This window comes from Rhodanobacter sp. C06 (assembly GCF_002001105.1).
In the GTDB taxonomy this organism is placed as follows: domain Bacteria; phylum Pseudomonadota; class Gammaproteobacteria; order Xanthomonadales; family Rhodanobacteraceae; genus Rhodanobacter_A.
Genome location: NZ_MUNP01000030.1, coordinates 1 through 57,671, shown reverse-complemented (window position 1 = coordinate 57,671; position 57,671 = coordinate 1). Strand labels below are relative to the sequence as shown.

Here is a 57,671-nt window from a genome sequence, read left to right as displayed (position 1 = left end):
TCGCATGAGGAGGTTCTGCAGCTGGGCCGCGTGGGCGTGCACGTGCTGTGCAAGCCGTGGTCGTCCACGCTCGCCACCTGGCTGCGCCGCGAGGGCGCCACGCTGGACGCCGTGATGCTGTGCCGGCATTACGTCGCTGCTCCGAACCTCGATCTCGTGCGTCGATTGGCACCACGCGCCATAGTGCTGTTCGACACCGTGGACCTGCATTTCCTGCGCGAACGGCGCGCGGCCGGCCACACCAGCAACGTGATATTGGCCCGCCAAGCCGAAACTTCGCGCCAGCGCGAGTTGGCGCTGATCCGCGCCTGCGATGCCAGCCTCGTGGTCAGCCCGGTCGAACTCGACATGCTGCGCGCGGAAATGCCGGAGGCGCGCGTGGAGCTGCTCTCCAATGTGCACGCGGTCCATGGCTGCAAGGCTGGCTTTTCCGATCGCAGCGGACTGGTGTTCGTGGGCGGCTTCGGCCACCCGCCGAACGAAGACGCGGTGCGCTGGCTGACCGGCGAGATCTACCCACGCGTCCGTGCAGCGCGACCCGACATCGCGCTGCATCTGGTCGGCGACATTCCCGAAACCGCGCGTCCGCAGTTCGCCGGGGAAGGCGTGCAGATCCACGGCCGCGTCGCCGACCTCGATCCCTGGATGGCCGGTTGCCGCATCGCGCTGGCGCCGCTTCGCTACGGTGCCGGCGTCAAGGGCAAGGTCAACATGGCGATGAGCCATGGCCTGCCAGTGGTAGCCACTCCCATGGCCGCCGAAGGCATGTACGCCGTCGACAGCGAGACCATCCTGTTGGGCGACGACGCGGAAAGTTTCGCCGCCGCGATACTGCGCTTGTACGATGACGAATCGCTCTGGAACCGGCTCTCGACCGCCGGGCTGCTCAATGTCCAGCAACATTTTTCGTTTGAAGCAGCGCGAAAGGCCCTGCTACGCGTGCTCCCCTGATTGCATATCGATCCCGACATCGTTCGTACGCCCGTCGCGATCAGCAGATCGTCATACGGGGGTCGGACCGCTGCACACGGTGACCGACGCACCAGCAAACCCGGCGACTTGCTGAAGCAGGCAAGTTGCCTCCATGGCCCGCGGTGAGCTTCTGACTTTGGCTTTAGCCGCAGGGGCATCGCAATTTAATACGGAAAAGTGATTTTATTCGAAAGCCGCAATCTATTGCGGACGCAATCGAGCCATCAGCCATTCTCCTCCGAGTTGCATAACACCCGCTCAACAAAAATCGTTTGACAGCGTATTAATTGGTCCCTGACTATGTCCGCCGCCTATTCCGGGTGAATCCATTTTCCCGGAAGGCAGAACTCCATGGAACGAGTGCCCGCTGAATTCCCGGACAACAGGGATGCGCGATCGAGGCCATGGATACTTGGTCATTGCACAGGGGAAATCCATGCACACCCGAAATCGCCTACGGGCGATGCTCTTCAGCGTTGCCTGCGCCGGCGCGATCCCCGTCGCACAAGCGGCTCCCGGCCATTCGATCGCTCCGGCGCCGAACCTGGCCACGGCACCGGCCATCGCACAGATCACCGCCACCGTCGACAACAGCAACCGGGTCGCTCTGCCGGGCACCGTCATCACGGCCGCCTCGCCACGCTTCGACCGCGGGCTGGTCAATACCAACCTGCAGTTGGGCCAGCTCACCCTGATGCTCAAGCGCAGTCCCGAGCGTGAAGCACGCGCCGAGGCCTACGCGCGGCAGCTGGCCAATCCGCGCTCTCCCTATTTCCACAAGTGGCTGACGGCCCAGCAAATCGGCGACCTGTTCGGTCCTTCCAAGCAGGACATCGCGAAAGTCATCGACTGGCTCACCAGCCAGGGCCTGCGGGTGGATGGCGTCGATCCGACCGGCTTGCGCGTGCATTTTTCCGGCAACACCACGGCCGTGCAGAGCGCCTTCCACACCGAGCTGCACAATTACGTCGTCAACGGCGTGGTGCATTTCGCCAACGCCACCCCGCAGCAGATTCCCGCGGCGCTGAGCCCGGTGGTGGTCGGCGTGGCGTCACTGAACGATTTCAAGCCCGCACCGCAAATGCGCGAAGTCGGGCCAGTGCACAAGAGCGCCGCCGGCATCTGGAAAGCCGCCGACGGCAGGGCTGTGCCGTTGTTCACAGACGGCTCCCCTGTCCAGTACGACATGGCACCGGCCGATTTCAACACGGTGTACAGCGTCAATCCGTTGTGGACACAGGCCACCCCGGTACGTGGAGCCGGCCAGACCGTGGCCGTGCTGGAGCGTACGAATATCCAGGCGGCCGACGTCAACACCTTCCGCAGCGCCTTCCTGCCAGCCAACGCCGCCGGCACCGTGACGTATGTGCAGCCTGCCGGTCCTCAGGTCTGCGCCAACCCCGGCACGAACGGCGACGAGGGTGAGGCGGCGCTGGACGCCGAGTGGGCCGGTGCCGCCGCACCGGATGCAAACGTCATGGTGGCCTCGTGCAATGACAGTGCCACGAACTTCGGTCCATTCATCGCGGCGCAGAACATCCTGACGAACAACAACACCCTCCATGTCACCATCATGAGCCTGAGCTACGGCGGCTGCGAAGCACAGCAGGGTACTGCCGGCCTCGCCGAGGTCAACGGACTGTGGCAGCAGGCCGCGCTGCAAGGCGTCACGGTGTTCGTGTCCACCGGCGATTCCGGCGCGGCCGGTTGCGACCAGAACCAACCGTTCACCACGGCCGGCACGGCCGTCAACGGGCTCGGCTCCACGCCGTACAACGTGGCCGTCGGTGGCACCGATTTCTACGATGCGGGCCCGGACGCAAACTTCGCGAACCAGGCCAATTACTGGAGCCAGACCAATGCGCCCAACGGAGCGTCGGCGCTGGGCTACATCCCCGAGCAGACATGGAACGATTCCTGCGCCAGCAGCGTGCTGACGGCGCTGGCAGGCAGCCTAGGCTACCCGGGAACGCAGGACGGCGAGTCGTTCTGCAACACGGCCTTTGGCCAGCAATTCACGGGCACCGGCGGTGGCAGTGGCGGCATCAGCAGCTACATCGCCAAGCCGACCTGGCAATACGGCGTGTACGGCACCCGCAACGATGGCGCGCGCACGCTGCCGGACGTCTCGATGTTTGCCGCCAACGGCCTGTACGGCCACGCGTTGATCTACTGCATGTCCGATGCGAGCCAGGGCGGCACGCCCTGCACCTACACCGTCGCGGGCGACGTGCAGGCCAACAGCGCCGGTGGCACTTCCTTCGCGGCACCGGCCATGGCCGGCGTGCAGGCATTGGTCAACGAGGAAACCAGCGTAGGATTCGGCTTGCCCGCCGGAACCGCCTATCCTCTCGGCAACGTACTGCCCATCTATTACGACATCGCCACGCGCGAGTACGGCAGCGTGCAGTCGCCGAACGCCGCCGGGCTGGCAGCGTGCAACTCGGAGACGTCCGGACTGGCGGGCAACGGTTGCGCGTTCAACAACATCACCGTCGGCGACATCGACGAGCCCTGCCTGCCGTTGAGCCCGAATTGCTACAGCCGGCCGGGTCACCAGTACGGCGTATTGAGCACCTCGAAGTCGCAGCTGCAACCGGCCTACCTGACCGGCGCCGGCTACAACTACGCCACCGGCCTCGGCTCCGTGAATGCAAGCGTTCTCGCAAGTGCAATTTCCAATGAAGAGCACACCTACTCTGCCGGCGCCATCGGCGTAGTCAGCGACTTTCTTGGCGGCGCTTCGGCCGATGCCGCCGATGGGCACAGCGATATCGCCTACATCGATCCCGGCAACAACACGCTGACCGAGTTGGGCATGAGTGGGCCAACCGTCCTGCAGTCGCACACACAGTCGGTTGCCGCAGGCTATTCGATTGGCGCCATGGCCGATCTGGACGCGGAATCCTCGGCTGGATTTCATGCTTCCGGTTCCCTCGCCAGCTTTGCGTTCACCAACCCGGCAACCCGCCAGCTCTATATCTGGGTAAACGATGGCAATGGGGGACGTACCGCCTACAAGGTAGGCGCGCCATACCCTGCGGGCTGGACGCTGGTTGGCAGCGGCACGGTGGATGCATCACTTCACAGCGCCCTGATCTGGCAGAACGAAACCACCGGGCAGGTGGGTTGGTGGGACCTCACCTTCACGCCAGGCAGCAGCACCGTGGGGGTGACAGCCACCGTGCTGCCCAGCACGCCCGGCTACAGGCTTGCGCTCGCCGATCTCAATGGCGACGGCTACATGGATTTCGTGTTTACCGGCCCCAACAACGACCTGTACGCCTGGATCAATGATGGCACCGGCCATTTCAGCCATCATTTTGTCGCCAACTTCCCGGCTGGCTGGATCTTGCAGGGTGCCGGCGACGTCAATGGCGATGGCATGAGCGACTTGCTGTTCACCAACGACACGACGCATCAATTCGGTTGGTGGCTCATGAATGGCAGCACCGTCACGTACAGGGGCGTCCGCTCGATCACGCCGGGCTATCAGATCTCGACGATTGGCGACTTCAATGGCGACGGCCTGGTCGACATCCTGTGGACAGATGCGGCGGGCGATGCCTATGACTGGCAAGGCACCGGCGCAGACTTCCAGAGCTTCCGCTTGAACGACACCACTGGGGCTCCCGTGATCTTGCCTGCCGGAGTGCAGGTTCAGACAAATCGTTACCAGGGACTCCTGTTCTAGTCTTGCTCGCGACCACTGCCGCACGGACAGGCCGGACTTCCGCCGGCCTGTTCCATCGGCTCTTTTGGAGTCGGACCGTCAAGCATTCGCGGCCCTTCTCATCCTGAGCGTCAAGTCAGGGCCGCCGGACCAGTCACACGTTTTATCACACCTGGCATGAGCCCAGCCCAGCCACATCGGCTGGCTCAATGCCTCTTTGAAAGGAGTCAATAAAATGAGTTACCGCACGAATCGCAGAATGCTGATAGCCGTCGCGACTGCATTGCTGGGCATGGTTGCCGGCACTGCCCTCGCCAACGGCGATGACGGCAGCAACAACATGACAAGCAACACCATCGTGCATCCTGTGGGTAATCCGTATGCGCCGGCCTATGGTCACCCGTATCGCCATGGTGCCGTGCCGACCCGCGACGCCTACAGCCAGATGATGCAATACCGGGCGCTGCACATGCCCACGGCCGCCACCACCGGCCCGAACACGCTCAGTTTCGGCGGCGGCTACAACGGCGTCGGCGTCACCAGCGGCATCCCCAGGGTTTACCTGGTTGTCTACGGAAACCAATGGGGTACTGCCAGTACCGATGGCAATGGCAATATGAACCTGTCCGGCGACGCGTTTGGTGCGGTGCCGTACCTGGAGAGCATGTTCAAGGGCATGGGTACCGGGGGCGAACTGTGGTCAGGCACCATGACACAGTACTGCGACGGCCCGGCGGTATCGTCCGGCGCGACATCCTGCCCTGTCGGCGCCGCGTACATCAGCTATCCGACCGGCGGATCGGCATTCGCCGGCATCTGGTACGACAACTCGGCTGCCGCGCCACCGCAGGCGACCCAAGATCAACTCGGGCAGGAAGCGTTGAATGCGGCGCAGCACTTCGGCAATACGACGGCTGACTCCAACCGCTATGCGCAATACGTGATCCTGTCGCCGACGGGCACTCATCCCGATGGCTTCAACACCCCCAGCGGCAATTTTTGCGCTTGGCACAGCGACGCCTGGGCCTCCTCCTATGGCGGTTTCGTCGCATACACGAACATGCCCTACGTCAATGACATGAACTGCGGACAAGGCCTGGTCAATGGCAATTCCGCACAAGGCAACCTGGACGGCTTCTCCATCGTCGAGGGTCACGAGTACGCCGAAACCATCACCGACCAGATCCCGGACTATGGCTGGTTCAACTCGAACAACGCCTCCACCAATGGCGGCGAGTCCGGTGACGAGTGCGCCTGGATATACAGCGGCCAAGGTGCCCTCGCGAACGTGGTCATGGGCAATGGCAGCTACGCCATGCAAAGCATCTGGTCGAATGACACCAACGAGTGCGACATGTCGCATCCGATTGTAGGCACTCCCCCACCCCCAGTCGTGGCCACCATCACCTATATCAATCCAGCGGCCGGCGCACTGACCCAATTGGGCGTGAACGGCGCGACTGTCGTGCAATCGCAAACCCAGGCGATCGCCGCGGGCTACACGATCGGCGCGACGGTCGACCTGAACAACGACGGCATCGCCGACTTCGCGTTTACCAGCCCGACGAGCCGCCAGCTTTACGTCTGGCTGAACGATGGCAATGGCGGTCGCACCGCCTACAAAGTGGGCTCGCCCTACCCCGCCGGCTGGACGCTGGTGGGTGCCGGCAAGGTGGACGCCTCCGGCAAGAATGCGTTGATATGGTGCAATGAATCGACGGGACAGGTGGCTTGGTGGGAACTGACTTTCACGCCAGGCAGCTCCCAAGTGGCGGTGAGCTATTCCGCGCTGCTGCCAACCGCCATCGATTACAAGCTGACGCTCGCCGATCTCAATGGCGATGGCTTCATGGACTTCGTGTTTACCGGCCCCAACAACGACCTGTACACCTGGATCAACGACGGCACCGGGCACTTCGCCCATCACTTTGTGGGCGACTTCCCTGCGGGTTGGGTCCTGCAGGGCGCGGGCGATGTCGACGGCGATGGCAAGAGTGACTTGCTGTTCACCAACGACACCACGCATCAGTTCGGCTGGTGGCTGATGAATGGCAACACCGTCACTGCCCGCGGCACCCGCCCTGTCGCGCCGGGATACTGGATTGCGAAGATCGCCGATTTCAACGGCGACGGCAAAGCGGATGTCTTGTGGATGGACGCAGCGGGGGATGCCTACGATTGGCAAAGCACCGGCTCGGACTTCCAGGGCTACCGTTTGCACAACGTCGCGGGGGCGCCCGTGACGCTGCCTTCCAGCGCAGTGGTCCAGGCAAAGCCCTTCCACGGGAACTAGTCAAAATCGGTGTTGCACGGAAAGTGCCGGACTTTTGTCCGGCACTTTTGCCATGCGATCGATCGCCGCAGGGCCGTGCGCGTCGCATACCCCATCATGGGACAGCGGCGTCCGGTGGCCAGTCGGAACGTCGATGGCGGCATATCATGCCCAGAGTGGGAAGGCATCCCGGGAGACACAGACAGACCGGCATCGCCGCGCCGAAACCTTGGCCCCGCCCTTCTCACCAAGCCGGACGGCCGCGGCATGGCCCACGGTTCTGAACCGGTTGGGGCATGGGCTACAATCGCCGTTTGCGTGGCTAGGCCAAGCGCCGAGCGGGCGCCCGATGGAGGGAAGGCACATGAAAATTCTGGTCGGTTACAAGCGCGTGGTGGACTACAACGTGCGCATCCAGGTCAAGCCCGACAGCAGCGGTGTGGTCACCGATGGCGTGAAGCTGTCCGCCAATCCGTTCGACGACATCGCTCTGGAAGAGGCGCTGCGCCTGCGCGAGAAGGGTGTCGCCACGGAGGTGATCGTGGTCAGCATCGGTCCGTCCGACCTCACCGCGCACCTGCGCAATGGCCTGGCGATGGGCGCCAATCGTGCCATACACGTGACCACTAGCGACGCCGTGCAGCCTCTCACTGCAGCACGCGCGTTCCTGAAGCTGGTGGAGAAGGAACAGCCTGGCTTGGTGATCCTGGGCAAGCAGGCGATCGACGACGACGCCAACCAGGCCGGCCAGATGCTCGCCGCGCTATGGGACCGCCCGCAGGCCACCTTCGCCAGCAAGGTCGAGATCGCCGATGGCAAGGCCACCGTGACGCGCGAAGTGGATGCCGGCCTCGAAACCATCGAGGTGGAACTGCCTGCAGTGATCACCAGCGACTTGCGCCTCAACGAACCGCGCTTCATCAAGCTGCCGGACATCATGAAGGCCAAGAGCAAGCCCATCGACGTGGTCGAGCTGGCCTCGCTGGGCGTTGACAACGGCGACCACCTGAATACCACCCACTACGCCGTGCCGGCCAAGCGCAGCAAGGGCGTGATGGTGAAGGACGCCGCCGAATTGGTCGCGGCGCTGAAGCAGAAGGGTTTGCTGTAACCCCCACATCACCCGTAGGAGCGGCTTCAGCCGCGAACGGCTGAAACGAATCGCGGCTGAAGCCGCTCCTGCAGTGCTCCTACCGAAAAGCAGGACACAAGGAACCATGCCATGAGCAAGATCCTCGTCATCGCCGAACATCTGGACGGCAAGCTGAACTCCTCCACCGCCCGCGCCGTGAGCGCCGCTGCCGCGGTGAAGCCCGCAGCCATCGACGTGCTGGTGCTGGCCGACAATGTCGCCACACTCGCCGCCGAGGCCGCGACGATCAACGGCGTGAACCGCGTGCTCACCGTCGAGCGCGCCGAGAACGCCCACCCGCTGGCCGCCGTGCTGGCGCCGCAGATCGCCAAGGCCGCCGCTGGCTACAGCCACGTGTTCGCACCGTCCACCACCTTCGGCAAGGACGTGACGCCGCGTGTCGCCGCCCTGCTCGGCGTGGCCCAGGTCAGCGACGTGATGAGCGTGGAAGGTACGCACACCTTCAAGCGGCCGATCTATGCCGGCAATGCGATCGTCACCGTCGAGGCCGAACCGTCGCATCCCGTGGTCGCCACCATCCGCACCGCTTCATGGCCCGCTGCCGCGACAGGCACGAACAGCGCACCGGTCGAAGCGCTTGCGCTGGACGTGATCCTGCCCGGCCACACCCGCTACATCGGCCTGCAGTCGGGCAAGAGCGATCGCCCCGACCTGCAAGGCGCGAACAAGGTCGTCTCCGGCGGTCGTGGCGTGGGTTCGAAGGAAAACTTCGAGATCATCTACAAATTCGCGGACAGGATCGGTGCCGCCGTGGGCGCTTCGCGCGCAGCGGTCGACGCCGGCTACGTGCCAAGCGACCTGCAGGTGGGCCAGACCGGCAAGATCATCGCGCCCGAACTGTACATGGCGATCGGCATCTCCGGCGCCATCCAGCACCTCACCGGCATCAAGGACGCCGGCACCATCGTGGCGATCAACAAGGACGCCGAGGCGCCGATCTTCGAGGTAGCCGACTTTGGCCTGGTGGGGGATCTGTTCAAGCTGATACCGGAGCTGGAGCAGGCACTGGGTTAAACCGGCCATGACGTGAGCCTGGGCTGCTCCGTATCATCCGGGGTACCCTGCTTGGCCAGACAGCAACCAGCTGCCGCCGGATCACTGCGCCATTGCCTCTGGTTGTGCTCCAGGCAAGCTACCGCACTTCATTCTTACGACGTCCTCACCCCGCAGGAATCCGGCCCCATGCTGACGCCCGGCACCACACCATCTCGGGAATCGGCGGTGCCAGCCCCGCTGCTGAGCATCGTCACGTCCGTCTACCGCTCCGAGCGGTTCATCACTCGTTTCATCGACGAGATGATCGCCGCCATCGGTGAAGCGGGCATCGATCGTTATGAGCTGGTCTTCGTCAACGATGGCTCTCCCGATGAATCGATGCAGCATCTCATCCATGCACGCAGCACGAATGCCGCCATCAAGATCGTGGATCTGTCACGCAACTTCGGCCATCACAAGGCCGTGATGGCGGGCTTGGCCCATGCCAGCGGCGATCTGCTGTTCATCATCGACTGCGATCTGGAAGTGCGCCCGGGTGTATTGCCGCATTTCCTGGAGACACTCCGCAGAACCGGCGCGGATGTCGTCTACGGCATCCAGGGCAAGCGCAAGGGTGCGTTGACCGAGCGCGTCGGCGGCGCACTGTTCTGGCGTCTGTTCAATCGCCTCAGCGACACCAAGGTTCCCGCCAACGTGCTCAGCGAGCGGCTGATGACGCGTCGCTATGTCGATGCCCTGCTGTCGCTGGGCGATCGCAATGTCTTTCTTGGCGGCATGATGTACTGGTCGGGTTTCCACCAGGTGGCCGTTCTCGTCGAGAAGACGCAACGTGAGAATGCCTCGACCTACTCCTTGCGCAAGCGATTCGCGCTGCTGCTGGAAGCGGTGACCTCCTTCTCCACCGTGCCGCTGAAGCTGGTTCTCGGCGGCGGTATAGGCATCACGCTGTGCGCCGGCGTCGCCGGCATCGCCCTGATCGTCCGCAAACTGCTCCACCCCGAGGCGGTACTGACCGGCTTCACTTCGCTGATGCTGGTCATCATCGGCATGTCCGGCATTATCATCACGGTGCTCGGCGTGATCGGTCTGTATATCTCGCGCATCTACACCCAGACGCAGAACCGCCCCCTGTTTATCGTTCGCGAATTTCACGATTGAGGCTCCCGGATGCAAGAAGATCTCAACGCCTACCAGGGCGCCTATACCGAGCAATTTCCCTACCACCGCGATGAGGAAGCCTTGCTGGCGGCCTACGCGCGGAAGATCGTCGAACGGCTGCAAGGCCAGCGGGCGTTGCGGGTACTCAGCCTGGGTATCGGCGGGCAGCGTGTCAGCCAGGCGATCCGCGATCGACTCGACGTGACGGACTACCACGTTCTCGAGGGGGCCGCTGACATCATCGCCCGCTACCGGGCCGAGACGTCGCCGCCGGCGCATGTCACGATCCACCACACCTATTTCGAGCAGGCGCATTTCGATCAGCCATTCGATGCGATCGAGATGGGATTCGTGCTGGAACACGTCGATGATCCGGGCCTGATCCTGCGCCGCTTCCGGGCCTTCCTGAAACCGACCGGCGTCCTGTTTGCGGCCGTGCCCAACGCCCGCTCGCTGCACCGCCTGCTGGGTCACTCCGCAGGCCTCCTGACCGACCTGTACGCCCTGAGCCAGTACGACCGGGAACTGGGCCACAAGCGCTATTTCGACAACGGCTCGATCAGCCGCCTGGTGGAAGACTCCGGCTACGCCATCCTGGACAAGGTGGGGTTGGTGCTCAAGCCGCTGACCACGTCGCAACTGCAGCAACTGTCGCTCGCCCCGGATATCGAGAACGCGTTCATCGATGTCGGCTACGACCTGCCGGATATCTGCAATGGCATCCTGCTGACCGCGCGGCCTGCATGAAAACCGCGCTCGTCGTCAGCGCGGGCGGCTTCCAAGGGCTGGGCATCGTGCGCGCCCTGCAGCGACTGGATCGCACCAGGGTGCTGGTCTGCGACATCCACGCCGAACACCCCGTGCGTTATGTCTGTGGGGAATGTTTCGTGGCCCCGCCACTGGCGGATGAGCACGCATTCGAGACGTTCCTGATCGACCTGGTACGCCACGAGCGCGTGGACGCCATTTTCCCCGCGACCGCCTATGAGCTGCCCACGCTGGCGCGCCTCAGGAACCGGTTGGCCGACCTGGGCGCCGCCGTGGCCGTGGCCGGCGAAGAACTGACCACGACGCTGCTGGACAAACTGCGCACCCATCAATTTCTCGACGACGCCGGCTTGCCGGTACCGGAGCTGCTGGACCCGCTCACTCACGGCTATGCACAACCCCTGTTCGGCAGGCCGTGCGAAGGCTGGGGCGGCCGCGGCACCGTGCTCCTGCGCAGCCGCGAGGAAGCGCTTGCGTATCAAGGTGACTTCGCCACCCATGTGTGGTCGGCGTGGTTACCTGCCTTCGAAGAGTACTCGGCCGACTTCGCGGTCGATCCGCATGGCCGCATCTCGCCGGTCGTGCTGCGTCAGCGGCTGCGGACATCCGGCGGTTTCGCCGTCATCTCCACATCGGTGCACGATCCACGCATCGCCGCGCTCGCGCAGCAGACGGCGGCAGCCATCGCCGCCGCGGGCGGCTGCGGTATCTACAACACCCAGATAGTCGCGCCGCCGGACGGCATCGCGTTCGTTTCCGACGTCAACCCGCGCACCGGAACCTCCGCCACGCATGCGCTCGCCGAGGGCATCAACTTGCCGGGATTCTTCATGGGAACCGGCGCGGCCGCGGCGGCACCGGACTTGTCGGCACGCAGGGCCGTCAAGACCGTGCGCGTGCTCGAAGACATCGTCGTACCGCTGCTGCAGCCCGCACCCCGGGGCATCGTCTTCGACCTCGACGATACCCTGGTCAGGCACAAGGAGTGGATGCTCGAAAAGCTGCAACTCATCCATGCGGACGTCTTTTCCGCATGGGTGGAACGATCCGCCTTCCTGCTGTGCGCAGCGCAATTGATCGACGAGGGTGAACGCGCGTTCCTGATCGATCGACTGCTTGCGATGCTGGCGCTGCCGGAAAGCCTGCGCACCGTGGCGATGGATGCGTATCGCGCGGCGATCGTTGCCGAGACGCCCCTGTTCGACGATGTCGAGGCGACACTCAAGGCGCTGAAGGCCGCCGGCCTGCCCCTGGCCATCCTCACCGACAACCCTCCCGCGACACAGCGCGCCAAGATACGCCAGGCGCGGGCGCTCGACTGCATCGACGCCGTCGTCTGCAGCCGCGAGCACGGCGGGGAAAAACCCGCTCCCGCCGCGTTCCTGCAGGCGGCGCATGCGCTGGGCATGGACCCGGCCCAACTGGTGATGATCGGCGACAACTACTTCCGCGATGGCGTCGGTGCGATTCGCGCGGGCTACATGCACGCCTTGATCGTCCGCAGGAATGGCATCTTCCTTAGCCCCAATGCAGCCCTTGCGGCGACCGTCCCCAGCGCGATCAGCCGCCGCATCGATGTCCTCGACAGCCTGCTTTCGGCCCGCCATGCCTGCCTGAACCCATGAACGGACACAAGGTCGCGATCATCCAGTCGTCGTATATCCCGTGGAAGGGATATTTCGACATCATCCACGACGTGGACGAGTTCATCTTTCTCGACGATGTGCAGTTCACGTCGCGCGATTGGCGCACGCGCAACAGGATCAAGACGGCACAGGGCTCGCAGTGGCTGAGCGTTCCAGCCGGTTCCAGCAACAGACGATTGATATGCGAAGTATCGCTGGAGAACGCGATGTGGCAGGCCAAGCACTGGCGATCCATTCAGCAGAATTATTCCAGGGCGCCGTATTTCAAAACCTATCGCGAATTCTTTGAAGGTTTCTATCTCGGTACAACTTGGTCGTCATTGTCCGAAATGAACCAGCATTTGATCCGGAGCATCGCCACAGATCTGCTGGGTATCGTCACCACATTCAGTGATTCGCGCGATCGTGCGCCACAAGGACAGAAGCTTGACCGTCTGCTTGACCTGTTACTCAAGGCCGGCGCTTCTTCCTACGTTTCCGGTCCGAATGCGCAAGACTATATCGACCCGGCACGTTTCGATGCTGCGGGCATCGAACTGCTATACAAGGACTACTCGGATTACCCCGAGTATCCGCAGCTTTACCCGCCATTCGAACATGCCGTGAGCGTGCTCGACCTGATTTTCAACGCCGGTCCGCAAGCGCCCGAATACATCTGGGGTCACCGATGCGCCGCCACGAATACCGACCGGGCCCCTCCGGCACAGACATCACCGCATCCGTGATCCCACGGCCGTCCAAGCACGCGTCCATCCGCCGAGCGTCCGCATGACCATTCCATTCAACCGCCCCTATCTGGTCGGCCGCGAGCTCGACAACATCGCCCAGGCGCACGCCATGGGCCAGCTGTCCGGCGATGGCTCGTTCACACGCGCCTGCCACGCGTGGCTGGAACGTCGCACCGGGACACGCAAGGCGCTGCTCACCCATTCCTGCACGGCGGCCCTGGAGATGGCGGCCATCCTGCTCGACCTGCAGCCTGGCGACGAAGTGATCATGCCTTCGTTCACCTTCGTCTCGACGGCCAATGCCTTCGTGCTGCGGGGCGCGGTGCCGGTGTTCGTGGACATCCGTCCCGATACGTTGAATATCGACGAGGCACTGATCGAACAGGCGATCACCCCGCGCACACGCGCCATCTGCGTGGTGCATTACGCCGGCGTCGCCTGCGAGATGGACACCATCATGGCGATCGCGGCGCGCCACAGGCTGCGCGTGGTCGAGGACGCCGCTCAAGCGATGCTGTCGCTGTACAAGGGGCGCCCGCTCGGCAGCATCGGTGACCTGGCGGCGTTGAGTTTCCACGAAACCAAGAACGTGATCTCGGGCGAGGGCGGTGCGCTGCTGATCAACGACCCGGCCCTGGTCGAGCGCGCGGAGGTCATCCGCGAAAAGGGCACCAACCGCACCCGATTTTTCCGCGGCCAGGTCGACAAGTACACCTGGGTCGACCTCGGCTCGTCCTACCTGCCCAGCGAATTGGTCGCAGCCTTCCTGGCCGCCCAGCTGGAGGAAGCCGACCACATCACCAGCCGGCGACTGGCGATCTGGGACCGTTACCATGCATGGGCGGCTCCGCTGGAATCGGCCGGCCGGCTGCGCCGTCCGGTCATCCCCGCGGAATGCGCGCACAACGCGCACATGTATTTTCTGCTGCTGCACGGGCTGGAAGCGCGCACGCATTTCATCGAGGCAATGAAGGCCGCCGGTATCGGCACGGTCTTCCACTACATCCCGCTGCACAGCTCGCCCGCCGGCCAGCGCTACGGGCGCATGTCCGGAACGTTGGCGCATACCGATGCCGCCAGCGACGGCCTGGTACGCCTGCCGCTGTGGATCGGGCTCGAAAGCCAGCAGGAGCACGTCATGCAAGCGGCGCAGTGCGTGCTGGAACAGGCTTGAGACGCATGTACGCCCAGCCCCATCCACAGGCACCTGCCATCGCCGATCATCGACGGGCATGGTCGCGCCTCGCCGGCCGCCGCAATGGCCATCCATGCGTGCGCTGATCCGCCGCCGCTGGCGTCATCTGCTGGTGCTGCTGATCGCCGTCACCTGCGTGGTGGCAACCATCCGGTTGTTCGACTGGCATATGGTGGCGCACGCGCTGGTGCACCTGCATCCAGGCCTGCTGCTGGCAGGCGCACTGCCCCTGCTGCTCGCGACCTTCTCGGTGCGCGGCTTGCGCTGGCTGCTCGTGCTGGGGATCGAACCCGATCGTCACCGCTTCTGGCAGTCGCTGTGCGCCAACGGCGCCGCCTCGGGGCTGGCCTCGCTCACCCCGTTCCAGCTGGGTGAGGTCATCAAGATTCGTTTGATTCCAGACCATCATGCCAGTGCCTGGCGACTGGGCGTCTCCGCCTTCTTCGTCGAACGGGTACTCGACCTCGGCGGTGTGCTTGGCATGGGCCTGTGCGGCGTCGCCTGGCACTTCGGGTTGGCATGGCTGGCTCCGTTGGCACTGCTTTTGCCGCTGCTGGCGGCGCTGCTGCTCAGCGTTCTGGCCATTTATCTGCACCATCTGCCAGTGCGGCTGCAGCCGTACGCGGAAGTGTTGCGGCACCGCAAGCGGATCGTTCGCGCCAGCCTGCTGACGGTGATCATCTGGCTGCTCTATGCCGGCCTATGGTGGCTCGCCATACTGGCCATCAACGTGCGCGTGGATTTCAGCGAGGTCTGCCTGCTGCTGGGCGGCGTCATGCTGGCCGTGGTCGCCAGCATGACGCCCGGCGGCCTGGGCGTGTCGGAGCTCGGCAGCCGCGGCATCATGCTCTGGCTGGGGGCTTCCGTCGCCGATGCAGAAGCCGTCGCAATTGCGCTGCGTCTGCTCACGCCCTTGACCGCACTGGCGGGGCTCGCCTGCCTGCTGCTCCTGCTGCGGCATCCACGCAACGAACAAAAGTAGGCGCAGGAACGACGTGCCCTACTCCGTCGAGAGTTTCGGGATATAGACCCGCAGCTCGGGTAACTCGCGAGGTGATTCGAGCTGCCTGTAGTTCGTTTGCACATAGCTCCAGATGACCGGATGGGTGTGCGCATAACGCAGGTCTTCGCGCCCATCGACCCCGATGTCATAGACGAGTACCAGCGACGGACGGGCCTGTTGCAGCCGACCGATTTCCTGTCTCTGGAAACTGTCGCTGCGCGGAAACAGCGGATAGATTTCCCATACCGGCGACCTGATTCCCAGCAGCGCGTACGCTCCCGGCCAGACCGGCGCCGCGAGCAGCGTGCCACCACTCGGGACGTAGCGATGTGCCAGGCTCTCGACGGCTTCGACCGGGACCGCCGCGGCGTCACTCATGCGCAATGCGTCACCCCGCACATCGACGACGCGCCAACCGGGCTGCGTCCGCGCCTGGTACCAGGGATGCAGTGGCAGTGCGACCAGCAACGAGGCCAACGCCAGCAACGGAAATCCCAGCCAGCGAAGCAACGCCTGGCCCAAGCCACGCGCGGGGAGAATCAGCACGCCGATCAGTAGCGGAAATATCGCCTGGGCGAGATGAGAGGCGTCCGCCCGCGAGAACGCCACGTTGAGATAGGGAATCGCGGTGGCTACACAGGCCACAAACTCCGGGTGCACAATCCTGCCGTGGCGGCGCAAGCGATGCGCGACGACCGCCATGCCAATGACGCAAAAAAGCGGAAGCAGCAGGAACATGCCCCCCGTCACCCATCGCGCGAGCAGTGCCTGCGTCAACGCGCCATCGCCATGCACTGTCCACGGCCATGGCACCGGCAACGGAAGGTTGGTCCCGTGGTACTCGAACAGGAGGAAACGGATGCTCTCCCAGAACATGACCGCGAACTGGTGATCCAGCACCAGCCCCAGCAGGATCGGGGAGAAGCCGACGGTCACCCCCGCCAGCCACGCCGGAATGCAGCGACGCCATGCAGGCGGGGCAACGCGCAGCATCAACGCAGGCGTGGCAAGCAGACATGCAACCACACCGTAGAATCCGTGATTTTTTCCGAACACCGCGGCAACGCCAATCACCACACCATGTACCAGGAAGCGTACGGGCGATGGACTAGTCAGTACCCGCGCCAGGCTGGCGACCAGGATGATCGAGATGGCCGCGTCGTACCCCTTCCACCACGGCACCATCCACAGCAGGCACAACACCACTGCCACGGCGCACAGACCCAGGCGCATCAGTCCGTTGCCATTTGATCCGCGCAGCACGAGCCAGGCGGCCGCAACGACACCCAGCGTGGAGAACAACTCCGTCGCCGCACGCACGGCGACGATACCGTGCACATCGAACAACCACAGCACACCCGCGGCCCAGTAATAGCGACCCAGGTCATAGGACATGAAATCTCGAATCGGCACTTCGCCATGCAGCACGCGCTGCACGCCGTACCAGAGATAACCCTCGTCCCACAGATTGAAGCCGAGATGCGCTTCCAGCAGAAATCTCGCCAGGGAAGCGGCAACGGCCAACAACAGGGCCGCGCAGACGATCCGATGATCGAGCCGCTGCGACATGGCATCGGGAGATTGCATGGACGGCGCCATCATGCCGAAACCCCGAACCGGCCGCGGCGTACCTGCCGCGTCATGGCGCGTGTCCTTCGGCATCGGCAGGCCAGCGTGGCAGGAACCGGTGCCGTGCTTGTACGCGTGACGAAAACACGTTCAGGCGCTGGTCGCGCAGCAGGTCCAGCGCCGCGCGCCGGCGCTCGAGCGGCCACTGGCAAACCACCAGCAGCGGCAGGCAGCCTTGCGTCCGTGTCGGGTCAGCCGACATCTGCTCGATCTGGGTCGCCATCTGGCCATAGTAGGGAAGGCTGTAGCGCCGCTGCTGCCAGGCAGCCTGCGCCAGCGGAATCTGCAGCAGCAGCAACAGCACGCAGGCCGCCGCGGGAACGTGCCCCGTGAGCCAGTGCCGCCACGGTGTACTCGGACAGGCGGGCGGCGACGCACTCGCCCACATCAGCAACAGCGCCATCAGGTTGAACTGGTAGAACTCGACATAGCGATCCTGGGCAAGGTAACCACTGCCGAAATACGACACGCGCATGACGATGATGCCCGCCAGCCAGCCATACGAAAGCAGCATCAGGCACACGGCGACAAACACCGGCTTGTTGTATCCGCCACGCAGGGCGCGCCACCAGAACATCGCATGCGCGGCGAGCAGACCCGCGACCACGATCATCTGCAGCGTGTTCCACGTCGTCGCCGACAAACCGTGAAAGGGGTTGTCGTGCGCCACCGACGATGCCAGTGGAATGCTGAGCCATTGCCACGCCCCGCCGGCTTGCAACTGTCCGTGCAGCACGGCCAGATGGGTGGACAGCGACGGGCTGGGCGTGCTGTCCAGCACGGGAACGAGGGTGTAGCCGATCCGCACCAGCACCGTGCAGGCGAGGATCACCAGCACCGTCTTCCACGGGACGGCGCGCGACGGTGACGGATCACGGAACGCGAGCAGCAACAGGGCCGCCAGCGTGGCAACCACGGTGATCATGGCGCTGTCGTCCGCCACCACGCCGAGCAGCAGGGTCGCCAGCGTCAGCAGCAGATAGCGCTGGTGCTGCCACGCCTGCCACGTCGCCAGCAGAAACAACAGGATCGGCACGACGGCTAGGTAGCCGAGCGCCACCAGCGGCCATGTCCAGATGCCGCTGGCGTTGAGCGAGAACAGCAACGCGCAGATGACGGACCAGGCCAGATAACGACGCGCATCACCCCGCGGGTCGCGCTGCGACGGCAGCAAGACCCGGTGCAGGATCATCGCGCACACGGCAGCGGCCATCACGCCGATCACCGCACCCACGGCAAAATCGAGATCAAACCAGCGCCACTCCAGCAACATCACCAGTTTGTTCAACGGCTGCGCATGGTCGGCGTCGTAGCGTCTGGCGAAGAAGTCGACGAGGCCGAGTTGGCCTGCCACCGCCTTGCGCACGAAGACATCCAAGTAATACCAGTCGTCCGACCGGATGACCGGGTTTGCACTGCGCAAAACGAAATACAGGGCGTCAATCCATGCAGCCAACGCCACCGCCCATGCCAGTGGGCGCACCCAGACCACTCGGTGCGAAATGCTGCTCGCGTGTCCTGCACGAGCGTGCCATCTTTTCCACATCCCGACAGTTCCCCACTGGTCGATCCACGTTGACCCGCAATTCTCGCGAAGCGGGGTTCACTTGTCAGGCGAGAGCCAATCCGCCCATGTCGGCCCATTTGCTACGATAGACCGCATGCAACTCGGTACCGCGACCGCCGCATGCCCAATGCATGGCTTCTTCCACCACGGCGTCCATCAGCAATTCCCGATCGGCGGCCGCAGCCAGATCGAAGTTGGCGGCGTAGGCTACATCCACCAATCGCCACAGGAAAGCGTTACGCAAATAGCGCGCCACGGGCAGAAAGTGACGATCGACCTGGCCGAGAATGTCCTGGCTGCGAATACCCTCGAAGCTGGAGGCCGAACAATCGACGTCCGGCAGCAGCTTGTCCACCATCCCGGTGTTGTGATTCAGCCGTTTGGCCTCGGGCCAAGCTGCAAAGACCCGATTCGCCATGTCAGAAGCCTCGGGCCATAGCCGGTTGCCATTGCGACCAACCTGCTCGCCGATCAACCAGAACTCACCCCCCGGCCGCAGCATCTTCGCGATCGCGCCTAGCACCCGTTCCAATTCGACCAGATGGTGCAGGCCGGAGGTGATGCAGATGACATCGAACCGACCGAGCTGCAGGCCGATGTCATTGGCGTCACCCAGCACGCGATCCACCGTGACACTTGGCGGCATGCGCAAAGCCGCCTGCTCCAGCAAACCGGCATTGACATCGACGATGCACAACTCGACCGGCACGTCGGCTTGCGCCAGTACCTGCCCTTCGACGGCAGCTTCGCCCGCGCACAAGGCCAGCATGCGCAGCGGTTGGCCGTCCCGGCTCGCGAACATTTGTCGCAAGCGTCCGACGAAATCCGGCGCCCGCTCCGGAATCAGCTTGCCGAGCATGCGCGTGGCATAGCCATATGCATTCTCACCGGCTCGCGGCGGGACATCTTGCAGGCGGGCCAGCAACGCCGCACGCACCCGCTCCCCGGCATCGTCGAGCGATGCACTGACAGGGAGGGAGCGCACCGGACCCATGGCCGCACCGCCTTCGCCACGACGATCCACGTGACGGTCGCGGTAGAACGCATTCGAGTAGACGTGACTGAAATGCTCGATTTCATTCGCGAGCCTCCAGGCATGATGCGAGCGTGCGCGCAGCAAGGGCAATTCCTCCCCCGCACAGACCACCAGCCCGATCAGAGCCAGCCAATCCGCGTCGCCTTGGCCCTGCGGCCCCGGCTCGCATCGCAGTTCCAGCTTCCAGACCTCATCGACCGCCAGCGGCAAATCCAGCAACACTTCGCGCATGCCGGCTTGCGGCTGCGCATTCTCCAAACGCAGCGACAACAGCAGCCGTGCCGGCGCATCGCCCGGAGGACTCCCCCAGACTTCCACATCCAATCCGTCGTCGCTGATCCGGGGAAGTCCGCGCATGCAGCGCAACCACAATACCGGCTCAGGCGGACAGCGCAGCGCCGGAAGTTCCAGCCGCTCACCGACCAGCAGTACCAGACCCCGCTCGCGCTGCGGCGCATGAGAAAACTCGGCCCACCGCGCCTCCAGCGTGGTTCGCTCCACCAGTTGCGCCGCGCATCCTTCGTCCAGCACGAATGAGGTAGCGCCTGCCTGCCTCGGCGGCGAATCGCACGCACCGCTGCTTGCCTCGGACTCTTGTTGCCGGAATGACTCGATCAAGCACCCTCCTCGTCGCGACGGCCCAGGTCATCTCGATCTCGAAGCATAGCCTCAACCGCCTGGCGGTGCCGCCAAGGTGCGCGAGGGCCGCATGGCAGCGGCCGGCGGCACGGTCGGGCCGGGCGTGGTGCAAGTCGCCGCGTAGCAGAGCAATTGCGCGATTCGCACGTGCACGCCATCGCAACCGGGACCAACCGCTCCTTCGACACGAAGCGTGAGTCGACGCGTGCCACGCAAATCCAGCGTCGCCAGCCGCAGTGCCGCCGCCGGCAACGTTGTCCGGTAAAGCACCCGGCCATCGCCGGTCACCGTGAAATGCGGCGGATCGTCGGCCACAGGCCGGCACTGCAGAGCCAGGTACGGGCGCAGGCTGATGGAAGCCACGCCGTCATTGACGTCGAAATCGAGCTGTGCCTGATGGTCGGGCACGAGTTGCATCCGCAAGTCCTCGCCATCCGCCACATCCACCGCCTTGCGATCGTTTGGCGCTGCGAGCCGGTGCACGACGCTGGCCAGATGGTCATGGCCGATGAAGATCGTGCCCGCATTGACTCCGCGTGGACGCACCGGCGTCGCCACGTTGGCGGCGGCGATGTTCGCGTACTCGTCCAGTACGCGCTGCCGATCGGCAGCCGGCACGGAGGCATCAGCCGCGATCGTTCCGGCGAGATAGTTGGCCAATGCGTGCCCATCCAGCGGCAGGCCCGCCGCATGCAGCAGCCACCCCTGCAGCAGATACGCCGAGGTAACGGGCGGCGGTTCGGGAATCGGGAAGTTCGCCCAGATCCGGTACGGCGGGTCGTGCTCATCGGCCGGCCGGCCGTCCTTGAAGCCCAGCTGCCGGTAGGCACCCGCCAACGCAGGCAGATGGTCGCCATAGATCAGCACGATGGTGGGGCGGCCACGTCGCCGCAGCGCGTCGAGCAGATGGCCGTAGGCGCGATCTGCCGCAATCGCATGCTCCACGTATTCCGCCAGCTCCTCGCGCGCCTCACCATGCAGGCCGGGCGGCAAACCCAAGTCGCTGTCGTCCTTCGGCGGATACTGTCCCCACGGCCCGTGGTTCTCGATGCTGATCGCGGTAACGAAGGTGGGGCGGTTCGACGCATCGAGCTCGGACAGCACCGCACGCGTCATCGCCATGTCGCTGACGTAGCTGCGGTCCGAGTAGTCGCGAGGATAGAGGAAACTGCCAACGTCCTGGAACGTGGAGAAACCCATCTCGGGCATCACCGTGCCCCGGTTCCAGAAACCGCGATCATTCGGATGCACCAGCACCGTGGCGTAGCCCTGATCCGCCAGCACACGCGGCAGGGCATCGATCGAGTGCCAACCCATCAACTCGAAGTAGGCGAACATCGAACCCGGGTAAAACGCGATCGGTGTGCCGGTCAGCACCTCGAACTCGGTCTGCAAGGTACGGCCGCCGAACACCGGCACGCGCAGATTGCCGGGCACACCCGGTTTCTCTCCGGCGATCCGGCTCAATACCGGCGTATCGGCGAAACCGCGCAACATGGATGGTTCGAACAGCGATTCGCTCTGCACGATCACGATGTCCGGCTGCCGGCCATTGCCGCCGACAACCGTCTTTTGCAGCGCCTGGCGCACCAGCGGCTCGCCCCAGAATGCGCGCTCAGCCGCAGGATCGGCGGCACGCACCGCATTGTGCGAGGCCATCCGGCCCAGCACGATGTTGCCGGCCACGCCCACGCTTTTTGCTCCGATCCGCTGGGTCCAGACGCTCCAGCCCAGGTTCGGAACGCTGTCCGGAATGCGCACGCAAACCATGGCCGCCAGCAGCGCGGCAACCAGCACGAGACAACCGCCACGAAGCCAGGGACTGGCGGGACGTCGCCGCCGGAACCACCACGCGGCGATACCCGCCAGCAGCAGCGCAATGACGATGGCGACCACTTCCTTGGCGGTCGGCCGGATGAAACCGAGAATCAGGCGAGGTTCGCGCAACAAACCTGGAACGGCGGCGAAATCCGCGTAAACCAGCCCGGTATTGAGATAGGTCAGTTTTACCTGGTCCGCATAGCGCAACGCCCCCAGCAACGCCACCTCGCAACCCAGTGCCACCCATGCCCTGCCACTGAGCCCCCATGCCAGCAACAGCATGGCAAAGGGCAAGGATGCATTCACCGCCTGCGCGGCCAGCGGGCTGCGAAAACCGAGGTCGGGATCCAGCAGCGTGGGAAGCAGAATGGCCGCCAGCACCGTCCAGGCCGGGCTCCATTTCAACAAACCGGCACGCAATTTCTTGAGGCGCAATTTGTTGACCCAAAATTGCAATAGCTCCGTCATGTATCATCCGCGTTTGGTTTGACGGGCCCCGGCCCGGGTCGGTTGTGACTGCAGGGAGCGAGGCTACCCATTATGGTGAACAAGTGAGCTCCGGCGCCTCGGATTCTCCGAACGCGCTGAGACTGAAATGGTTGACCTTTTTCGGCCAATGGCTGCGCAATCCGCGCAGCATGGCCTCGGTTACCCCCTCGGGACGCCAATTGGCACGTCTGATGGCAACTGCGATGCCGCCTGGCTCGCAGCGCGTGGTGGAACTGGGGGCGGGCACCGGTGCGATCACGGATGCCCTGCTGCGCCACGGCATCCAGCCGCAGGCCTTGCTGGCCGTCGAGATGAATCCCGTGCTGCATCGCCTGTTGCAGCGGCGCTTTCCCGACACTCACGTGGCCTGCGGCGACGCCCGTCACCTCCACACGCTGGTGCACGCTACCCGTACTTTCGCCCCCGGGCAGGTTGATGTGGTCTGCAGCAGCCTGGGGCTGCTGACCATGCCGCACGACCTGCAGCACGACATCCTGACAGCGGCTTTCCAGGTGCTGCATCCGCAAGGCGTCTTCATCCAATACACCTATGGCCCCAACCATCCGCTGGACGACGGCGTGCGTCAGCAACTGGGCCTGGAGTGCCGTCGTGTTGGCCTGGCCTGGCGCAACCTGCCGCCGGCCCGGGTGTACGTGTACTCCCGTCGTGCCTGAACCCGTCACCCGCTTCGTTTGAGGGACCAACGAGTGAATAGAAACGTGTACCGCCGCTCGCTGCAAGCGCTGATCCTGTTGCTTGCCATCGGCTACTTCTTCTTCTGCGTCTGGAACAGTGCCTGGCTTGAACCGCAGCCGCTCGAGCAGAACTACATCCTGGCACTGACCGTCTGCGTGGTTGGCGTGATCGCCTTCGCCTGCGGCCGCCTCTCGTTCGCGCTGGTGCTTGGTGGAACCCTGTTCTTCGGGCTCAAGTTCATCTCGGTGATGAAGTTGCGGTACCTGGAATCGCCGCTGATGCCCGCCGATTTCATCTATTTTGTCCGTGACAGCCTGCTCGAAACGCTGAAGCAGTATCCGCATCTGCTTGGCCTGCTGGTTGCAGTCTGCCTTGTCGTGCCGCTGCTGCTGTGGCTGATCTGGCGCTTCGATATCCGCTTCCTGTCCCGCGTACGCCATGGCTGGCTGCAAGCCGGGTTGCGCGTTGCCGGCACCGCGGCATGCGCACTGGCCATGTGGTGGTGCCTGCAACCGACCGGGCCGTTCAGCCCGATCTACGACGTCGGACTGTGGAACAAGCTGTCCGACAACGCGCATCTCACCAACTTCTTCGTCAGCATCCATGACATGAGTCCTGAGCTGCCCGCCATGAGCAACGCAATGGCGGCGGAGCACAACTGGGCCGCCACGGCCAAGGACACTTCGGCACCGGCTGATGCGCCAAGTCAGCACCCAGACATTGTCCAAGTACTGGAGGAGAGCACGTTCGATCCCTCCAACTTCACCGGCTGCACCATCCCGCAATGCCATGTGAGGATGTTCCAGCCCGACCAGTACACCCGCGCCCACGGTCCGCTGCGCACGCATACCTTCGGTGGCGGCACCTGGGTGAGTGAATTCTCCGTATTCAGCGGCATGCCACAGGACATCTTCGGCCCAGCCGGCATGTACGCGCCATTCGTGCTGGCGCCGCGCCTGCGCGACAGCCTTCCACTGCTGCTGAAACGGCTGGGTTACCAGACGATCGCCGTCTATCCAGTCGACGGAAACTTCCTCAATGCGCGCAATGCCTACAAGGCCTACGGCTTCGACAAGTTCTATGACGCCCGCGATCTCGGCCTGAAGGTCTGGCACACCAGTGACGCGCAGATGTTCGCGGCAGCAAAAAAGGTTTACGACGAGAACAAGAAGCCCGGCCAACCGATCTTCATGATGATCCTGACGCTGGAGCAGCACGGCCCGCACGACACCAAGCCGTTGAAGGAGCTGCCCGCGCCGTTCAACCAGGGCTTGCTGCCGAACCTGTCCGCCGACCAGGAACTGAACCTGAGCGCCTACCTGTCGCGACTGCAGGATTCGGACAAGGGCATGGATCAACTCGAACAGGACTTCCTGCATCGCCCGCAGCCGACCGTGCTCATGCACTTCGGCGACCACCAGCCGTCCTTCAGCGGCTTGATCCGCGACATGCCGCGCACGTTGCCTCCGGCGCTCGAGCCGTACAAGAACACCCTCACCTACTTCATGCTCAAGAGCAACTTCGACGGCCCCGCGCTGCCCGACTATCCGATGCTCGACATCGCCTACCTGCCAGCCATGGTGCTGCAGGCCGCCGGCCTGCCCGAGGATCCCTATTTCTCGGCGCTGAGCAGCATGGAAACGCGCTGCAAGGGACTGTACGAGGACTGCCCGGACAAACCCCTGCTCAAGTCCTACTACGCATGGACCTTCGAGCAGTTGCACGTCTTCCAGTAACGACCATCAGACAGGGGGTCATCATGCGCCAACTCGTTCTCGCCGCATTCTGCGTCGCTGCGCTAGCCGGCTGCCATCACCGCAGCGCCAGCGTCACCTTCACCCCCGCCGCACTCAAGGACTGCGGCAGCAAAAACGCGCCCAGCGTCGTCGAGGTGCACTGGGACGCGACCCAGGCTGCCCCGAAGGATGGGGTGAAGCTGTGGATCAACAACGACCCGACCCCGAAGCGCACCGGCGTCTTCGGCGGCGACCCGGGCACCTTGTGGACGCACGGCGGCGAAACGGGCTCGGCCACCACCGGCGCCTGGATGTATCCCGGCACGACGATCATCGTTACCGATGCTAAGAACGACGATGTCCTGGCCACGGTGCAGGTACCCAAAGCGCCCTGCAACTAGATCCGTCGAAAGCGACGCACATGGCGACGCGGCCACCACCATCAATGCCCGGCATCGGTGGTGGTGCCCAGCGTCACGAGGCGCCCGCAACGCTCGAACAATTCACCTCCCAGCCGCGACCAGCCGTGGCGTGCAATGGCCTCGGCATTACCCGCAGCGGCATCAACCATTTGCATTGGCGATGCCAGCAGACCGGCGAGCAGAGCCTGCAGGCTGGCGTGCTCGTTGCGGCAGACCCAGCCGCAACCCCATTGCGCCAGCAACATCACCGCTGGGTCCTCGTCCGCGGATTGGCAATGCAGGACCGGCTTGCCGCTGCCCAGGTATTCGAACAGCTTGCCCGGCACCTGCGCCTGCAGCGCGTTGCCGATGTTCACCAGCACATCGCATTCGCGCTGCCATGCCAGCACGCGACCATGCGGCTGCTCGCCCGCAAACACGATGCGTCCTCCGCTGCGCTCGGCATAGGCCAGCAATTCCGGCTTCACCTCGGGCGCGATCACGGTCAGGTGAACGCGATCCAGTGCGACGACCGCCTCCAGCAACGGTACCGGGTCGCGGAATGGATAGAAGCGTCCGCTGTAGAGGAGATGGAGGAATTGCCCCTGCGCCAACGCCTCCGTGGACGGCATGCGCGGCACGCTGTCATCGAAACCCTGGCTGAGCACGAAGATCTTCGCCGCATCCACTCCGTGACGTAACCGAAGAAGCTCGCGCGTGTCGTCCGTGGTTACGCCAATTACACTGGCCGCACGACACACCGCCTCCTCCAGCCGCCAGGCACGCCGACGCCAACGTGGTGGCGTGTACGACGTCAACACGGGATCACCCAGATCGGCCAGCCATGCCGGCACCCGCGCAGCCACACTCAGCCCCAGTTCCAGGGTCACCGCCGGCTCGTGCGAACTGATCAGGATGTCCGGTCGCAAGGTTTCGATCAGGCGATCGAGTGCCGCCCGCGCCGGCCGCCGCCACTGCCCGCGGTTGTCGGGGAAACAGACCAGACCGACCCATCGCTGCAGCCGCTGCAGCCAACGACCCTTCCAATTCAGCGTGACCGTACCGCTCACCTGCTCGGTCTCGGCGGCATCCACGCACGGCTCGGCCACGCCGTTCCGGTGACGGCGTCGTTGCGCACGCGCCAACCACCCAGCCAGCCCACCCGCGTCACACCGATGGACCGTCACGCCGGCCGGTACATCCAGTGCCGCACCCGCCTGCGCCGGAATGTCCGGCGCCAGGACGTGGACCTCCGCGCCGCGCCGCGCCAGTTCGCGACTCAGGTAATACCAGCGGATCGCCTGCGGCGAAGCCTGTGGCGGGTAGTTGTAGGCAATCAGCAAGATGCGCATCGGTGTCCATGGTATCCGGCGCACCCTTCACGTGCCCGAAAAGCCCATGCTTGACCAGGCTCAACGGCCAGCCGCCGCCTCGGTGTTCCCGACCAGCGCATCATGCAGCACCGCGACAATGCGCTGCGCAGCCTTGCCATCGCCGTAGGGCGACACGCCACGCGCCATCTCGCGATAGGCCTGCGGATCATCCAGCAGGCGCGAGGCCTCGTGCACGATGCGCGCCTCGTCGGTACCCACCAGCCGCACCACGCCCTCGTCCACGGCCTCGGGACGCTCGGTCTCGATTCGCATCACCAGCACCGGCTTGCCCAGCGCAGGCGCCTCCTCCTGCACGCCACCGGAGTCGGTGAGGATCAGATGTGCGCGCTTCTGTGCCTCGACGAACGGCGCGTAGTCCAGCGGGGCACACAACCGGATGCGCGGATGGTCGCCCAGCAGCTCGTGCACCACCGCCTGCACGTTGGGATTCGGATGAACGGGATACAGGACTTCGATATCGACATGGCGCTCGACCAGGGTGCGGATGGCCCGGCACACCGCCCGGAACGGCTCGCCGAAGTTTTCGCGCCGGTGCGCCGTCACCAGCACCAAGCGCTTCGAGGCATCGAGCGGGACATCCAGCGGCCAGTCGGTAGCCGCCACTTCCAGCAGGGCGTCGATCACCGTATTGCCGGTCACGTGGATCGCGGCATCATCTATGCCTTCGCGCAGCAGATTCTGTCGCGAACGCCCGGTCGGCACGAAATGCCAACGCGCCAGATGCCCGGCCACCAACCTGTTCATTTCCTCCGGGAACGGGTTGTCCAGATCGTGCGTGCGCAAGCCCGCCTCGACATGGCCAAACGGAATACGCCGGTAGAACGCCACCAGCGCTGCCGTCATGACGGTGGTGGTATCGCCCTGCGCCAGCACCACGTCCGGCGCCAGCTCCGTGAACTTCTCGTCCAGCGCCGTGATCAGTCGCGCGGTCAATTCCGGCAACTGCTGGTTCGCGCGCATGATGTCCAGATCCACGTCCGGCCGGATGTCGAACAGGGCCAGTACCTGATCCAGCAGATCGCGATGCTGCGCCGTGGCCAGCACCGTCACCTTCGCCCACGGCTCGCGCTTCAGCGCCTTGATCAGCGGCGCCATCTTGATGCCTTCGGGGCGCGTACCAACGATGCAGAGGATGTGTTTCATATGCACAATTGTACCCATTCGACCAACCGGATAACCAGCAGCCGCCCATCAAGGGTCATGACTCGCGCGACTGGTCAACAATCAATCCGGCACCCGAATCATAATTGTCCATAAACATCCGGAACCTTTCACCAAGAAAACCATAATCCATTGCGCATCGGCGCTCGTACAAAAGCGCACCCTGATGCGGCCTATGCCGAACTCGACGCAAATCCGTGCACTGTATCGAATAGCCACGGCCAAAGAGCAACCTGCAAAAAACAAAAGGATAAAGACCCAACCATGTCTTCCACTGAGACGGATAGGAAAGACATAATTTCAAATACCTGAATCGGCGCGCGATCGAGAGCCGCTGAACGACGCAATCACCATTACCCGAAAGTGGCTTCATGACATGAAAGAGCGGACCCCGCAATCCAGCGCCATGATAAAGTGAGAACTGCCATACATTTTCAGACAAGTTCAGCCTGTTGCACACGGCCAGTGCAATGACATGTGCAGAGTCGTGATCCTGATGCCCACCTTCCCACGCCGGGACATACAGCCTTTCAATGATACCCATTCGACGAATGGACGATGACAATTCATCAGCCACGCGCTCCATGTTTTCGTGCAGCAGCCCATCCTTGACTTCGAGATCAATACCCAGGAAATGGATATCCCTGGAATTGACCCCAAGCAATGATAGAACCCGGATACTTTCCTCCTTGCGTCGCGCCACCGGCTGTCCTCCATACCCTCCGTCGGTCAAGTAGTAGCAGACAACACGCCGACCGCCATCAATCTCGAGACGAATCGATTCAAAGCACCCGAATTCGTCATCCGGGTGCGCAAAAACGAACAGGCCATGGGCCTCGATCGGTGGTTCAATATGCATCGAAATCCATGAAATTGAAACTTACCGCTCGCGGGTCGATTCGATGATCCTCGCGGAGGGAGCGATAAATAAAATTCAGCGGTGACGGGCGCATCCAGCTTGGTATATCAATGCTTAGCCTTCGAGTGGCGGCCCCATGCGGATAAAGCCCAAGGAACAACTTCGGCGAGAATGCGCTTGGCCGAACTTCGGCAACTCCATCAAGCGCGAGCGGGGCCTCGCCCCAAACCATCACTCCGCGCTTGTCCGTCTTTGCGTAAAAAGCGGAGCTACCTTCATCGAGCCTCGAAAATCGGAGTGGATTGACCGGATTGCGCATCCGCCATTGCAGCTGCTCGGAGTTCCATCGCCTGCAAAACTCGGCCTCTCTTCCGACCCTGTCCCAGTCGATGCTTGCTGGGCGTCCCAGACCAATCCTGGCGTCTAGACACGCGACATGTTGGAAACCAAGCTTGCGAAGAAACCCCGGGGTACTGTTTGCATTCGCCACACCGTAAACGGATGAAAACCCCATGCGGCGACCCAGGTCATAAGTCAGCTCGGCCAGCTTCGTGAACAAGCCTTTGCCTTGGTAGCTGGGATGAGTCGCCGTATTCAGGGATAGAAGCGCCCTTGCCTCAACACCTTGCAAATTGATGACCGCGGGAATACAGACGTAATGCGCGGCAAGCACCCCATCCACCAATGCGTCCATACCCACAACGTGACCACAAGGGTTGTCATGATATAGCCATCGCAGATATGCAGGCGTCAGATGACTTGCGTTCGGGAAGCAAATTCTGAAAAGCGTCGCATAACGCTGCAGCGCTCCGTCATCGCATTGTGATTCCTGAAAGTCAAACATGGACAAACCCCCATCACCGATATCACGCTACGATACTTTCACGCCCTACCCACTTGTCTCGATCCACCCATTCCGTCGAGATGGAGATGGATTACATATTTTGGCTCGGACGCGATATCGAAGTTCAGCCACGACAACAGAAATTGTGTTCCAATAATAAGCGGCAACGCCGCCAGCATGACCGTTCCAGCGGTAGCTGGTGCATGGCCGGCTACGGAAGCCCCCCAATGCCCGACACCGAACAGCAAGCCAAATATAAACATGGGAAATCCCAACGCCAATTCCAGCGATGCCGCCGAAAACCCCCTGAGGAAGTAGCTGTACAGCAGTCTTCGACAAAAGTTCCTGATGTTGCCGCGCATGAAAGGGCCGATCATGTGCATCGGCCGCAAACTTGATGACTCGTCGCCGTAGCTGGCTTGCATGGGCATATCCACCACCACGGCCCGCAACTGATTCAGGTTGTACAACATGTCTGATTCGAAGAAGTAACGCTTGGCGATGCGCTCCATGTCGAGCTCGGCCAGTACGCGCCGGTGGATTGCCGTAAAGCCATTGGTCGGATCGAAAAGCTGCCAATACCCCGAAGAAAGCTTGGTCAGGAACGAAAGCATGGCGTTGCCAAACAGGCGCACCGCCGGCATGCCGGTCACGTCAGCCACTCGGTGAAAGCGATTTCCCTTGACGTAGTCCGCTCGTCCTGCAAGCAATGGCGCCGCGAGTCTGGCAATCAACTCCGGAGCCATCTGACCATCGCCATCCAGCTTCACGACGGCGTCCGCCGGCAAATCGACTGCGGCTGCATAGCCAGTCATGACGGCGCCACCGACGCCTTGATTCTCGGCATGCCGCAATACCTTTACACGCGGATCTCGGCATTGCTGCTCAATTACATCGCCACTGTGTTCGGGGCATGCATCGTCCACAGCGATGATCCAACCCACCTCGGGGCCAACTCTCTCGATCACGTGGAGCACATGTGCAGCCACGCGATAGCATGGGATCACTACGGCAATGCGTGGATTCGAAATAGCGACATCCGCGCTCATCGATACACCCAATGGCGTGAAATGAAGAAAGTCAACATAGCCAACACTCCTTCAACAATGGGCTTGGCCAACCATGCCATCTTCAGGCCAAGATAATCGGCCACGATGGTCACAAAATAAGTGCTCAGCAAAGTTACCACCAACCATGAAGCGGCGAACTTGGCGAAATGTCTGCGCCCAAGCTTGGAGGATCTGTCGGCTCCGAACGTTATTCTTCCATTTGCCCAAAACCCCAGTAAGGCGCCTGCGATGCGCCCCGCAACATTGGCTTCTGGTGGCCCAACGCCCAGCGCCGTCAACATCACGAACACCGCCCAGTCGGCAGCGACCAAGCATGCCCCCACGAGCAGGAAGCTGATCCCTTGGCGCGCGATGCTCATGGTTCGACCCTCACCATCCCGGGCGCGGGCATCAGCCATTGAGCGAACTTGATGCGTTTGCGATTGACGACGCCTCGAAAACCCTTGTTGGTGACATAGCTTGAATCGGCGCCCACCAGTCGCAGATCCATGTCCGCGCCTTGCGCTGGCACGGCGGTCACCGTGAACGAAGTCAGGCGGCGCTTGACCTTGGTGTCGAAGGATGCATGCGCCACGCCATTGCGGCCGCATTGCGCCCATGCGTAGTGCAGCTCCGGCACCCCGCCTTCCTCGACGGTTTTCCAGCCCACCACGATCGGAGTAGGCGCATAACGGCAACCCAGTTCCAGCGTGGCCTGGACGAAACCGGCACGGGATGGCGACTTTTTCGTGTCGAAGCCTACGGCCACGCCGTGTGCAGGCGGCCTCAACGTGAACCCGGCATGCTGAACCGATTTCGCGGTTCTCGGATCGACCCAGCGCGCCAAATTGGACGCTAGATCTTGCCGCATTCGACGCGCCAGATCGCGATGTGCCCCGAAATCCGGACGTGCATCCAGCCCGGCGGAAGCCAGGCTCAGTTTCATCGGAGTCGACGTCGCCGAGCGGGCGGAGATCGCAAGACCATCAATCGCTTGCGGAACGGCGAAATCGGTGGCGACTCGCGCGACGCCATCGGGGAGGCAGTTTGCCCAGCGGTAGTACGACCATGGTTCAGCGCCCTGCCGCGTCATGCTCCACGACAAAGCTATCGGCGCCGCTTGCGGCTGGCAATCCAGCACCAACTCTGTCTTCGCGAGCGTCGGGCCATCAGGTAGCGTGGATACGTCGAACTTCACACTCACCGTATCGGGTGGCCCGGGCTGGAGAAAGCCAGTGACGGCTCGCCCGATCTCCCAGAGTTGAAGATCCCCCTCCTGGAGCACCAAGCGACCATGCGCAGTTGCCAACGCCGAGGCAAGCGCAGTCGACACCTGTCCTGATTTCAGCACCAAGAGATTTACTCCGATCTCGTTCAGCAACCGCGTCCATGTATTCCCTGTAGCATCTTGGTTGGCTCGCGCCGCCTTGCCACCTAGCTCCTGGTCGTACCATCCGACAACGTAAGCCCGTCCAGCGAAACCGGCCGCGAAAGGCATCGTGTCAGAGGTGATCAATACCCGCGCCGTCGCCCCGTAGCGGTTGTCGACGAGCTCGATCACGCGTTCAATGGGTGCATAGTGCTCCATGAATTCGCGCCTTGACTGAGTCAGGAATTGACCAAGCTCGCCATGCCTGAGCTGCCAATCTGCGGTCGGCACGAAAACCAGGTTGGTCAGGATCAATGCGCCAAGAACGCCTGCGACCCAGCGCCGTCGCTGCGCGTCTTGCACCAATACCGACATGCCGCAAAGCATCGCGGGAATCATCAGCACCAGTGCCTGGTGCGCATAGCGCAGGTACTGGATCTGGGAGAGCGGCAACAGAAAAGACCCGAGCGCCACCAGGGCAAGTGGGCGCGAGCGCCGATGGAACAGCGCCACCAGCAGACTGCCGCCCAGTGCAATGAGCACGAAACCGGCCGTGCCGTCGCCACCCTCGACGTAACGCGAGGTGTGGAACACGAGATTCCACACGATGTTCCAGTGGAAGCCCGCATCCCAGTGATCATCATGGAAATTGGTCGGCGTGTAATAAGGCGAGCGGAATATGGCGTTGAATACCGGCAGCACCGGGTTGCCCGTCAGCAGCCAGCCGTAGGTGTAGCTCGAACCCGCGACCAGCAGCAGCAACAACAGCGCGACCGGCAACGTCGACCATGGCAGGCGCGCGCGCCAGCGGCAAAGCAGCCACAGCCCCAACGGACCGGCAATCATGAGATTGCTGACCTTCATCGCCAGCAACAGGCCGAACAGCACGGCAAACGCCAGCAACTGGCGTCGATCAGGCTTCGACGAGCGCTGGATCAGCAACGCGATGCCTGCGACCAACGCGGTGGTCGGCCCCTCGGTCTGCATACCCGTCATCGCACCCACTGTCAGCGGCAGGCTGGCATACAGTGCCACGGCCAGACAGCGCAACCACGGCGGCAAATCGAGCGCCTCACACAGGCGCCACATTAGCGCCAAGCCAAGCAGCAACCAGAACGCGTCCAGCATGCCGCGTGACTCGCGCCCCGCCACCAACCAAGCCACCCCTTGCAGGACATCTGACGCCCAAGCAGTCACGGCCCATACCTGAGAGGCCGCGTCCATTTTGTAGTAGCCGAGACTGACGAGTTGCGAAGGCAGCGCCAGATGTCCGGCCAGGTCGTCGAAGTGCACGGTGGGCATCCACGCGCAGGTCGTGGCGATGCCCGTGCCCATCACCGCCAGCCACATGCCGACGGGAGCCGCGGCAACCGCCGCGCGCCATGCCTGCGGCATCGGTCTCAGCACCTCGCCAATGACGCGCCAGCGCACAAGGATCATGGCCAGCAACACGATGCAGTACGCCGCGCGTCCATGCACCGGAAAAGGCAACAGCCAACCCACCACCCCGCTGATCAGCGCCAGTCCCGCAAGGATCGACAGCGTGCCTCGTGCCGGCCAGTCCGCCGGAATGAACAGGCTGCCCAGCGCCAAGCTCGCCACCGCGAGCAGAGCCACGGCAGCGAAGGAAGCAAACCCGGCGTAGTAGACCAGCGCCAGCAGCCACACCAGTGCGGTCGACGTGGCCAACGCTGCACCCGTCAGGCGCTTCAAGGCCCATGCTATCAAGGCGGCCGCCAAGCCCAGTCCGCCCAGCAAGACGGCTTCGGCCCACGGCACGTTGTTCCACATGCTGTTGGTCACGAAGCCCACTACTACCAAAGCACAACCGAGCCAGAGCAGGGACCACGACATCACGCGCAGGTGAGTTTCCTGCATCTTCGCAAAACCGATCATTCGGCTACCCCATGCGCTTTGCCCGGCAGATCATGCCGGGCACCAGAATCCAACCATTGACTTTCCAATCTGCCCGCGGAGCGTACCGGTCTACGACTGCCGGTACCTGTGCGGCTCCCACGTGCCCCACTTCGCCTCGTAGATCGCCTTGTTCTGCTCGAACATCGCCTGGCGCTTTTCCTGCTTGATCTTGTTGAACGAGGCGGACAGGTGGTGATGGATGAACACGTCGTCGGCGCAGGCAATGCTCCAGCCGGCCTGCTGCACGCGGCGGCAGTAGTCGTCGTCCTCGAACATGCCGATGCCGAAAGCTTCGTCCAGCTCCCCCACCTTTTCGTAGACACCGCGCGGCATCGCCACGCAGAAGAACGCCGCCGTGTGCAGTGTCGTGAGTTGGCCCGCATGGCGCGCCGTGTAGTCGGCGGCGGCCTGCAGCATCTGCTCCATGTCGTTGTAGCGGATGTCTATGCGTGCCTCGTTGCCGATGTTGTTGGTGACCGGACCCAGCATGCCCAGCGTCGGCGTGCGTTGCAGGTGGCCCACCAGGGTGGCCACCCAGCCGGGCGTGACGTGGGTATCGTTGTTGAGCATCACCAGGTACTCGCCCGTGGCAGCGGCCAGGCCCTGGTTGTTGGCGGCGGCAAAGCCGCGATTGTCCGGATTGAGGATGACATGCCGGTTACTGCCGGCTGCCTCCCAGGCACGCAGGTACGCGGGTGTCTCGTCTGCCGAGGCGTTGTCGACCACGATCAACTCGAGGTTGGGGTAATCGCTGTAGCGGTCGAGGCTATCGAGGCAGACCTTGGTAAGGTCGAGATTGTTGTAGGTCACCACGACCACGCTGACCTTGGGCTGCGGCAGCGCATCGACGCCCTGGGCCAAGTCGCGCACGCGGTGCGCCCAGGTCTGTTCGGCGGCGAACTCCCGCCTGCGCGCGACGAGCTGCGGGTCGGCAGGCGCGCGCAGCGTCGTATCCAGCGCTGAAAGGAAGCCGTCATGGTCGGTACCGGTGCGCGCCAGGTCGCCGAACTGCTTGATTTCAGGCAGCTCGATCGAGACCACGTCCTTGCCGGCGCTCAGGTATTCGTAGACCTTCACCGGGTTGGTGGCGAGAGTGAGCGGAATGACCTGGAACGGCAGCAGGCAGACGTCGAAACCGTAGAGGTAATACGGCAGCCTGGCGTAAGCCACCTCGCCGGTGAACTCGACGTTGTCCAGATGCTGCAGCCGCTGCTGCGCGCCGCACGTGTCGGCGCCCACCATGAGCACGAGGCAATCCCGATGGCTGCGTGCCACCTTCTCCAGCAGATCCAGGTCGAACCACTCGGCGATCGCGCCGTAGTAGCCGATCACCCGGCGGCCACGGGAATCGCGAAACACCTCCGCCGGTTGCCGGCAGAAGTGTTCGTATTGGCAGGCGTTGCGCACCATCAGGCTGTGCGGGTTGTGGTGCTCCGCTTCGCGCTGCAACCAGTCGGAGGTCACCACCAGCAGATCGGCGACTCGCATCAGCTCGTTCTCGCGCGCCAGCACGTCCTGCGTGTTGTCGGCGAAGCCGCCGTGATGATCCATGCAATCGTAGACCAGGCGCTGGTTCGGTAGTACCCGGGCCGTTTCCAGCCAGTACGGATGCTGCACCAGCGAGGCGCAGGAGCGGCTGCGCGTCCAGGCCAGCAGCAGGCCGATGCCCGCACGCAGTTGCTCGCGTTGCGTTTCGTCCGGAGCCGCATGGTAGATGACCGGACTGCCAGCGAGGTGCATGTGCACCTGGAAGAGACGGCCATCGGTATCCAGGGCTTCGACACTGAAGCCAGGCTCTGCGCGATCGATGAAATTGTTCGAGACGTAGAACACCCGATGCCCGGCCGCGGCCAGTTCGCGCGCCAGGTGCTGCGGCCGCTGGATGCGGAAATGCCAGTCGATGACCGCCCACAGGAAGAAATCACGCTGGTTCGGCACCTGCGGTGCGAGCTGGATATCCGGCGAGGATACAGAGCCCGCCGCCACGCCGTTCGTCACTGGGTCGAGCTGCGACGATGGGGTCTGCACCGCAGACGCCGAGCCGGTCGCGGGCATGCCGGCCGACACGATGCCATGAGCGGGTTGTCGCCAGCCTAATCGGCGCCGATCCTCCTGGCTGATGCCACGGTGGCGCAACGTGCGCAACACGAAGCGGAGCGGCCGCGTCCAGCGCCAGGAACGACTGGCCTTGATCTGTTCCAGCTCGGCCTTCACCTGCTCAAGTGCGGCAATCCGGGCGTTGCGCTTGACGATCTCACCCTGCGCCTCGACCTGCTTGATGCGGGCAATTTCCAGCGCATGCTCCGTCTCTTGCTGTTTGCGCTCCGCCTCCAGACATCTGTGCTCCGCCTCCATTGTCTGCTGTTGCGCCTCGGCACTCGCGGCGAACAGGCGCGCGGCTTCCGCCTGATAGGCCGCCTTGGCACGATCCGTTTCTGCAAGCCGCTCGCGCAGCCGCTCCCCAACGGAAGCGGGCTGCAGATCGGCGATGAGCGGCCGTGCAAACGCGAACTGATCCAATGCACCTTGCAGCGTCGCTGCAAAAACGCCCCAGTCCCCGCCATCCCGTGCCACGGCCTGAGCCTCGGCATGCACGTTCAGCAGCAACTCGCGCCATGCCGCAGGAAGCAGTTCCCGCGTCGACGCCGCTTCCTGGTGGCGCAGATCGCTTCGCAAATGCCCATCCACCGCAGCCGCACATTCGGACGACGACACCGGCCAGACAATCCCCAGGGTCGAAGCAAGGCGCGCCATGCAGCCACGCCAATCGTCCAGCAATTCGTGATAACCGATCGCACAATGCGGCAAATCGAGCGATGCCTGCACGGGTTCCGCCAGATGCCGCAGCCACAACAGTGCCCCCGTCGCCGCGGACAAGCCGTTGCGCTGCCTGAGTGAGCCGACCACCTCGCCGGGATCGCGAAGGCTGAAAATCAGTTTCGGTGCGATTTGCAGACGATCAAGGGCCATCCGCCACAGCGGCAACACTCGACACAGGCGGGGGTCCTTGACTGCCCAGATGTCTGCGTCGCCAAACTCGCTGTCCAGCAACTCGACCAGTTCGTCGAGGTGGCCGGCGGATACCGCCACGTCAACCCAATCGTGGCGCAGTTCGCGCGGATCGTCCCAGCTCGAGCCCAGCACGCCGAGCAGGCGTTCGTGAAAATCCACCACACGCCGATTTTCCCAGAACCCCGCCTGGTTGTCGGCGGCCGCCTCCAGGAGCTCCGAGCCGAGAGACACCCCGTGCAAATCGAGCACCCTGGTCAATGCGGATGTTCCACTGCGATGCATTCCTGCAACCAGCAGCGCCTGCCTGCCTTCACGCCCTGCTTGCTTCATGCGCTCACCTTGCCAGCGTCCACCACGGCGATATCCGGACTGACACAGAAATCGACATAGCCCGTGGCCAGGCGCTCCGGCTGTGGCATGACACGAAACATCGCCGCATCGATCAGGCGATCGATGTAGGTCTCCTCTTCCGCGATCCGCGCCAACACTCCCGCATTGCAGAAATAGGTGCCTCCATCCAGAAGGCAGCGGAAGCGGAAGCGCGCCTCGACGGTGCGACCGGCCTCGACCAGTGCCAGGGAGTCCTGCGGCAGGCTGCTGGCCGCGCCACCCAGTTCGAGGCCGGTCAGTGTCTTGATCAGCATGCCGAAACGCACGCCACCGACGCTTTCCTGGAAATGCACCTGGAAGACATAAACGTACTCGTCACCCGCGTGCAGCACATTCACCTTGCGCCCGTCGGGTGTTTCGATGTGCGGTGCGGCGATCCGCGCGCCACGGGTGTCGTAGCGCACCGTACTCTTCGGCACCAGGCCATCGTCATACCAGCCGCGCGACGCTGATCCCGATGACGCCGTCGAAGTGCGGCCAGCGTCAGACACCAGCTTCGCATCTTCCCGGTCGGTTGCCGACAGACTCGGCAAGGTCGCGGAAACGGGTCGATCCGACCCCTCCTTCTCCATGCGGATGGCTTCCCGGATCGCCTCGAGCCGATCCAGCGGTGCGTAAAGCATCTTGTGATAACGGGACACCACGAACTTGGGTGACCCGTTCGACAGCAGCTCGCCACGCTCCAGCAGCACCGCGCGATCACACAGTTGCGTGACGATGCCGGCGGAATGCGAAACGAACAGCACCGTAGCGCCGTCGTCGCGGATGCGATTGATGCGCGCGAAGCATTTGCGCTGGAACGCCTCGTCCCCCACTGACAATGCCTCGTCCACGACCAGGATGTCGGGGGTCACGTTGATGGCCACCGCGAACGCAAGTCGCACGTACATGCCGCTGGAGTAGTTCTTGACGGGCTGCTCGATGAATTCGCCGATATCCGCGAACGCGGCGATCTCGTCGAACCGCTCCTGCACCTGCTGCCGGGTCAACCCGAGCACGGTGCCGTACAGGAACACGTTCTCGCGACCCGTGAATTCGGGATTGAAGCCCGCCCCCAGTTCCAGCAAGGCGGCGATGCGCCCGTTGACCTGTACCTCGCCCGCGGAAGGCGTCAGGGTGCCGCAGATGACCTGCAGCAACGTGGATTTTCCCGAACCATTGCGTCCGACAACGCCAAGTGTTTCGCCCTTGCGCACGCTCAGGTCGATGCCGTTCAGCGCCTGGAATTGCCGGTACCAGCGCTGTTTGTGCTTGCGCGGCGACAACATCTGATAGAGCCGGTGCATCGGCTGGTCATAGATGGGGAACGACTTGCTCAGCCCCTCGATGCGGATGGCCAACTCAGATGACATCGGCAAACCCCCGCCGGGTCAGGCGGAACACGCCGTACCCCAGATAAACCATCACGAGCGCACAGCCGGTATAAATGCCCAGCCCGACCCAATCGGGTAATTGCCCCCACAGCGCCACGGCACGCGCCTGGTCGATGATGAAGGTAAGCGGATTGGCGATCAGCAGCCAACGGTATTGCGGCGGCAGCGCATCGATCGGAAACATCGCCGTGGACAGGAACAGCATGGCGGTTGCCAGCACGCCGGTGATCTGGTTTACATCGCGCAGATAGACTCCGATGGCCGCGAGAAACCACGACACTCCCAGCGTCAGCAGCACCAGGGGCAGCAGTACCAGCGGCAGAAAGATCGTGGTCCACGCCAAGGCGTGGTCCAGCACCGCGTGCAGCAACAGGAACACCACGAAGTTCATCAACGTGTGGAACAACGCCGAAGCCACCATCGGCCAAGGCAGGATTTCCAGCGGAAAGATCACTCGCTTGACGAAATTCGCGTTACTGGTGATCAGGACTGGGGATCGGTTGAGGCACTCCGCGAAAAAACCGTGCACGATGAGCCCGACGAACAGGATCACCGAATAGTGCGCATGCCCGTGCTCGCCTTGCGGCCAGCGCGACTTCATCACGAAGCCGAATGCGAACGAATACACCATCAGCATCAGGAACGGGCTGATCAGCGACCACAACAGCCCGAAACTGGCGCCACGATATCGCCCCAGCACATCACGTTTGGCCAACTCGATCGTCAGCGACCGATACGCGCCAAGCGCACTGAACGGCCCCGACGTCGATGTCGACGCAGTAGTGGCAATGCGAGAATCCAAGTGACTGCCCCCGCCCCGACCTTAGCCCAATGCCCCGGCCAACTCGGCACGCAAGTCGGCGATGTCCTCCACACCCACCGACAGTCGCACCAAGGCATCGCTGATGCCCAGCCGCTTGCGGTTCGCCGGCGGCACCGAGGCGTGGGTCATGATGGCCGGGTGCTCGATCAGGCTTTCCACACCACCGAGCGATTCGGCCAGCGCGAACAGTTCGCAACGCTCCAGCATGCGGCGTGCCTTCTTCAAACCGCTCTTGACTTCGATGCTGATGATGCCGCCGAAGCCATGCATCTGGCGCTTCGCCAATGCATGCTGCGGGTGGCTCTTCAGGCCGGGGTAGATCACCCGCTCGACGGCCGGATGCTTGTCCAGCCAGCCCGCCAGTTCCAGCGCACTGGCGCAGTGCTGGCGCATGCGCAGGTGCAGGGTCTTCAGGCCGCGCATGGCGAGGAAGGCATCGAACGGGCCGGCCACGGCGCCCACCGAGTTCTGCAGGAAGCCCATATGCTCGGCCAGTTCCTTGCTGTTGGCGACGACGATGCCGCCCACCATGTCGGAGTGGCCGTTCAAGTACTTGGTGGCCGAGTGCAGCACCAGGTCCGCGCCGAACTCCAGCGGCCGCTGCACCATCGGCGAACAGAACGTGTTGTCCACCACCAGGATCAGGCCGTGCTTCTTCGCGAACGCGGCGACCTTGGCCAGGTCGACCAGCTTCAGCATCGGGTTGGTGGGCGTCTCGGCCCAGATCATCCGCGTGTTCGGCTTCAGCGCGGCCTTCAGCGCCGCCATGTCGTTCAGGTCGATGAAGCTGAAATCCAGCCCCGCCGAGCGCCGGCGCACCCGCTCGAACAGACGGTAGCTGCCGCCGTAGAGGTCGTCCATCGCGATCACGTGGCTGCCGGAATCCAGCAGGTCCAGCGTGGTGGCCGCGGCCGCCAAGCCGGAGGCGAACGCGAAACCGGCCACGCCGCCTTCCAGATCCGCCACGCAGCGCTCGTAGGCCATGCGCGTAGGATTCTGCGTGCGCGAGTACTCGTAGCCCTTGTGCTTGCCCGGGCTCTCCTGCACGTAGGTGGAGGTGGCGTAGATCGGCGTCATGATCGCGCCGGTCGAGGGATCGGGATGCTGGCCGGCGTGGATCGCGCGGGTTCCGAGTCCGTGGCTGGCGGCAGGCGTCTTCTTGGGCATGGACAAGCAACCGTGCTGGGCGACAGCTGCCAATGACCAGCTGCCGCGTGAAAGGATCGTGCATTGTACCCGTGAGACCGGCATTTGCCTTAACCAAGCCTCGAGCGCCGCTTGCCGGCGTATTTGAGTCACGGGAAGAGCATGCAAAAATGGAACTTTGTCGCCACACGGATCGCGCGCCCCATGCAAACCCTCCTCGTCACCGGCGGCGCCGGCTTCATTGGCGCGAACTTCGTGCTGCAGGCGGTAGCCGACGGCCTCACCGTAGTCAACCTCGACAAGCTCACCTATGCGGGCAACCTCAACACCCTGGCTACGCTGGACGACAACAGTCGCCAGGTGTTCGTGCAGGGCGATATCGGCGACCGTGCCTTGGTATCGAAGCTGCTGGCCGAGCATCGGCCCGACGCGATCGTGAATTTCGCTGCCGAATCGCACGTGGACCGTTCCATCGACCGCCCCGCCGAGTTCGTGCAGACCAACGTGGTGGGCACGCTGGGCCTGCTGGAATGCGCCCGCGACTACTGGCGCGGCCTGGAAGGGGCCGCGCGCGATGATTTCCGCTTCCTGCACGTCTCCACCGACGAGGTCTACGGCTCGCTGGGCGAAACCGGCAGCTTCACCGAGACCACGCCGTACGCGCCGAACTCGCCCTACTCAGCGTCGAAGGCTGCCTCCGACCACCTGGTGCGCGCCTTCCACCACACCTATGGTTTGCCGGTGCTGACCACCAACTGCTCGAACAACTACGGGCCGTTCCAGTTCCCCGAAAAGCTCATCCCGCTGGTCACCGCGAAGGCGCTGGCCGGCGAACCGCTGCCGGTCTACGGCGACGGCCTGAACATCCGCGACTGGCTGTTCGTGGGCGACCACTGCTCGGCGATCCGCCGTGTGCTGGAAGCCGGCCGCATGGGCGAGACCTACAACGTGGGCGGCAACGCCGAGCGCACCAACATCACCGTGGTGAAGACGATCTGCGCGCTGCTGGACGCGCGCCGGCCGCTGGCCGATGGCCGCAAGCGCGAGTCGCTGATCACCTACGTGAAGGACCGCCCCGGCCACGACCGCCGCTACGCGATCGACTCCAGCAAGCTGCAGCGCGAGCTGGGCTGGAAGCCCTCGCAGACCTTCGAAACCGGCATCGCCGCCACGGTGGACTGGTACCTCGCCAACCAGCCGTGGGTGCAACGCGTGCTGGATGGCAGCTACCGCATGGAGAGGCTGGGCGCATGAGCACGAAAGGCATCATTCTCGCCGGCGGTTCCGGCACCCGGCTGCACCCGATCACCCGCGCGGTGAGTAAGCAGCTGCTGCCGGTGTACGACAAACCGATGATCTACTACCCGCTGGCCACGCTGATGCTGGCCGGCATCCGCGAGGTGCTGGTGATCAACACCCCGCACGAGCAGGCGATGTTCCAGCGCCTGCTGGGCGACGGCTCGCAGTGGGGCATCGAGATCAGCTATGCCGTGCAGCCCTCGCCGGACGGACTGGCGCAGGCTTTCACCATCGGTCGCGACTTCATCGCCGGCCAGCCCAGCTGCCTGGTGCTGGGTGACAACATCTTCTACGGCCACGGCTTTACCGAGCGACTGAAGCGCGCCGTCGCGCGCGACCACGGCGCCACCGTGTTCGGCTACTGGGTGAAGGATCCGGAGCGCTACGGCGTGGCCGAGTTCGACGCTTCGGGCCGCGTGATCGGGCTGGAGGAAAAACCCGCCCAGCCGAAGTCGCACTACGCCGTCACCGGCCTGTACTTCTACGACGCCCGCGTCTGCGACTACGCCGCGGCGCTGAAGCCTTCGCCGCGCGGCGAACTGGAGATCACCGACCTCAACCGCTGCTACCTCGACGACGGTTCGCTGCACCTGGAACAGCTCGGCCGCGGCTTCGCTTGGCTGGACACCGGCACCCACGAGTCGCTGATGGAGGCGGGCAACTACATCGAGACCATCGAGAACCGCCAGGGTCTCAAGGTCTGCTGCCCCGAGGAGATCGCCTACTTGAATGACTGGATCAACGGCGAACAGCTGCTGGCGCTGGCCGCACCGCTGGCCAAGACCGGCTACGGCCAGTATCTGCAGCAGCTGACCACGCAAGGCCCCGTGCGATGAAAGTGATCCAGACCCGCCTGCCCGGCACGCTCGTGATCGAACCCCAGGTGTTCGGCGACGCCCGCGGTTTCTTCTACGAGAGCTACAACGAGGCGAAGTACCGCGAGGCCGGCATCGACCATGTGTTCGTGCAGTCCAACGTGTCGCGCTCCGCGCGCGGCGTGCTGCGCGGCCTCCACTATCAGTGGCCGAACCCGCAGGGCAAGCTGGTCAGCGTGCTGGAGGGCGAGGTGTACGACGTGGCGGTGGACATCCGCCACGGCTCGCCCACGTTCGGGCAATCGGTCGGCGTGATGCTTACTGCGGAGAATCACCGCCACTTCTGGGTGCCGGAAGGTTTCGCGCACGGCTTCTGCGTGGTCTCCGAGTTCGCTACCTTCAGCTACCAGTGCACCGCGCTGTACGACCCCAAGGCCGATGCCGGCATCCGCTGGAACGATGCGGCACTGGGCATCGACTGGCCGATCAGCGAGCCGCTGCTGTCGGACAAGGATGGCAAGACGCCGCTGCTGGCCGAGGTGCCTGCAGAGCGCTTGCCGGTGTACACGGCCTAGGCTTTCTTGCCCATCATCCCAGCGAAGGCCGGGATCCAGTGCCTGCAATGCTTGGCGACGCCAAGGCACGAGATCCCCGCTTGCGCGGGGATGACGATGATGGTTTGAGGTAAACATGAAAACCCTGTTGCTCGGTGCCAACGGCCAGCTCGGCCGCAGCTTTGTCGAGGATGGCGGACTGGCGATGCGTGGCGAACTCGTCACTGCCAGCCGCGACGGCAACCGCTTTGATGGCGCGACCATCGGGACCGCCGATCTCGCCGTACCGGACAGCTTGCCCACCCTGCTCGACCGTCTGTGCCCCGACGTGATCGTCAACGCTGCCGCCTACACCGCGGTGGATCGCGCCGAACAGGAAGAGTCACTGGCCACCCGCGTCAACGGCGAAGCCGTGGGCGTGCTCAGTCGCTGGGCTGCCGCGCACGGCGCGCTGGTGATCCACTACTCCACCGACTACGTGTTCGACGGCGCGGCCACCGTACCTTACCCCGTCGACGCGCCCACCGCGCCGCTGGGCGCCTACGGCCGCAGCAAGCTCGCCGGCGAGCAGGCGTTGCGCAGCAGCGGGGCTGCGCATTTCATCTTCCGTACCGCCTGGGTATATGCGCCGCACGGCCAGAACTTCCTGCGCACCATGCTGCGCGTGGGCGCCGAGCGCGACGAGCTGCGCGTGGTGGCCGACCAGGTCGGCGCACCCACCAGTACGGCACTGATCGTGGCCGGCACGCTGGCCGCGCTCGATGCCTGGCAAGCTGCCGACGCCACGCAACGTCGTGAGCTGGAGGGCACCCACCATCTGGTCGCCAGCGGCCACACCAGTTGGCACGGCTTCGCCGAGGCGATCTTCGCCGGCGCCGTCGAGCGCGGGTTGATCGCGCGCGCTCCGCGCGTGGCGGCAATCACCACTGCCGACTACCCCACGCCAGCCAAACGACCGGCTTGGTCGGTGCTGGACAACACCGGCTTCCAGCAGCGCTTCGGCTATGCTTTGCCCGATTGGCAAAGCGGCTTGAACGACGTGCTGGATGCGCTCGTGCACCAGCGCGCCTGACATCTCTCTAGGAGCGCACCCTGTGCGCGATGACGCTCTTCGCGAGTTCATTCGCGCACAGGGTGCGCTCCTGCGGCAAGCCGCGAAACGCAGGCAAACAAAGGTCGATCCACCATGCTCATTCCCCTGATCCTCAGCGGCGGCAGCGGCACCCGGTTGTGGCCCGTCTCGCGCCGGAACCTGCCCAAGCAGTTCCTGTCGCTGGCCGGCCACGGCACGCTGTTCCAGCAGACCGTCGCGCGCACGCGCGCCCTGCCCGAGGTGGCGGCGCCGATCGTGGTGGCCAGCGAGGACCACCGCTTTCTTGCCGCCGAGCAGTTGCTGGAAGCCGGCATCGAAGGCGGCACCGTGGTGCTGGAGCCGCTGGCACGCAACACCGCGCCGGCGATCGCGCTGGGCGCGCTGGAGGCGTTGAAGCGCGACCCCGAGTCGCTGCTGCTGGTGCTGCCCGCCGACCATTTGATCACTGAAACCGCCGCTTTCACCGCAGCCGTAACGCAAGCGCTGCCACTGGCCAGGCAGGGCTGGCTGGCCACCTTCGGCATCCGCCCGGACCGCGCCGAGACCGGCTTCGGCTACATCCGCCGCGGCGAGGCGCTGGGCGAAGGCGCGTTCCGCGTCGAACGTTTCGTGGAGAAACCCGACCTCGCCACCGCCGAGGGGTATCTCGCCGATGGCGGCTACGACTGGAACTCCGGCATGTTCCTGTTCCGCGCCGACCGCTATCTCGAAGAGCTGGCGGCGCACGCGCCCGCGATGCTGGCCGCCGTGCGCGCCGCGCATGCCGCCGCCCATGCCGACCTCGACTTCGTGCGCGTGGACAAGGACGCTTTCGCCAAGGTGCCGGAGGATTCCATCGACTACGCGGTGATGGAAAAGACCACGCGCGCCGCAGTGGTGCCGGTGAGCTGCGGCTGGAGCGACATCGGCTCCTGGTCGGCGTTGTGGCTGGCCGGCGAGCGTGATGCCGACGGCAACCTGCGCGAAGGCGACACGCTCGCGGTGAACACGCGCAACTCGCTGCTGCGCTCGCACGACCGCCATCTCGTCGCCACCGTGGGCGTGGACGATCTGGTGGTGGTCACCACACCCGATGCCACCCTCGTTGCGCATCGCGATGCCGCGCAGGACGTGAAAAAGATCGTGGAACAGCTCAAGCGCGCCGGCCGCAGCGAGCACTCCTTCCACCGCGTGGTGCACCGCCCCTGGGGCAGCTACGACTCGCTGGAGGCGGGCGAACGTTTCCAGGTGAAGCGCATCGTGGTGAAGCCCGGCGCCAGCCTCAGCCTGCAGAAGCACCACCATCGCGCCGAGCACTGGATCGTGGTTTCCGGCACCGCCGAGGTCACCTGCGACGACAAGGTGTTCCTGCTCGGCGAGAACCAGAGCACCTACATCCCGCTCGGCAGCAAGCACCGCCTGCGCAACCCCGGCAAGGTGGCGCTGGAGCTGATCGAGGTGCAGTCCGGCAGCTACCTCGGCGAAGACGACATCGTGCGCTACGACGACGTGTACGGTCGCGCCTGACGCGATCCCGCTCCTGGCTCGACCAAGTCCGGCCTTGGCGACTCAGCATACGGACTTTGCAAAAAGTGACGTCGTGACATGTGCAAGTGGGTGGTTGAACACATGAAAGGCAGCATCGATCGTACATCTGGTTTTGGCTCGCATACCGTTGAGTCCACGAAGCAATACAACACGAGCAAGCGCTCCCTTCTTGCCAGGTTGCTCAACGAAAATGGCCAGTGGCAGTCCAGTTGGGTACGTGTGCAGTTCATGGTCGTTGACATGATCACAACCGCACAGCCAGAATCTCGAAGTACGGCCATAAAACCATGCGACCATCATGGTTCAGCACCATAGAGCACCATAGAGGGTAAGGGGTACATTGAACATGACAGCAGCGCATCACCGCCCTGACGAGCCATTCGCTTTCCATTGCAATATTTGCGACATGCAGAACGAGGTGGCTTTAAGCGAACTAACTCGTGAAGCTTCGACGTGCGGCAAATGTGGCTCCACGGTCCGGATGCGCTCCATCATCCAGATTCTCACAACTGAATTGTTCGGGCGCAGCCTGAGCATTTCGCAAATCAACCCTCCACGCCCTGATATTGTCGGCATAGGCATGAGCTGCTGGGATGGCTATGCCATTCCGCTGGCCCATCGGCTAGCCTACAAAAATACTTATTACCACCAGGCGCCACATCTCGACATCACCAATATTGAACCATCCATGGAAGGGACACTGGATTTCGTCGTTTCCACCGACGTATTCGAACATGTCGAGCCACCGGTTTCGCGTGCCTTCGAAAATGCGAAAAAGCTACTGAAGCCCGGCGGCGCCTTCATTTTCTCCGTCCCGTTCAGCCACCCGGGCGAGGAGATGGTTCCAACACAGGAACACTTTCCCGATCTGAACGACTATTCCATAACGAAAACGCCCAAGGGTTATCAGCTGAAGAACACGACGCGCGACGGGAGGGTGCAGTATTTCGATGACCTTATTTTCCACGGCGGCCCCGGGAGCACGCTGGAAATGCGGGTTTTTTCTGAATCGTCGATGCTGGATGAGCTGACAAGAGCCGGTTTCGATGAAATCACCATCTATAGCGGGTCCGATCTGCGCCACGGCATTTACTGGCCCCAAAAATGGTCGGTGCCCCTCTCCGCGCGGGTCAGTCGCAAAACCAAGAGCGACCCCTGATCTTCCATCTTGAGTATGTTGATCCAGGGTTGCGTGCCGATGACTCGGTCATCGCACGCGCTCGGCAGCAACGACGACTCGCAACGCTCGGGGCGCCCAAGTCGCGGAGAGACAGCGATGTCCCCCGCTTCTGCCTGTCGCCACACACAATTGCACGATCGTCGTCGCGACTGCTCCGCCTTGGCCTGCTGAAGCTTGCAACTGCGTGCATGGCGGCATGGTGATTAGATCCATCAGCCCCGCATTCCGCAGCGAGTGTGTTCTTTGCAGAGCCCTGCCGTCATTGGAGTTGGCGTCCTACCACCACTCTTCGTGCATCGGGAGACAATCGCTCCCGGTCAACCGGGGCCTTTGAGCCGTCGCCGATGCCGCAGCCGGTATTCGTCGCGCGCCACGTAGCCTGCTGCCCCGAGCACCATCAGCGCCAGCACGTACCAGGTGATCAGGTAGTTGAGGTGGTGGTTGGGGAAGTGGATCACCGTCATGCCACCACGCGGCCAGGTTGTACCGCTGGATACATCGGCATCCACGAAGTATGGCGCCACGTCCGCCAAGCCACGCGCCTTCGCGATCGCCGCCACGTCGCGGGTGTACCAGGTGTCGCTGGCGGGGGCGTTGTGGCGGAACAGGCCGGACGGTTCGCTGATCCGCAGCAGGCCGGTGACCGTGACTTCACCAGTCGGCGGCGCCGGGCAATGACCCTTGAGGTCACACCACCCCGCCGGCGCAAAGCCGCGGTTCACCAGCACGATGCTGCCGTCGTCGCGGCGCAGCGGGGTGAGGATCCAGTAACCGCTGCCGGCGTCGGTGGCCGTCCACACCCGCGTCTGTCGGCCGCCGAGCCAAGTGCCGCTGAGCCGAACGTGGCGGTATTCGGCGTTGGCCGCCGTGACGCCGGCCCAGTCCGCCGGACCCGGCGCTGGCACGGGCGCCGCATGCACGCGCTCGTCGACATGGGCGATCAGCGCCGTCTTCCACGCCAGCCGGTGCACCTGCCAAGTGCCCAGCGCCACGAAGCTGGCAAACAACACGAGGCCGAGCAGGGCCAGCAGGCCCAGCGCCAGCGGGCCGCGCACGTGGCGATCATCGTTGTCGGAAGGGATTCGGGTGTCAGGCATGGCGCGGCATGATCGCACCATGCACGCCGCGCGTCACCGAAGGTTCTACGCCAGCCACGCGATCAGCGACATCATGCCGCGGCGGGGCCCGAGCAAGCATCAGTCGTTGGGCAAGCCACCCGAGCGACGGCTGATCCACAAGGCGGCCAGCGTGCCCACTGCCCCCGAAAGCAGGTACAGGCCCACGTAAGGCACCCCGGCATAGCGGGCGAGCGCCAGCGCCACCAGCGGGGCGAAGCCCGCGCCGATCAGCCAGCCCAGATCCGAGGTGATCATGGCGCCGGAGTAGCGAAATTCCGGCCGGAAGTTCGAACTCACCGCACCGGCCGCCTGCGCGAGCGTGAAGCCGAGCAAGGCGTAACCGAGGATGATGAACACGTAGCTGTTCGCGGTACCGCCGGCGAGCAACAACGCGGTCCAGCCGCTGTAGACCGCGATCAGCACGCCGCCGACAGCCAGGGTGGTGCGGCGACCGAACCGGTTTGCCACGCGGCCGGACAGGATCATGCAAGGCAGCGCCACGAAGGCGCCAATGATCTGCACCACGAGGAAACTGACCACCGATTGCCGCGTGAACAGCAACGCCCATGACAACGCGAAGATGGTCACCAGGTGGAACATCGCGTAGCTGGCCAGCGGAGCGAAGGCACCCAACACGATGTTGTTGCCCTGCGACCGCACCAGCTCGCGCATCGACGACGGTTCGAGATCGCGCTCCTTGAGCTGCTCGGCATAGCGGGGCGCGACCACCATGCGCAAACGCGCGAACAAGGCCACCACGTTGATGGCGAAGGCCGCGAAGAACGGATAGCGCCAGCCCCAGTCGACGAACTCCTGATGCGACAGGCTGGCCCAGATGTAGGCGAACAGCGCGGCCGCGATGATGAACCCGATCGGCTCGCTCAACTGGGGCAGCATCGCATACCAGCCGCGCCGCTCCTTGGGCGACTTGAGCACCATCAGCGAAGCCAGCCCGCTCCAGCTGCCGCCCAGCGCGAAACCCTGCCCGAAGCGCAACACCGCCAGCGCCAGGATGGCCGCCCAGCCCAGCGTCGCGTAACCGGGCAGGAAGGCCGTGCCGGCCGTCGCCATGCCGAGCAGGAACAGCGCGATGGTCAGCTTGGTGGGGAGGCCGAGCTGGCGCTGCAGCACCACGAAGAACATCGAGCCCAGCGGCCGTGCGATGAAGGCGAGCGCGAAGATCGCGAAGGAGTAGAAGACGCCATCGATCTGGCTGGCGAAGGGAAAGAACACCTCGGGGAACGCCAGCACGCAGCCGATGCCGAACACGAAGAAGTCGAAGGACTGGCTGACGCGACCGACCAGCACGCCGACCGCGAGATCTCCCGGCGTCATCTGATCCGCGTGGGAACTCCCGTCATGCGCAGGCACGACCAAACCTGGGACCGACTGGGTGTGGCTGCTTGGCATGGCAATTCCCTGGCGAGATCGTGCATGAAGTCGCCGGACGGACCGGCTGCGGCATCGCGCAATGCGGCGGTCGATTCACATGGCCACCACAACTTCCCTTTGCAACTCCGACCGATCTCCGGCGTGGCGAATCAGTCGGAAAACAGGTTTTGCGGGGGTAGTATAGGCCCGCCCTTGAAGAGTAGTGTAGGCGCACCTCGTTGCCTGATGCACACGCGCCCATGACCGTGAAACGTCTTCGTGGCTTGCTGTTGTCGCCACTTGCACTGCTCGGCGGTTGCCACTTGGCATTGCTGGATCCGTCCGGCGACGTGGCGCGCCAGCAAAGCGACGTGATGATCGTCACCACGATCATCATGATGCTGATCATCGTGCCGGTGCTGATCGCGATCGGCGTCGTCGCGTGGCGCTACCGGGCCTCCAACAAGCAGGCCCGCTACGATGCCGAGTGGGATCATTCGCCCCAGCTGGAGCTGGTGGTGTGGGCCGGGCCGCTGCTTATCATCATCGCCATCGGCGCGATCAGCTGGATCGGCACCCACCAGCTCGACCCCTATCGTCCGCTCGACCGCGTGGCCAAGGGACAACCCGTTGCCGCCGGCACCAAGCCGCTGGAAGTGGACGTGGTGTCGCTGCGCTGGAAGTGGCTGTTCTTCTATCCGCAGTACGGCATCGCCACGGTGAACCAGCTGGCGGCGCCGGTGGACGTGCCGATCCGCTTCAAGATGACCTCGGACGCGATGATGGATGCGTTCTCCGTGCCGGAGCTGGCCGGCATGGTCTACACCATGCCCGGCATGCAGACGGTGTTGCACGCCGTCATCAACAAGCCGGGCCAATACCGGGGATTCTCGGCCAACTACAGCGGCGCGGGCTTCACCGACATGCGCTTCGACTTCGAGGGCATGAACACGCATGACTTCGACGCCTGGGTGGCGAGGGTCCGCGCCGAAGGCAGCGAACTCGACACCAAGGCATACGACCGGCTGCGCCAGCCCGAGCGCGATGCACCGGTGCACTACTACGCACGCTTCGAGCCCGACCTGTACACGCGCATCCTCGATCGCTGCATCGACCCCGGCGAGTTGTGCATGAGCCAGATGATGTCGACCGACGCCGGGCCACCCATGCAGGGCATGCACGAACCCCCTGTGCACGCCGGCGCCGCCTCGCTGGTGGATACCGGGAAAACAGTCCCCGCCCAGGCTGCGGCGGCGCACTGACCTGCTTGCGGAGATTCAAGCCATGCCCGAAGCCATGCCCCATCGTGCGCCCGTGTGGGATTTCCTGTTCGGTCGGCTCACGCTCGACTCGCTGCCGTTCCTGAAACCCGACCTCGAAGGCCGCATCGTCCTCGTCACCCTGGTCGTGGTGGCGCTCGGCGGCGTGGCCATTCTCGGGTACATCACGAAGAAGCGCCTGTGGGGTTACCTGTGGCACGACTGGTTCACCAGCGTGGATCACAAGAAGCTCGGCATCATGTACATGATCCTCGGCACGGTGATGCTGCTGCGCGGCTTCTCCGACGCCATCATGATGCGCGCGCAGCAGGCCTACGCCTTCGGCCCGCAGATGGGTTACCTGCCGCCGGAACACTACGACCAGATCTTCTCGGCGCACGGCGCGATCATGATCTTCTTCGTGGCGATGGCCTACATCGTTGGCCTGATGAACTACGTGATGCCGCTGCAGATCGGCGCGCGCGACGTGGCGTTCCCCTTCCTCAACAACCTGAGCTTCTGGTTCACGTTCTGGGGCGCGATCCTGTTCATGGTGTCGCTGTTCGTCGGCGACTTCTCGACCGCCGGCTGGCTGGGCTACCCGCCCGTCTCGGAACTGCAGCAGGGTCCCGGCGTCGACTACTACATCTGGGGCCTGCAGCTGTCCGGCGTGGGCACGTTGCTGACCGGCGTCAACTTCGTGACCACGATCCTGAAGATGCGCGCGCCCGGCATGACGATGATGAAGATGCCGGTATTCAGCTGGACCGCGCTGTGCACCAGCGGACTGATCATCGCGACGTTCCCGGTGCTCACCGCCACGCTGCTGCTGCTCTCGCTGGACCGCTACCTCGGCACCCACTTCTTCACCAGCGGCTTCGGTGGCAACGTGATGATGTACATCAACCTGATCTGGGTGTGGGGGCATCCGGAGGTGTACATCCTGATCCTGCCGATCTTCGGCGTGTATTCGGAAGTCGTGCCCACGTTCTCGGGCAAGCCGCTGTTCGGCTATTCGTCGATGGTCTACGCCACCGTCGCGATCATGATCCTGTCGTACCTGGTGTGGCTGCACCACTTTTTCACGATGGGCTCGGGTGCCGACGTCAACTCGTTCTTCTCGCTGACCACCATGATGATTTCCATCCCCACGGGAGTGAAGATCTTCAACTGGCTGTTCACCATGTACCGCGGCCGCGTGCACTTCACCGTACCGATGCTGTGGACGATGGGCTTCCTGTTCACCTTCACCATCGGCGGCATGACCGGCGTGATGCTGTCGGTGGCGCCGGCGGACTTCCTGCTGCACAACAGCCTGTTCCTGATCGCGCACTTCCACAACGTGATCATCGGCGGCGTGGTGTTCGGCGTGTTCGCGGCGGTCAACTACTGGTTCCCCAAGGCGTTCGGCTTCAAGCTCGACGAGTCCTGGGGCAAGGCCAGCTTCTGGTTCTGGCTGGTGGGCTTCTGGGTGGCGTTCACGCCGCTGTACATCATGGGCTTCATGGGCGTGACCCGCCGCCTCAGCCATTTCGACAACCCGGCCCTGCAGCCGTATTTCATCGTCGCCGCGTTCGGCGCCTTGCTGATCGCGCTCGGCATCCTGGCCTTCATCATCCAGATCTACGTCAGCATCGTGCGGCGCAAGGCCTACGCCGTGGGCGGCGACCCGTGGAACGGCCGCACGCTGGAGTGGTCCACCTCGTCGCCGCCGCCGGACTACAACTTCGCGTTCATTCCCAACATCCACGCGCGCGACGCCTGGACCGACATGAAGAAGCACGGCTACCGGCGCCCGCTGGAAGGCTTCCACCCGATCCACATGCCGAAGAACACGGCAGCGGGCGCAGTCATCGGCGTGCTGTCCTTCCTCTGCTGCTTCGGCCTGGTCTGGTACATCTGGTGGCTGGCGGCGGCGTCCTTCGTGGGCATCATCGTCGCGGCCATCGCCCACACCTTCAACTACCACCGCGACTTCCACATCCATGCAGAAGAGGTACGGGAGTTCGAACACACCGGCAATTGGCAAGCTGAAACCCAAGGGGCACGCGCATGAACAGTACGGCTGTCGATACTGCCGGTAGCGCACCCTCGACGTTCCTCTGCCACGAGGAGCCGCCCGCTCACAACGGAACCCTGCTCGGGTTCTGGATCTACCTGATGAGCGACTGCTTCATCTTCGCCTCGCTGTTCGCCTGCTATGCCGTGCTGGGCACCAACGACGCCGGTGGGCCGTCGGCCGCCCAGATACTCGACCTGCCCGGCCTGGCGGTGAACACGGCGCTGCTGCTGCTGTCGTCGGTGACCTTCGGTTTCGCGATGCTGGAAATGGCGCGGCAGCGCAAGCGCGCCATGCTGGCGTGGCTGGCGGTGGCCGGCCTGCTGGCGGCGGGCTTCGTGGGGCTGGAGCTGCACGAGTTCCACGACATGATCGAGGCCGGCGCCGGCCCCGACCGCAGCGCCTTCCTGTCTTCGTTCTTCACCCTGGTCGGCACGCACGGCCTGCATGTCTCCGTCGGCATCCTGTGGCTGATCGTGCTGATGGTGCAGCTGGGCAAGTTCGGCCTCACCGAAGCGAACATCCGGCGCCTCCAGTGTCTGAGCATGTTCTGGCACTTCCTGGACCTGGTGTGGGTTGGCGTCTTCAGCTTCGTCTATCTGGCAGGAGTGCTGCGATGAGCCATCCATCCTCTCCCGGCCACGCGGACGACACCCTGCATGTGCACCAGGGCAGCCTGCGCGGCTACCTGACCGGCTTCGTGCTGGCGGCGATCCTCACCATCATCCCGTTCTGGCTGGTGATGGGGCATGTGTTCGACAGCCACTGGCTGACCATCACCCTGGTGCTGCTGCTCGCGATCGTGCAGATCTTCGTGCACATCGTCTATTTCCTGCACCTCGACACGCACTCGGAAGGCGGCTGGAACATGATGGCCTTCATCTTCACCATCGTGCTGGTGGTGATCGTGCTGGGCGCCTCCATCTGGGTCATGTACAACGAGAACGCGAACATGATGCCGATGTCGCCGCAGTATCAGCGCAGCGGGGATAGCTGAGCGTCGAGTCAGCAGCCTGAATCGAAAAGAGCCGGCAGATGCCGGCTCGTTTCGTTTGATTCCCGCGATCAGAGACAAAGTGGTCGTTGGTAAAAGGTAGTCCAATCCTACATCGCAATCCCAGAGGACTCCGGATCACCGCTCGGACTCCGCATCTGGATGCGCCAGGGAGCTAACCAGCCCGACCCACCGTCGATGATCCAACTCACCGATATCCAAGGGGGAGGCCACGGGTCCTACCAGTGACGCTCGTGGCCTCTGATGATAGGAAAACACGCCCCCGAGACAGACTTGCCAAGGCACGGCGAAGGCATTCAGTCGGACGGGGGTGCGCTGGCCAATCGGGTGGAGAACGAGCGCCGCTCAAGCGCCTGGAGTGCTTCGTTTAACAGTGTCGAGAGCGGAAAGCTCAGTTCCGCGTCGATGGAAGCGGCAGCTCTGGCTGTCGCACGCCAGCAGCGTTCCAGGTCCGGCAAGAGCGCCCTCGCTTGCGGCGAAAGGCTTACGAGGCGTTCGCGTCCATCCGTGGCCGAACAAACATCAACCAATTGCCGGCTCGCCATTTGGGACACGGTCTGGCTGACTGCCGAATGGCTGATGCCGATGCTTTGGGAAATCTCCCGAAGCGTGCAAGACCCCTGCTCAATCAACATGCGCACGATTGGGGTATAGCGTGCGCGATAGTCCAGCCCTGCCCGCCGGTATGCTTCCTCGACGGCGCTGTCCAGGTGGTTGACCAGGCGGCGCAGCTGCGTGCCCAGGCCCGGCTGAGCCGGGCCGGGACCGGAGAGGTCGTTGTGGTGAGCTCTGGTTGCCGCGCGACGCTTTGTTGCCATGATCGACTGCCTAAATGCCTTTCAATGGGACGTTTGCTGGGTTGCCCGTTCCGCGGCCGGGATGAACTGCGTACGGACTGCTTCGGCGACGAGGTCGGGCGGCAACATCCCCAGGCTTACCAGGAAGTCGTTGAATGCTTTTCGGTTGAATTTGTTTCCCAATGCCAGTTCGGTGGCCTCGCGCAATTGGACGATACGCGAATATCCATAGAAGTAGGCGGTCGCCTGCCCGGGAGATTCGGCCGTATAGCGATCCAGCTCCTCACGCGCCAGTCCCTCGGACAGACCCACGTCCTGCACCAGGACATCGTGTGCGCGCTGGCGGGTGATCATGCCAAGGTTGAGCATGGGGTCGAGGAAGGCCCGGGCTGCGCGCAACAGACGGAGCTGATAGGCGACGAACTGGCCCGCCGGCGGTTCGTAGGGGAGCATCTCCATTTCCGAATAGAGCGCCCACCCTTCCGCGTTTACGCTGTTGAAGGCGAACAAGGCGCGTGCCAGCGAAACGCCGTGTTCTATCATCCCGTCGAACTGCAATTCGTGTCCGGGCCGCCCCTCGTGGGCGGTCATGGTCCAGGCTGCCGCTTCGTACGTGAAGTCGTCGTAGGTCTGCTTGGAGCCGCCTCCCTGGTGCCCGCTGGTCAGCACGAACGTGCCGTGCTCGCCCTTGTTTCCGATGAATGGCGGAGGATCCATGTGAGGTGCGGGGATCGCCGCGTCCTCCGCGTCCGACGCCATGCGAACGTCCATTTCGCGCTTGGGCAACGTTACGATGCCCTGCTTTCGGATCGTGGCCTCTACCTGGGCGATCACGCGCCGATAGGTAGGTAGAACCGAGGACTTGTCCAATTGTTTGGCCTTCAGCGCCTTGAGCACCTCCCGGTAGTCGGTTCCCTGGATACCCTCCGCCTTGGCCACCACGGGGGCAAGCACCTGCATGGCTGATCGTGTTTCGGCGAATTCGACCATCGCTTGATGGATCAAGTCGCGTGTATCGATGTTCAAACCTACGACTTTGAGGTTATGGGCGTATTCGGCCTCCGGCAGGCGGAAGTCCGCCCTGGCGCGTGGCAACACTGTCTGCCGCGCCCAGCGGTCGTAGTCCCGCAGTTGCTGGTCGAGGGCATTCAGCGCTGGACCAGCACCTTCCAGATGATTCTTTTTAAAGAGCTGGCGAAGTCCGGCCATGTACCGTTCGCGTTTATCAAGCTGGTCCGTCAGGGCATCACGGAAGGGCCCGAGCAGGGTCCGGTTTCCGAGGCGGCTCTCAGTCTGGGCTTCAGCGAGCTTGGTGATGGGAGTGCAACCTGGCGCCATTCCTGCATAGCATTCGAGCCGCTTGAGCGCTGCGGGGTGCCGTTCCTTGGCAACTCCGTCCTTCAGCAGGACGAACTCGCCGTTGAATACGAGTTGGCCCAGGTCGACAAACGGCAGCATGTATTTGTCGTCGAGGTCGATCCCTTCGACCTGCAGGTCGATCTGTCCAATCAGGATGTTCAGATCCTGGCGGACATTTTCGTCCTGCTCACCATGCAGACGGCGCTCCAATTCCTTGCGCGCCTCCAGCAAAGCCGCCTTTTGGCGCTCGCTGGCGCGTGGCCGGAGATCTGCCACACGCGTGTCGAACCGCGCGTCGCCATAGTCCGACGCGTCCTCGGGACTGAACGGTCCGGTTGCGTCAAGCAAGACACGGGATGCATCGTTGCTGCGAGTGATCCAAGCGGGTGGTGCCGTGGGAGTAGCGTGACAGGGTGCGGGCACGGCATGAAGCGCGAGCAGGAGAGCCGCGCCGAGCGAGAGTGACTTGTACATAAGGAGCTCCTGGTAGAGGGGCGCACGGGCCTTTCTATGTGACAGGGCAACTGGAATGGGCCATCGCTCGGCAGGTCAGGTCAGGTCATGGCGCGGCCGGCGAAGCAAAATGTATAAGCACTTATACAATCAGACAAGACTGACCTCTGGCACAGTGTGAGATCGACACCAGTTTGCCGTCTCTGCGGGTGATCCGGGCGTTGGACGAGTTGGTGGAGCTACGCGGTGCGCCCCAACGCCTGCGCCTGGACAACGGCCCTGACAAGGTCGATGCAGCGCGATGCCGGATTCGAGCGGCGCCGCAAAGCGACGCGGCGCGACATGTTCTTGGCGGAGATGGACCAGGTGGTGCCGTGGTCAGCACCGTGCGCGGCGATCGAGCGGCACTATCCGAAAGAACCGGTCGGCGGCGGTCGCGTGCGGTGGGTCTAGAACGGATGCTGCGCATTCACTTCCTGCAGCAGTTGTACGCACTGCCCGATCCGGCGGTAGAAGAGGCGCTGTACGACTCGACGGCGAGCGGCGGTTCGTGGGCATCGACCTGCGGAGTGAGGGTGCGCCGGAGGAGACGACAGTATGCAAGTTCCGCCACTTGCTAGAGAAGCATGGCCTGGTCAAGCCGCTACGCGAAGCAGTTAAGGATGGTCTGATCAATCACCGCCTCATGCTCTCGGCGCGTATTTGAGCCAGCGGCAGGCAAGATGCTCCCGCCCGCGAGCCCCATTCCATGTTCTTCGTGCCGCCGCCAGCCTTTTCAGGCCACGGCGGACGCAGCAACCCTATCTCGGTTGCAGCAGTATCCCGCGCGCCATCCATAGGTTGCCCAGCGCAAACAG

43 protein-coding genes and 2 pseudogenes (1 of these 45 running past the window's edge) are annotated in these 57,671 nt (G+C 63.7%); 26 read left to right on the top strand and 19 right to left on the bottom strand.

Translation table 11 applies throughout. The annotated features are described in order from the left end of the window. The 11 genes from B0E52_RS03150 to B0E52_RS03100 form a co-directional block, all read left to right on the top strand. Positions 1–951 carry the end of a glycosyltransferase gene (locus tag B0E52_RS03150; protein ID WP_254426687.1) on the top strand. 1,167 nt of this gene lie to the left of the window's left edge, so 951 of the gene's 2,118 nt are visible here — the last part of the coding sequence; the start codon falls outside the window, past its left edge; the stop codon is at positions 949–951. A gap of 457 nt (positions 952–1,408) precedes the next feature. After that, positions 1,409–4,666, top strand: a complete 3,258-nt coding sequence (locus B0E52_RS03145; protein WP_168174117.1) for a protease pro-enzyme activation domain-containing protein — start codon at positions 1,409–1,411, stop codon at positions 4,664–4,666. A 214-nt stretch (positions 4,667–4,880) separates the two neighbouring features. Beyond that, positions 4,881–6,938: a VCBS repeat-containing protein gene (locus B0E52_RS03140; RefSeq protein WP_077481684.1), complete on the top strand. Its 2,058-nt coding sequence runs from the start codon at positions 4,881–4,883 to the stop codon at positions 6,936–6,938. A gap of 343 nt (positions 6,939–7,281) precedes the next feature. Then, positions 7,282–8,028 (top strand): electron transfer flavoprotein subunit beta/FixA family protein, encoded by a 747-nt coding sequence (locus B0E52_RS03135; RefSeq protein WP_077481682.1) that lies wholly within the window; start codon positions 7,282–7,284, stop codon positions 8,026–8,028. Positions 8,029–8,139: 111 nt separating this feature from the next. Next, positions 8,140–9,084, top strand: coding sequence for an FAD-binding protein (locus tag B0E52_RS03130; RefSeq protein WP_077481680.1), 945 nt, complete (start codon positions 8,140–8,142; stop codon positions 9,082–9,084). Positions 9,085–9,252: 168 nt separating this feature from the next. Next, positions 9,253–10,224 (top strand): glycosyltransferase family 2 protein, encoded by a 972-nt coding sequence (locus B0E52_RS03125; RefSeq protein ID WP_077481678.1) that lies wholly within the window; start codon positions 9,253–9,255, stop codon positions 10,222–10,224. Between the two features lie 9 nt (positions 10,225–10,233). Further along, a complete protein-coding gene (locus B0E52_RS03120) occupies positions 10,234–10,971 on the top strand; it encodes a methyltransferase domain-containing protein (RefSeq protein ID WP_077481676.1) in 738 nt (245 codons plus the stop codon). Further along, positions 10,968–12,617: an HAD-IA family hydrolase gene (locus B0E52_RS03115; protein ID WP_077481674.1), complete on the top strand. Its 1,650-nt coding sequence runs from the start codon at positions 10,968–10,970 to the stop codon at positions 12,615–12,617. The genes B0E52_RS03120 and B0E52_RS03115 overlap by 4 nt, the downstream gene beginning before the upstream one ends. Beyond that, positions 12,614–13,363: a WbqC family protein gene (locus tag B0E52_RS03110; RefSeq protein WP_077481672.1), complete on the top strand. Its 750-nt coding sequence runs from the start codon at positions 12,614–12,616 to the stop codon at positions 13,361–13,363. Before B0E52_RS03115 ends, B0E52_RS03110 begins: the two co-directional genes overlap by 4 nt. Before the next feature lie 43 nt (positions 13,364–13,406). Next, positions 13,407–14,540, top strand: coding sequence for a dTDP-4-amino-4,6-dideoxygalactose transaminase (rffA, locus tag B0E52_RS03105; RefSeq protein ID WP_077481670.1), 1,134 nt, complete (start codon positions 13,407–13,409; stop codon positions 14,538–14,540). A 94-nt stretch (positions 14,541–14,634) separates the two neighbouring features. After that, a complete protein-coding gene (locus B0E52_RS03100) occupies positions 14,635–15,543 on the top strand; it encodes a lysylphosphatidylglycerol synthase transmembrane domain-containing protein (RefSeq protein ID WP_168174116.1) in 909 nt (302 codons plus the stop codon). An 18-nt stretch (positions 15,544–15,561) separates the two neighbouring features. On the opposite strand, the gene B0E52_RS03095 is transcribed toward B0E52_RS03100, so the two are convergent. The 4 genes from B0E52_RS03095 to B0E52_RS03080 form a co-directional block, all read right to left on the bottom strand. Then, positions 15,562–17,226 (bottom strand): hypothetical protein, encoded by a 1,665-nt coding sequence (locus tag B0E52_RS03095; protein WP_139351567.1) that lies wholly within the window; start codon positions 17,224–17,226, stop codon positions 15,562–15,564. Beyond that, on the bottom strand, positions 17,204–18,676 hold the full coding sequence (locus tag B0E52_RS03090; RefSeq protein WP_139351566.1) for a hypothetical protein: 1,473 nt from the start codon (positions 18,674–18,676) through the stop codon (positions 17,204–17,206). The genes B0E52_RS03095 and B0E52_RS03090 overlap by 23 nt, the downstream gene beginning before the upstream one ends. 127 nt (positions 18,677–18,803) lie before the next feature. Then, positions 18,804–20,414, bottom strand: a complete 1,611-nt coding sequence (locus tag B0E52_RS03085; RefSeq protein WP_139351565.1) for a class I SAM-dependent methyltransferase — start codon at positions 20,412–20,414, stop codon at positions 18,804–18,806. A 51-nt stretch (positions 20,415–20,465) separates the two neighbouring features. Beyond that, the gene (locus B0E52_RS03080; RefSeq protein WP_077481660.1) at positions 20,466–22,724 is read right to left on the bottom strand and encodes a sulfatase-like hydrolase/transferase; all 2,259 of its coding nucleotides are present in this window, start codon (positions 22,722–22,724) and stop codon (positions 20,466–20,468) included. An 83-nt stretch (positions 22,725–22,807) separates the two neighbouring features. On the opposite strand from B0E52_RS03080, the gene B0E52_RS03075 reads away from it, so the two are divergent. Genes B0E52_RS03075 through B0E52_RS03065 form a run of 3 tightly spaced genes read left to right on the top strand, consistent with a single transcriptional unit; the run spans position 22,808 to position 25,578 of the window. After that, complete coding sequence (locus B0E52_RS03075) at positions 22,808–23,419, top strand: methyltransferase domain-containing protein (RefSeq protein WP_139351564.1); 612 nt, start codon at positions 22,808–22,810, stop codon at positions 23,417–23,419. 33 nt (positions 23,420–23,452) lie between these two features. Beyond that, on the top strand, positions 23,453–25,177 hold the full coding sequence (locus tag B0E52_RS03070; protein ID WP_254426686.1) for an LTA synthase family protein: 1,725 nt from the start codon (positions 23,453–23,455) through the stop codon (positions 25,175–25,177). Between the two features lie 23 nt (positions 25,178–25,200). Beyond that, a complete protein-coding gene (locus tag B0E52_RS03065) occupies positions 25,201–25,578 on the top strand; it encodes a hypothetical protein (RefSeq protein WP_077481656.1) in 378 nt (125 codons plus the stop codon). Between the two features lie 41 nt (positions 25,579–25,619). On the opposite strand, the gene B0E52_RS03060 is transcribed toward B0E52_RS03065, so the two are convergent. From B0E52_RS03060 to B0E52_RS03010, 11 genes are all read right to left on the bottom strand, one after another. Then, a complete protein-coding gene (locus B0E52_RS03060) occupies positions 25,620–26,930 on the bottom strand; it encodes a glycosyltransferase (RefSeq protein WP_077481654.1) in 1,311 nt (436 codons plus the stop codon). Positions 26,931–26,990: 60 nt separating this feature from the next. Next, complete coding sequence (wecB, locus tag B0E52_RS03055; RefSeq protein ID WP_077481652.1) at positions 26,991–28,115, bottom strand: UDP-N-acetylglucosamine 2-epimerase (non-hydrolyzing); 1,125 nt, start codon at positions 28,113–28,115, stop codon at positions 26,991–26,993. A 55-nt stretch (positions 28,116–28,170) separates the two neighbouring features. Continuing rightward, complete coding sequence (locus B0E52_RS03050) at positions 28,171–28,992, bottom strand: PIG-L family deacetylase (RefSeq protein WP_077481650.1); 822 nt, start codon at positions 28,990–28,992, stop codon at positions 28,171–28,173. Next, positions 28,982–29,836 carry a GNAT family N-acetyltransferase gene (locus B0E52_RS03045; RefSeq protein ID WP_077481648.1) on the bottom strand — a complete coding sequence of 285 codons (855 nt, stop codon included), beginning with the start codon at positions 29,834–29,836 and terminating at the stop codon, positions 28,982–28,984. Before B0E52_RS03045 ends, B0E52_RS03050 begins: the two co-directional genes overlap by 11 nt. Positions 29,837–29,874: 38 nt before the next feature. After that, positions 29,875–30,885, bottom strand: a complete 1,011-nt coding sequence (locus B0E52_RS03040; protein WP_077481646.1) for a glycosyltransferase family 2 protein — start codon at positions 30,883–30,885, stop codon at positions 29,875–29,877. Beyond that, positions 30,882–31,265: a GtrA family protein gene (locus B0E52_RS03035; RefSeq protein WP_077481644.1), complete on the bottom strand. Its 384-nt coding sequence runs from the start codon at positions 31,263–31,265 to the stop codon at positions 30,882–30,884. Before B0E52_RS03035 ends, B0E52_RS03040 begins: the two co-directional genes overlap by 4 nt. Continuing rightward, a complete protein-coding gene (locus B0E52_RS03030) occupies positions 31,262–34,150 on the bottom strand; it encodes a hypothetical protein (RefSeq protein WP_077481642.1) in 2,889 nt (962 codons plus the stop codon). The genes B0E52_RS03035 and B0E52_RS03030 overlap by 4 nt, the downstream gene beginning before the upstream one ends. Positions 34,151–34,240: 90 nt before the next feature. Next, positions 34,241–37,513 (bottom strand): glycosyltransferase, encoded by a 3,273-nt coding sequence (locus B0E52_RS03025; protein ID WP_077481640.1) that lies wholly within the window; start codon positions 37,511–37,513, stop codon positions 34,241–34,243. After that, positions 37,510–38,913, bottom strand: a complete 1,404-nt coding sequence (locus B0E52_RS03020; RefSeq protein ID WP_254426685.1) for an ABC transporter ATP-binding protein — start codon at positions 38,911–38,913, stop codon at positions 37,510–37,512. Before B0E52_RS03020 ends, B0E52_RS03025 begins: the two co-directional genes overlap by 4 nt. A 1-nt stretch (position 38,914) precedes the next feature. Next, positions 38,915–39,748 (bottom strand): ABC transporter permease, encoded by an 834-nt coding sequence (locus B0E52_RS03015; protein ID WP_077481636.1) that lies wholly within the window; start codon positions 39,746–39,748, stop codon positions 38,915–38,917. 21 nt (positions 39,749–39,769) lie between these two features. Beyond that, the gene (locus B0E52_RS03010; protein WP_077481634.1) at positions 39,770–40,936 is read right to left on the bottom strand and encodes a PLP-dependent aspartate aminotransferase family protein; all 1,167 of its coding nucleotides are present in this window, start codon (positions 40,934–40,936) and stop codon (positions 39,770–39,772) included. Positions 40,937–41,119: 183 nt separating this feature from the next. On the opposite strand from B0E52_RS03010, the gene rfbB reads away from it, so the two are divergent. The 6 genes from rfbB to B0E52_RS02980 all read left to right on the top strand — a co-directional run bounded on the left by rfbB (position 41,120) and on the right by B0E52_RS02980 (position 47,362). Beyond that, a complete protein-coding gene (rfbB, locus tag B0E52_RS03005) occupies positions 41,120–42,169 on the top strand; it encodes a dTDP-glucose 4,6-dehydratase (RefSeq protein WP_077481632.1) in 1,050 nt (349 codons plus the stop codon). Further along, positions 42,166–43,050, top strand: a complete 885-nt coding sequence (gene rfbA, locus B0E52_RS03000; RefSeq protein WP_077481630.1) for a glucose-1-phosphate thymidylyltransferase RfbA — start codon at positions 42,166–42,168, stop codon at positions 43,048–43,050. Before rfbB ends, rfbA begins: the two co-directional genes overlap by 4 nt. Then, on the top strand, positions 43,047–43,604 hold the full coding sequence (rfbC, locus tag B0E52_RS02995) for a dTDP-4-dehydrorhamnose 3,5-epimerase (RefSeq protein ID WP_077481628.1): 558 nt from the start codon (positions 43,047–43,049) through the stop codon (positions 43,602–43,604). Before rfbA ends, rfbC begins: the two co-directional genes overlap by 4 nt. A 115-nt stretch (positions 43,605–43,719) precedes the next feature. Next, positions 43,720–44,655 (top strand): dTDP-4-dehydrorhamnose reductase, encoded by a 936-nt coding sequence (rfbD, locus tag B0E52_RS02990; protein WP_077481626.1) that lies wholly within the window; start codon positions 43,720–43,722, stop codon positions 44,653–44,655. A 114-nt stretch (positions 44,656–44,769) separates the two neighbouring features. Further along, positions 44,770–46,182 (top strand): mannose-1-phosphate guanylyltransferase/mannose-6-phosphate isomerase, encoded by a 1,413-nt coding sequence (locus tag B0E52_RS02985; RefSeq protein ID WP_077481624.1) that lies wholly within the window; start codon positions 44,770–44,772, stop codon positions 46,180–46,182. Between the two features lie 367 nt (positions 46,183–46,549). After that, positions 46,550–47,362 carry a class I SAM-dependent methyltransferase gene (locus tag B0E52_RS02980; RefSeq protein WP_077481622.1) on the top strand — a complete coding sequence of 271 codons (813 nt, stop codon included), beginning with the start codon at positions 46,550–46,552 and terminating at the stop codon, positions 47,360–47,362. A 338-nt stretch (positions 47,363–47,700) separates the two neighbouring features. On the opposite strand, the gene B0E52_RS02975 is transcribed toward B0E52_RS02980, so the two are convergent. Then, entirely contained in the window at positions 47,701–48,480 is a 780-nt protein-coding gene (locus B0E52_RS02975) for an SURF1 family protein (protein WP_168174115.1), read from the bottom strand. A 99-nt stretch (positions 48,481–48,579) separates the two neighbouring features. Further along, positions 48,580–49,836: an MFS transporter gene (locus B0E52_RS02970; protein ID WP_174575534.1), complete on the bottom strand. Its 1,257-nt coding sequence runs from the start codon at positions 49,834–49,836 to the stop codon at positions 48,580–48,582. A gap of 302 nt (positions 49,837–50,138) precedes the next feature. Between B0E52_RS02970 and cyoA the strand changes: the two genes are divergently transcribed. From cyoA to cyoD, 4 genes are all read left to right on the top strand, one after another. Then, positions 50,139–51,134, top strand: coding sequence for a ubiquinol oxidase subunit II (gene cyoA / locus B0E52_RS02965; protein ID WP_254426684.1), 996 nt, complete (start codon positions 50,139–50,141; stop codon positions 51,132–51,134). 64 nt (positions 51,135–51,198) lie between these two features. Beyond that, the gene (gene cyoB / locus B0E52_RS02960; protein WP_217316656.1) at positions 51,199–53,187 is read left to right on the top strand and encodes a cytochrome o ubiquinol oxidase subunit I; all 1,989 of its coding nucleotides are present in this window, start codon (positions 51,199–51,201) and stop codon (positions 53,185–53,187) included. Further along, a complete protein-coding gene (cyoC, locus tag B0E52_RS02955) occupies positions 53,184–53,810 on the top strand; it encodes a cytochrome o ubiquinol oxidase subunit III (protein ID WP_077481618.1) in 627 nt (208 codons plus the stop codon). The genes cyoB and cyoC overlap by 4 nt, the downstream gene beginning before the upstream one ends. After that, on the top strand, positions 53,807–54,187 hold the full coding sequence (cyoD, locus tag B0E52_RS02950) for a cytochrome o ubiquinol oxidase subunit IV (protein WP_077481616.1): 381 nt from the start codon (positions 53,807–53,809) through the stop codon (positions 54,185–54,187). The genes cyoC and cyoD overlap by 4 nt, the downstream gene beginning before the upstream one ends. Positions 54,188–54,501: 314 nt before the next feature. Here cyoD and B0E52_RS02945 read toward each other — a convergent pair whose 3' ends face one another. Then, entirely contained in the window at positions 54,502–55,023 is a 522-nt protein-coding gene (locus tag B0E52_RS02945) for a MarR family transcriptional regulator (RefSeq protein ID WP_254426683.1), read from the bottom strand. A gap of 21 nt (positions 55,024–55,044) precedes the next feature. Next, positions 55,045–56,835: a DUF885 domain-containing protein gene (locus B0E52_RS02940; protein ID WP_077481614.1), complete on the bottom strand. Its 1,791-nt coding sequence runs from the start codon at positions 56,833–56,835 to the stop codon at positions 55,045–55,047. A gap of 158 nt (positions 56,836–56,993) precedes the next feature. On the opposite strand from B0E52_RS02940, the pseudogene B0E52_RS18670 reads away from it, so the two are divergent. Both B0E52_RS18670 and B0E52_RS18270 read left to right on the top strand, forming a co-directional pair. Continuing rightward, a pseudogene (locus B0E52_RS18670) lies at positions 56,994–57,104 on the top strand (IS3 family transposase); the annotation flags it as partial. A gap of 1 nt (position 57,105) precedes the next feature. Continuing rightward, a pseudogene (locus B0E52_RS18270) lies at positions 57,106–57,472 on the top strand (transposase); the annotation flags it as partial. Positions 57,473–57,671: the final 199 nt, after the last annotated feature.

Bases quoted from the DNA above. Each gene is read 5' to 3' on its own strand.
- rfbD (WP_077481626.1), top strand. From the start codon at position 43,720: ATGAAAACCCTGTTGCTCGGTGCCAACGGCCAGCTCGGCCGCAGCTTT.
- B0E52_RS02945 (WP_254426683.1), bottom strand. From the start codon at position 55,023: ATGGCAACAAAGCGTCGCGCGGCAACCAGAGCTCACCACAACGACCTC.
- B0E52_RS02980 (WP_077481622.1), top strand. From the start codon at position 46,550: ATGACAGCAGCGCATCACCGCCCTGACGAGCCATTCGCTTTCCATTGC.
- B0E52_RS03130 (WP_077481680.1), top strand. From the start codon at position 8,140: ATGAGCAAGATCCTCGTCATCGCCGAACATCTGGACGGCAAGCTGAAC.
- B0E52_RS02975 (WP_168174115.1), bottom strand. From the start codon at position 48,480: ATGCCTGACACCCGAATCCCTTCCGACAACGATGATCGCCACGTGCGC.
- rffA (WP_077481670.1), top strand. From the start codon at position 13,407: ATGACCATTCCATTCAACCGCCCCTATCTGGTCGGCCGCGAGCTCGAC.
- B0E52_RS03080 (WP_077481660.1), bottom strand. From the start codon at position 22,724: ATGACGGAGCTATTGCAATTTTGGGTCAACAAATTGCGCCTCAAGAAA.
- B0E52_RS03125 (WP_077481678.1), top strand. From the start codon at position 9,253: ATGCTGACGCCCGGCACCACACCATCTCGGGAATCGGCGGTGCCAGCC.
- B0E52_RS03035 (WP_077481644.1), bottom strand. From the start codon at position 31,265: ATGAGCATCGCGCGCCAAGGGATCAGCTTCCTGCTCGTGGGGGCATGC.
- B0E52_RS03040 (WP_077481646.1), bottom strand. From the start codon at position 30,885: ATGAGCGCGGATGTCGCTATTTCGAATCCACGCATTGCCGTAGTGATC.
- B0E52_RS03095 (WP_139351567.1), bottom strand. From the start codon at position 17,226: ATGCCGAAGGACACGCGCCATGACGCGGCAGGTACGCCGCGGCCGGTT.
- wecB (WP_077481652.1), bottom strand. From the start codon at position 28,115: ATGAAACACATCCTCTGCATCGTTGGTACGCGCCCCGAAGGCATCAAG.
- B0E52_RS03100 (WP_168174116.1), top strand. From the start codon at position 14,635: ATGCGTGCGCTGATCCGCCGCCGCTGGCGTCATCTGCTGGTGCTGCTG.
- B0E52_RS03140 (WP_077481684.1), top strand. From the start codon at position 4,881: ATGAGTTACCGCACGAATCGCAGAATGCTGATAGCCGTCGCGACTGCA.
- rfbC (WP_077481628.1), top strand. From the start codon at position 43,047: ATGAAAGTGATCCAGACCCGCCTGCCCGGCACGCTCGTGATCGAACCC.
- cyoD (WP_077481616.1), top strand. From the start codon at position 53,807: ATGAGCCATCCATCCTCTCCCGGCCACGCGGACGACACCCTGCATGTG.
- B0E52_RS03145 (WP_168174117.1), top strand. From the start codon at position 1,409: ATGCACACCCGAAATCGCCTACGGGCGATGCTCTTCAGCGTTGCCTGC.
- B0E52_RS03030 (WP_077481642.1), bottom strand. From the start codon at position 34,150: ATGATCGGTTTTGCGAAGATGCAGGAAACTCACCTGCGCGTGATGTCG.
- B0E52_RS03120 (WP_077481676.1), top strand. From the start codon at position 10,234: ATGCAAGAAGATCTCAACGCCTACCAGGGCGCCTATACCGAGCAATTT.
- B0E52_RS03025 (WP_077481640.1), bottom strand. From the start codon at position 37,513: ATGAAGCAAGCAGGGCGTGAAGGCAGGCAGGCGCTGCTGGTTGCAGGA.
- B0E52_RS03065 (WP_077481656.1), top strand. From the start codon at position 25,201: ATGCGCCAACTCGTTCTCGCCGCATTCTGCGTCGCTGCGCTAGCCGGC.
- B0E52_RS02940 (WP_077481614.1), bottom strand. From the start codon at position 56,835: ATGTACAAGTCACTCTCGCTCGGCGCGGCTCTCCTGCTCGCGCTTCAT.
- B0E52_RS03110 (WP_077481672.1), top strand. From the start codon at position 12,614: ATGAACGGACACAAGGTCGCGATCATCCAGTCGTCGTATATCCCGTGG.
- B0E52_RS02985 (WP_077481624.1), top strand. From the start codon at position 44,770: ATGCTCATTCCCCTGATCCTCAGCGGCGGCAGCGGCACCCGGTTGTGG.
- B0E52_RS02970 (WP_174575534.1), bottom strand. From the start codon at position 49,836: ATGACGCCGGGAGATCTCGCGGTCGGCGTGCTGGTCGGTCGCGTCAGC.
- B0E52_RS03115 (WP_077481674.1), top strand. From the start codon at position 10,968: ATGAAAACCGCGCTCGTCGTCAGCGCGGGCGGCTTCCAAGGGCTGGGC.
- rfbA (WP_077481630.1), top strand. From the start codon at position 42,166: ATGAGCACGAAAGGCATCATTCTCGCCGGCGGTTCCGGCACCCGGCTG.
- B0E52_RS03045 (WP_077481648.1), bottom strand. From the start codon at position 29,836: ATGTTTGACTTTCAGGAATCACAATGCGATGACGGAGCGCTGCAGCGT.
- B0E52_RS03050 (WP_077481650.1), bottom strand. From the start codon at position 28,992: ATGCATATTGAACCACCGATCGAGGCCCATGGCCTGTTCGTTTTTGCG.
- B0E52_RS03135 (WP_077481682.1), top strand. From the start codon at position 7,282: ATGAAAATTCTGGTCGGTTACAAGCGCGTGGTGGACTACAACGTGCGC.
- B0E52_RS03060 (WP_077481654.1), bottom strand. From the start codon at position 26,930: ATGCGCATCTTGCTGATTGCCTACAACTACCCGCCACAGGCTTCGCCG.
- rfbB (WP_077481632.1), top strand. From the start codon at position 41,120: ATGCAAACCCTCCTCGTCACCGGCGGCGCCGGCTTCATTGGCGCGAAC.
- cyoC (WP_077481618.1), top strand. From the start codon at position 53,184: ATGAACAGTACGGCTGTCGATACTGCCGGTAGCGCACCCTCGACGTTC.
- B0E52_RS03010 (WP_077481634.1), bottom strand. From the start codon at position 40,936: ATGCCCAAGAAGACGCCTGCCGCCAGCCACGGACTCGGAACCCGCGCG.